68 protein-coding genes and 2 pseudogenes (2 of these 70 only partly in view) are annotated in these 55,423 nt (G+C 46.2%); 60 read left to right on the top strand and 10 right to left on the bottom strand.

What is annotated here, in order from left to right; genetic code table 11:
- From argB to OCU35_RS12295, 4 genes are all read left to right on the top strand, one after another.
- Positions 1-529, top strand: partial view of an acetylglutamate kinase gene (gene argB / locus OCU35_RS12310; RefSeq protein WP_017029423.1) — the 3' portion only. Its footprint begins 254 nt before the window's first position; the window shows 529 of its 783 coding nt (coding positions 255-783); the start codon falls outside the window, past its left edge; it ends in the stop codon at positions 527-529.
- 77 nt (positions 530-606) lie between these two features.
- A complete protein-coding gene (locus OCU35_RS12305) occupies positions 607-1,821 on the top strand; it encodes an argininosuccinate synthase (protein ID WP_017029424.1) in 1,215 nt (404 codons plus the stop codon).
- A 53-nt stretch (positions 1,822-1,874) separates the two neighbouring features.
- Positions 1,875-3,749, top strand: a complete 1,875-nt coding sequence (gene argH, locus OCU35_RS12300; protein ID WP_017029425.1) for an argininosuccinate lyase — start codon at positions 1,875-1,877, stop codon at positions 3,747-3,749.
- Positions 3,750-3,987: 238 nt separating this feature from the next.
- Entirely contained in the window at positions 3,988-4,335 is a 348-nt protein-coding gene (locus OCU35_RS12295) for a RidA family protein (protein WP_102367279.1), read from the top strand.
- 64 nt (positions 4,336-4,399) lie between these two features.
- Here the strand turns inward: OCU35_RS12295 and OCU35_RS12290 are convergent, their stop codons facing one another.
- Both OCU35_RS12290 and OCU35_RS12285 read right to left on the bottom strand, forming a co-directional pair.
- Positions 4,400-5,851: a dihydrolipoyl dehydrogenase gene (locus OCU35_RS12290; protein ID WP_017029427.1), complete on the bottom strand. Its 1,452-nt coding sequence runs from the start codon at positions 5,849-5,851 to the stop codon at positions 4,400-4,402.
- Positions 5,852-5,996: 145 nt separating this feature from the next.
- Positions 5,997-6,725 carry a glutathione peroxidase gene (locus tag OCU35_RS12285; protein ID WP_261825426.1) on the bottom strand — a complete coding sequence of 243 codons (729 nt, stop codon included), beginning with the start codon at positions 6,723-6,725 and terminating at the stop codon, positions 5,997-5,999.
- A 139-nt stretch (positions 6,726-6,864) separates the two neighbouring features.
- Here OCU35_RS12285 and oxyR point away from each other — a divergent pair, with 139 nt between their 5' ends.
- Positions 6,865-7,749 carry a DNA-binding transcriptional regulator OxyR gene (oxyR, locus tag OCU35_RS12280; protein WP_017029429.1) on the top strand — a complete coding sequence of 295 codons (885 nt, stop codon included), beginning with the start codon at positions 6,865-6,867 and terminating at the stop codon, positions 7,747-7,749.
- A gap of 45 nt (positions 7,750-7,794) precedes the next feature.
- On the opposite strand, the gene OCU35_RS12275 is transcribed toward oxyR, so the two are convergent.
- A complete protein-coding gene (locus OCU35_RS12275; protein WP_065599361.1) occupies positions 7,795-10,437 on the bottom strand; it encodes a penicillin-binding protein 1A in 2,643 nt (880 codons plus the stop codon).
- Positions 10,438-10,569: 132 nt separating this feature from the next.
- Here OCU35_RS12275 and OCU35_RS12270 point away from each other — a divergent pair, with 132 nt between their 5' ends.
- The 16 genes and pseudogenes from OCU35_RS12270 to OCU35_RS12195 all read left to right on the top strand — a co-directional run.
- On the top strand, positions 10,570-11,418 hold the full coding sequence (locus OCU35_RS12270) for a hypothetical protein (RefSeq protein WP_261825425.1): 849 nt from the start codon (positions 10,570-10,572) through the stop codon (positions 11,416-11,418).
- The gene (locus OCU35_RS12265) at positions 11,415-11,960 is read left to right on the top strand and encodes a PilN domain-containing protein (RefSeq protein ID WP_261825424.1); all 546 of its coding nucleotides are present in this window, start codon (positions 11,415-11,417) and stop codon (positions 11,958-11,960) included. Before OCU35_RS12270 ends, OCU35_RS12265 begins: the two co-directional genes overlap by 4 nt.
- A gap of 74 nt (positions 11,961-12,034) precedes the next feature.
- Positions 12,035-12,517, top strand: a complete 483-nt coding sequence (gene pilO, locus OCU35_RS12260; protein WP_241902708.1) for a type 4a pilus biogenesis protein PilO — start codon at positions 12,035-12,037, stop codon at positions 12,515-12,517.
- Between the two features lie 181 nt (positions 12,518-12,698).
- A pseudogene (locus OCU35_RS12255) lies at positions 12,699-13,655 on the top strand (type IV pilus secretin PilQ); the annotation flags it as partial.
- Between the two features lie 150 nt (positions 13,656-13,805).
- On the top strand, positions 13,806-14,324 hold the full coding sequence (aroK, locus tag OCU35_RS12250) for a shikimate kinase AroK (protein WP_017029435.1): 519 nt from the start codon (positions 13,806-13,808) through the stop codon (positions 14,322-14,324).
- 35 nt (positions 14,325-14,359) lie between these two features.
- Positions 14,360-15,463: a 3-dehydroquinate synthase gene (gene aroB / locus OCU35_RS12245; RefSeq protein ID WP_017029436.1), complete on the top strand. Its 1,104-nt coding sequence runs from the start codon at positions 14,360-14,362 to the stop codon at positions 15,461-15,463.
- Between the two features lie 21 nt (positions 15,464-15,484).
- Positions 15,485-16,906 (top strand): SPOR domain-containing protein, encoded by a 1,422-nt coding sequence (locus OCU35_RS12240; protein WP_261825423.1) that lies wholly within the window; start codon positions 15,485-15,487, stop codon positions 16,904-16,906.
- A 67-nt stretch (positions 16,907-16,973) separates the two neighbouring features.
- A complete protein-coding gene (locus tag OCU35_RS12235) occupies positions 16,974-17,795 on the top strand; it encodes a Dam family site-specific DNA-(adenine-N6)-methyltransferase (RefSeq protein ID WP_017242614.1) in 822 nt (273 codons plus the stop codon).
- A gap of 111 nt (positions 17,796-17,906) precedes the next feature.
- On the top strand, positions 17,907-18,578 hold the full coding sequence (gene rpe / locus OCU35_RS12230; RefSeq protein ID WP_017029439.1) for a ribulose-phosphate 3-epimerase: 672 nt from the start codon (positions 17,907-17,909) through the stop codon (positions 18,576-18,578).
- 1 nt (position 18,579) lies between these two features.
- On the top strand, positions 18,580-19,263 hold the full coding sequence (locus OCU35_RS12225; RefSeq protein WP_261825422.1) for a phosphoglycolate phosphatase: 684 nt from the start codon (positions 18,580-18,582) through the stop codon (positions 19,261-19,263).
- A gap of 132 nt (positions 19,264-19,395) precedes the next feature.
- Positions 19,396-20,421 carry a tryptophan--tRNA ligase gene (gene trpS / locus OCU35_RS12220; RefSeq protein WP_017029441.1) on the top strand — a complete coding sequence of 342 codons (1,026 nt, stop codon included), beginning with the start codon at positions 19,396-19,398 and terminating at the stop codon, positions 20,419-20,421.
- Positions 20,422-20,494: 73 nt separating this feature from the next.
- Entirely contained in the window at positions 20,495-21,085 is a 591-nt protein-coding gene (locus tag OCU35_RS12215) for an aminodeoxychorismate/anthranilate synthase component II (RefSeq protein ID WP_017029442.1), read from the top strand.
- A 276-nt stretch (positions 21,086-21,361) separates the two neighbouring features.
- Positions 21,362-22,570, top strand: coding sequence for an aspartate aminotransferase family protein (locus OCU35_RS12210; protein ID WP_261825421.1), 1,209 nt, complete (start codon positions 21,362-21,364; stop codon positions 22,568-22,570).
- A gap of 23 nt (positions 22,571-22,593) precedes the next feature.
- Positions 22,594-23,613 (top strand): arginine N-succinyltransferase, encoded by a 1,020-nt coding sequence (gene astA / locus OCU35_RS12205; protein WP_261825420.1) that lies wholly within the window; start codon positions 22,594-22,596, stop codon positions 23,611-23,613.
- 23 nt (positions 23,614-23,636) lie between these two features.
- Entirely contained in the window at positions 23,637-25,100 is a 1,464-nt protein-coding gene (gene astD / locus OCU35_RS12200; protein ID WP_065599369.1) for a succinylglutamate-semialdehyde dehydrogenase, read from the top strand.
- A gap of 24 nt (positions 25,101-25,124) precedes the next feature.
- Positions 25,125-25,922, top strand: a pseudogene (locus tag OCU35_RS12195) (2-oxoadipate dioxygenase/decarboxylase family protein); the annotation flags it as partial.
- 95 nt (positions 25,923-26,017) lie between these two features.
- On the opposite strand, the gene crp reads toward OCU35_RS12195, so the two are convergent.
- The 6 genes from crp to OCU35_RS12165 all read right to left on the bottom strand — a co-directional run bounded on the left by crp (position 26,018) and on the right by OCU35_RS12165 (position 31,405).
- Complete coding sequence (crp, locus tag OCU35_RS12190) at positions 26,018-26,650, bottom strand: cAMP-activated global transcriptional regulator CRP (protein ID WP_017029447.1); 633 nt, start codon at positions 26,648-26,650, stop codon at positions 26,018-26,020.
- Between the two features lie 222 nt (positions 26,651-26,872).
- Positions 26,873-27,739 (bottom strand): phosphoribulokinase, encoded by an 867-nt coding sequence (locus OCU35_RS12185; protein ID WP_102359913.1) that lies wholly within the window; start codon positions 27,737-27,739, stop codon positions 26,873-26,875.
- Between the two features lie 66 nt (positions 27,740-27,805).
- Entirely contained in the window at positions 27,806-28,027 is a 222-nt protein-coding gene (locus OCU35_RS12180) for a YheU family protein (protein WP_017029449.1), read from the bottom strand.
- Between the two features lie 17 nt (positions 28,028-28,044).
- Positions 28,045-29,025: a hydrolase gene (locus tag OCU35_RS12175; RefSeq protein WP_026026227.1), complete on the bottom strand. Its 981-nt coding sequence runs from the start codon at positions 29,023-29,025 to the stop codon at positions 28,045-28,047.
- Entirely contained in the window at positions 29,025-29,489 is a 465-nt protein-coding gene (locus OCU35_RS12170) for a TIGR02444 family protein (protein ID WP_017029451.1), read from the bottom strand. The genes OCU35_RS12175 and OCU35_RS12170 overlap by 1 nt, the downstream gene beginning before the upstream one ends.
- Positions 29,486-31,405, bottom strand: a complete 1,920-nt coding sequence (locus tag OCU35_RS12165) for an ABC transporter ATP-binding protein (RefSeq protein WP_261825419.1) — start codon at positions 31,403-31,405, stop codon at positions 29,486-29,488. Before OCU35_RS12165 ends, OCU35_RS12170 begins: the two co-directional genes overlap by 4 nt.
- Positions 31,406-31,524: 119 nt before the next feature.
- Between OCU35_RS12165 and kefG the strand changes: the two genes are divergently transcribed.
- From kefG to OCU35_RS12140, 5 genes are all read left to right on the top strand, one after another.
- Entirely contained in the window at positions 31,525-32,121 is a 597-nt protein-coding gene (gene kefG / locus OCU35_RS12160; RefSeq protein ID WP_017029453.1) for a glutathione-regulated potassium-efflux system ancillary protein KefG, read from the top strand.
- Positions 32,108-33,919 carry a glutathione-regulated potassium-efflux system protein KefB gene (gene kefB / locus OCU35_RS12155; RefSeq protein WP_017242612.1) on the top strand — a complete coding sequence of 604 codons (1,812 nt, stop codon included), beginning with the start codon at positions 32,108-32,110 and terminating at the stop codon, positions 33,917-33,919. Before kefG ends, kefB begins: the two co-directional genes overlap by 14 nt.
- On the top strand, positions 33,909-34,106 hold the full coding sequence (locus tag OCU35_RS12150; protein ID WP_017029455.1) for a YheV family putative zinc ribbon protein: 198 nt from the start codon (positions 33,909-33,911) through the stop codon (positions 34,104-34,106). Before kefB ends, OCU35_RS12150 begins: the two co-directional genes overlap by 11 nt.
- An 86-nt stretch (positions 34,107-34,192) precedes the next feature.
- Positions 34,193-34,756: a peptidylprolyl isomerase gene (gene slyD, locus OCU35_RS12145; protein WP_017029456.1), complete on the top strand. Its 564-nt coding sequence runs from the start codon at positions 34,193-34,195 to the stop codon at positions 34,754-34,756.
- 109 nt (positions 34,757-34,865) lie between these two features.
- Entirely contained in the window at positions 34,866-35,807 is a 942-nt protein-coding gene (locus OCU35_RS12140; RefSeq protein WP_261825418.1) for an isoaspartyl peptidase/L-asparaginase family protein, read from the top strand.
- Between the two features lie 32 nt (positions 35,808-35,839).
- On the opposite strand, the gene OCU35_RS12135 is transcribed toward OCU35_RS12140, so the two are convergent.
- Positions 35,840-36,082 carry a SlyX family protein gene (locus OCU35_RS12135; RefSeq protein ID WP_017029458.1) on the bottom strand — a complete coding sequence of 81 codons (243 nt, stop codon included), beginning with the start codon at positions 36,080-36,082 and terminating at the stop codon, positions 35,840-35,842.
- A 265-nt stretch (positions 36,083-36,347) separates the two neighbouring features.
- On the opposite strand from OCU35_RS12135, the gene fkpA reads away from it, so the two are divergent.
- The 34 genes from fkpA to rpsK all read left to right on the top strand — a co-directional run.
- Complete coding sequence (gene fkpA, locus OCU35_RS12130; RefSeq protein WP_017031385.1) at positions 36,348-37,118, top strand: FKBP-type peptidyl-prolyl cis-trans isomerase; 771 nt, start codon at positions 36,348-36,350, stop codon at positions 37,116-37,118.
- Positions 37,119-37,269: 151 nt separating this feature from the next.
- Entirely contained in the window at positions 37,270-37,995 is a 726-nt protein-coding gene (locus tag OCU35_RS12125; protein ID WP_017029460.1) for a helix-turn-helix transcriptional regulator, read from the top strand.
- A 1-nt stretch (position 37,996) separates the two neighbouring features.
- Complete coding sequence (tusD, locus tag OCU35_RS12120; protein ID WP_261825417.1) at positions 37,997-38,389, top strand: sulfurtransferase complex subunit TusD; 393 nt, start codon at positions 37,997-37,999, stop codon at positions 38,387-38,389.
- Positions 38,386-38,742, top strand: a complete 357-nt coding sequence (gene tusC, locus OCU35_RS12115) for a sulfurtransferase complex subunit TusC (protein WP_017029462.1) — start codon at positions 38,386-38,388, stop codon at positions 38,740-38,742. The genes tusD and tusC overlap by 4 nt, the downstream gene beginning before the upstream one ends.
- A gap of 2 nt (positions 38,743-38,744) precedes the next feature.
- On the top strand, positions 38,745-39,017 hold the full coding sequence (gene tusB / locus OCU35_RS12110) for a sulfurtransferase complex subunit TusB (protein ID WP_017029463.1): 273 nt from the start codon (positions 38,745-38,747) through the stop codon (positions 39,015-39,017).
- Between the two features lie 189 nt (positions 39,018-39,206).
- Positions 39,207-39,581 (top strand): 30S ribosomal protein S12, encoded by a 375-nt coding sequence (gene rpsL / locus OCU35_RS12105; RefSeq protein WP_004399892.1) that lies wholly within the window; start codon positions 39,207-39,209, stop codon positions 39,579-39,581.
- 97 nt (positions 39,582-39,678) lie between these two features.
- The gene (rpsG, locus tag OCU35_RS12100; RefSeq protein WP_017029464.1) at positions 39,679-40,149 is read left to right on the top strand and encodes a 30S ribosomal protein S7; all 471 of its coding nucleotides are present in this window, start codon (positions 39,679-39,681) and stop codon (positions 40,147-40,149) included.
- 136 nt (positions 40,150-40,285) lie between these two features.
- On the top strand, positions 40,286-42,379 hold the full coding sequence (fusA, locus tag OCU35_RS12095) for an elongation factor G (RefSeq protein WP_017242607.1): 2,094 nt from the start codon (positions 40,286-40,288) through the stop codon (positions 42,377-42,379).
- 149 nt (positions 42,380-42,528) lie between these two features.
- A complete protein-coding gene (tuf, locus tag OCU35_RS12090) occupies positions 42,529-43,713 on the top strand; it encodes an elongation factor Tu (protein WP_261825416.1) in 1,185 nt (394 codons plus the stop codon).
- A gap of 485 nt (positions 43,714-44,198) precedes the next feature.
- The gene (gene rpsJ, locus OCU35_RS12085; RefSeq protein ID WP_004736761.1) at positions 44,199-44,510 is read left to right on the top strand and encodes a 30S ribosomal protein S10; all 312 of its coding nucleotides are present in this window, start codon (positions 44,199-44,201) and stop codon (positions 44,508-44,510) included.
- A gap of 14 nt (positions 44,511-44,524) precedes the next feature.
- Complete coding sequence (gene rplC / locus OCU35_RS12080; protein ID WP_017242792.1) at positions 44,525-45,154, top strand: 50S ribosomal protein L3; 630 nt, start codon at positions 44,525-44,527, stop codon at positions 45,152-45,154.
- A 16-nt stretch (positions 45,155-45,170) separates the two neighbouring features.
- Positions 45,171-45,773, top strand: a complete 603-nt coding sequence (gene rplD, locus OCU35_RS12075; RefSeq protein WP_017029102.1) for a 50S ribosomal protein L4 — start codon at positions 45,171-45,173, stop codon at positions 45,771-45,773.
- The gene (gene rplW, locus OCU35_RS12070) at positions 45,770-46,072 is read left to right on the top strand and encodes a 50S ribosomal protein L23 (RefSeq protein ID WP_017029101.1); all 303 of its coding nucleotides are present in this window, start codon (positions 45,770-45,772) and stop codon (positions 46,070-46,072) included. Before rplD ends, rplW begins: the two co-directional genes overlap by 4 nt.
- Before the next feature lie 15 nt (positions 46,073-46,087).
- Entirely contained in the window at positions 46,088-46,912 is an 825-nt protein-coding gene (gene rplB / locus OCU35_RS12065) for a 50S ribosomal protein L2 (RefSeq protein WP_017029100.1), read from the top strand.
- A 19-nt stretch (positions 46,913-46,931) separates the two neighbouring features.
- A complete protein-coding gene (gene rpsS, locus OCU35_RS12060) occupies positions 46,932-47,210 on the top strand; it encodes a 30S ribosomal protein S19 (RefSeq protein ID WP_017029099.1) in 279 nt (92 codons plus the stop codon).
- 10 nt (positions 47,211-47,220) lie between these two features.
- Entirely contained in the window at positions 47,221-47,553 is a 333-nt protein-coding gene (gene rplV, locus OCU35_RS12055; RefSeq protein WP_017029098.1) for a 50S ribosomal protein L22, read from the top strand.
- Positions 47,554-47,569: 16 nt separating this feature from the next.
- On the top strand, positions 47,570-48,268 hold the full coding sequence (rpsC, locus tag OCU35_RS12050; protein WP_017029097.1) for a 30S ribosomal protein S3: 699 nt from the start codon (positions 47,570-47,572) through the stop codon (positions 48,266-48,268).
- An 11-nt stretch (positions 48,269-48,279) separates the two neighbouring features.
- On the top strand, positions 48,280-48,690 hold the full coding sequence (gene rplP / locus OCU35_RS12045) for a 50S ribosomal protein L16 (protein ID WP_017029096.1): 411 nt from the start codon (positions 48,280-48,282) through the stop codon (positions 48,688-48,690).
- A complete protein-coding gene (rpmC, locus tag OCU35_RS12040; RefSeq protein ID WP_017029095.1) occupies positions 48,690-48,881 on the top strand; it encodes a 50S ribosomal protein L29 in 192 nt (63 codons plus the stop codon). The genes rplP and rpmC overlap by 1 nt, the downstream gene beginning before the upstream one ends.
- Complete coding sequence (gene rpsQ / locus OCU35_RS12035; RefSeq protein ID WP_017242791.1) at positions 48,881-49,135, top strand: 30S ribosomal protein S17; 255 nt, start codon at positions 48,881-48,883, stop codon at positions 49,133-49,135. Before rpmC ends, rpsQ begins: the two co-directional genes overlap by 1 nt.
- A gap of 164 nt (positions 49,136-49,299) precedes the next feature.
- Complete coding sequence (rplN, locus tag OCU35_RS12030) at positions 49,300-49,671, top strand: 50S ribosomal protein L14 (RefSeq protein ID WP_017029093.1); 372 nt, start codon at positions 49,300-49,302, stop codon at positions 49,669-49,671.
- An 11-nt stretch (positions 49,672-49,682) separates the two neighbouring features.
- Positions 49,683-50,000 carry a 50S ribosomal protein L24 gene (gene rplX, locus OCU35_RS12025; protein ID WP_017029092.1) on the top strand — a complete coding sequence of 106 codons (318 nt, stop codon included), beginning with the start codon at positions 49,683-49,685 and terminating at the stop codon, positions 49,998-50,000.
- Positions 50,001-50,024: 24 nt separating this feature from the next.
- Complete coding sequence (gene rplE / locus OCU35_RS12020; RefSeq protein ID WP_017029091.1) at positions 50,025-50,564, top strand: 50S ribosomal protein L5; 540 nt, start codon at positions 50,025-50,027, stop codon at positions 50,562-50,564.
- Positions 50,565-50,581: 17 nt separating this feature from the next.
- Positions 50,582-50,887: a 30S ribosomal protein S14 gene (gene rpsN, locus OCU35_RS12015; RefSeq protein ID WP_017029090.1), complete on the top strand. Its 306-nt coding sequence runs from the start codon at positions 50,582-50,584 to the stop codon at positions 50,885-50,887.
- Positions 50,888-50,916: 29 nt separating this feature from the next.
- The gene (rpsH, locus tag OCU35_RS12010) at positions 50,917-51,309 is read left to right on the top strand and encodes a 30S ribosomal protein S8 (protein ID WP_017029089.1); all 393 of its coding nucleotides are present in this window, start codon (positions 50,917-50,919) and stop codon (positions 51,307-51,309) included.
- A 10-nt stretch (positions 51,310-51,319) separates the two neighbouring features.
- Positions 51,320-51,853, top strand: coding sequence for a 50S ribosomal protein L6 (rplF, locus tag OCU35_RS12005; RefSeq protein ID WP_017029088.1), 534 nt, complete (start codon positions 51,320-51,322; stop codon positions 51,851-51,853).
- Positions 51,854-51,862: 9 nt separating this feature from the next.
- Positions 51,863-52,216 (top strand): 50S ribosomal protein L18, encoded by a 354-nt coding sequence (gene rplR, locus OCU35_RS12000; RefSeq protein WP_017029087.1) that lies wholly within the window; start codon positions 51,863-51,865, stop codon positions 52,214-52,216.
- A 14-nt stretch (positions 52,217-52,230) separates the two neighbouring features.
- The gene (rpsE, locus tag OCU35_RS11995; RefSeq protein WP_017029086.1) at positions 52,231-52,731 is read left to right on the top strand and encodes a 30S ribosomal protein S5; all 501 of its coding nucleotides are present in this window, start codon (positions 52,231-52,233) and stop codon (positions 52,729-52,731) included.
- A 5-nt stretch (positions 52,732-52,736) separates the two neighbouring features.
- Complete coding sequence (rpmD, locus tag OCU35_RS11990) at positions 52,737-52,913, top strand: 50S ribosomal protein L30 (RefSeq protein ID WP_017029085.1); 177 nt, start codon at positions 52,737-52,739, stop codon at positions 52,911-52,913.
- A 6-nt stretch (positions 52,914-52,919) separates the two neighbouring features.
- Complete coding sequence (gene rplO / locus OCU35_RS11985) at positions 52,920-53,354, top strand: 50S ribosomal protein L15 (RefSeq protein WP_017029083.1); 435 nt, start codon at positions 52,920-52,922, stop codon at positions 53,352-53,354.
- A gap of 20 nt (positions 53,355-53,374) precedes the next feature.
- Complete coding sequence (gene secY, locus OCU35_RS11980) at positions 53,375-54,709, top strand: preprotein translocase subunit SecY (RefSeq protein WP_017029082.1); 1,335 nt, start codon at positions 53,375-53,377, stop codon at positions 54,707-54,709.
- Between the two features lie 39 nt (positions 54,710-54,748).
- Positions 54,749-54,862 (top strand): 50S ribosomal protein L36, encoded by a 114-nt coding sequence (rpmJ, locus tag OCU35_RS11975; RefSeq protein ID WP_000868186.1) that lies wholly within the window; start codon positions 54,749-54,751, stop codon positions 54,860-54,862.
- Positions 54,863-55,009: 147 nt separating this feature from the next.
- On the top strand, positions 55,010-55,366 hold the full coding sequence (gene rpsM, locus OCU35_RS11970) for a 30S ribosomal protein S13 (protein WP_017029081.1): 357 nt from the start codon (positions 55,010-55,012) through the stop codon (positions 55,364-55,366).
- 21 nt (positions 55,367-55,387) lie between these two features.
- A protein-coding gene (gene rpsK, locus OCU35_RS11965) for a 30S ribosomal protein S11 (protein WP_004398450.1) crosses the window boundary here: on the top strand, positions 55,388-55,423 show its 5' portion. It continues 354 nt past the right edge of the window; the window shows 36 of its 390 coding nt (coding positions 1-36); the start codon lies at positions 55,388-55,390; the stop codon falls past the right edge of the window.

The following is a 55,423-nucleotide window of genomic DNA, read 5'->3' as shown; positions in this document are numbered from 1 at the left end:
CAACAAAATGTTGCAAGGTGAGGCGATCAAAGCGGGCTTAAAAACAGTGGGTTTGTGTTTAGCCGATGGCGGATTGTGTAAGGTTGAGCAACTTGATCCTGAGCTTGGCGCGGTAGGCAAAGCGGCTCCGGGAGACTCAAGCCTATTGCAAGGGATTTTGGCGACGAATACACTGCCAATCATCAGCTCTATTGGTCTAACAAATAGCGGTCAAATGATGAACGTTAATGCAGACCAAGCTGCGGTTGCTGTAGCGGGTGCACTGGATGCCGAACTGGCTTTGCTTTCGGATGTAAGTGGAGTGCTCGATGGCAAAGGTCATCTGCTAGAGAGTCTCAATGAACAACAAGCTGATGCATTGATTCAAGGACAAGTCATCACCGATGGAATGATCGTTAAGGTTCAAGCCGCATTGCAAGCTGCAAGCGATTTGGGCCGACCTATTCAAGTAGCCTCGTGGCGATACCCAGAAAAATTAGACCAACTGTTTGCAGGGCAAAACGTTGGCACCCTTTTTCAGCCTGAATAACAGGCATTTACATTTAGTGAACGGAAATTACTAGGAATGTTGCAACAACAACCTTCCTACTTATCGGAGAATTTATTATGAGCAAAGTAAGCGTAAATAAGGTTGTCGTTGCCTATTCAGGTGGTTTGGACACTTCAGTGATCATTCCTTGGCTTAAAGAGAACTATGACTGTGAGGTTGTGGCGTTTGTTGCTGATGTAGGTCAGGGCGAAGAAGAACTACAGGGCATTGAAGAGAAAGCGAAAGCATCGGGCGCATCTTCTTGCTACATTGCTGATCTTAAAGAAGAAATGGTTGCAGACTACATCTTCCCAACCCTTAAGACGGGTGCATGCTACGAAGGTAAATACCTGCTAGGTACCTCGATGGCTCGTCCTATCATCGCAAAAGCGCAGGTAGAAGTAGCGCGTAAAGTGGGTGCTGATGCACTGTGTCATGGTTGTACTGGTAAGGGTAATGACCAAGTTCGCTTTGAGGGCGCATTTGCTGCTCTAGCACCAGACCTACATGTGATTGCCCCTTGGCGTGAGTGGGATTTAGTGAGCCGTGAAGAGTGTCTAGATTACCTTGCTGAGCGTAATATCCCGTGTTCTGCATCGTTGACCAAGATCTACTCTCGTGATGCAAATGCATGGCATATCTCAACAGAAGGCGGCGTATTAGAAGATACGTGGAATGCGCCAAACGAAGATTGCTGGGCATGGACCGTAGATCCAGAGCAAGCGCCAAACGAATCAGAGACGGTGACCGTTAAGGTTGAAAAAGGCGAAGTGACTGAAATTGATGGCGAGAAAATGACGCCATACAACGCGCTGGTTTACCTAAATGAAAAAGGTGCTAAGCACGGCGTTGGTCGTATCGATATCGTAGAAAACCGTCTTGTGGGCATGAAGTCTCGTGGCTGCTACGAAACTCCGGGTGGCACCATCATCATGGAAGCACTGCGTGCGGTAGAGCAACTGGTGCTTGATAAAGCCGCTTTTGAATTCCGTGAAGAGTTGGGCGTTAAAGCCTCTCACCTAGTGTACGATGGGCGTTGGTTTACTCCGCTATGCAGCTCAATTCTTGCCGCTACAGAAGAGCTAGCTCAAGACGTTAACGGTGAAGTGGTTATCAAATTGTACAAAGGACACGCAACTGTCATTCAGAAGCGTTCTGACAATAGCCTTTACTCGGAAGAGTTTGCTACATTTGGCGAAGATGAAGTGTACGACCAGAGCCATGCGGAAGGCTTTATCCGTCTATACTCGCTTTCAAGCAGAATCCGCGCTCTCAACGAACTAAAGAAATAGCGTCAAAAATAGAATACAGTAAGCACTAGACCAAGGAATTTCAGGAGAAAACAATGGCATTATGGGGCGGTAGATTTACCCAAGCAGCAGACACTCGGTTTAAACAGTTCAACGATTCACTTCGCTTTGATTACCGATTGGCTGAGCAAGACATTGTAGGTTCGATCGCTTGGTCTAAGGCTCTGCATTCTGTTGATGTCCTGACCGAAGAAGAACAACAGAAGCTTGAACTGGCGCTTAATGAGTTGAAGCTTGAAGTGATGGAGGATCCAGAGCAGATCCTTCACTCTGACGCTGAAGATATCCACTCGTGGGTTGAGCAGCAGCTTATCGGTAAGGTGGGCGACCTTGGTAAAAAATTGCATACCGGTCGTTCTCGTAATGATCAGGTGGCTACGGATCTAAAACTTTGGTGTCGTCAGCAAGGCAACCAACTGCTGATTGCTCTTGATAAGCTGCAAACCAAGATGGTTTCAGTAGCAGAGCAACACCAAGGCACTGTTCTGCCAGGCTACACGCACTTGCAACGTGCACAGCCAGTGACATTTGCTCACTGGTGTCTTGCGTATGTCGAGATGCTTGAGCGTGATTACTCAAGATTAAGCGATGCTATCAAGCGCCTTGATACTTGTCCTTTGGGCTCTGGCGCTCTTGCGGGTACCGCTTATCCAATGGATAGAGAGCAGCTGGCTCATTCTCTTGGCTTTCGTCGCGCCACCCGTAACAGCTTAGATTCAGTATCAGACCGTGACCATGTGATGGAGCTAATGTCTATTGCATCACTTTCTATGCTGCATCTATCTCGCTTAGCTGAAGATATGATCTTCTACAACTCTGGCGAATCTAACTTTATTGAATTAGCCGATACAGTGACCTCAGGTTCATCACTGATGCCTCAGAAGAAGAACCCTGATGCACTAGAGTTAATTCGTGGTAAGTGCGGTCGTGTGTACGGCTCTTTGGCTGGCATGATGATGACAGTTAAGGCTTTGCCACTGGCGTACAACAAAGACATGCAAGAAGACAAGGAAGGCCTATTCGACGCCTTAGATACTTGGAATGACTGCATGGAAATGGCCGCACTGTGCTTTGAAGGCATCAAGGTTAACGGTGAGCGTACGCTTGAAGCTGCTAAGCAAGGTTATGCTAACTCCACCGAGCTTGCGGACTACCTAGTGGCGAAAGGCATACCATTCCGTGAAGCGCACCATATTGTAGGCGTAGCAGTGGTTGCAGCGATTTCTAAAGGCTGCGCGCTGGAAGAGCTTACCCTCGAAGAGCTAAAACAGTTCTCTGAGGTCATTGAAAATGATGTGTACGATATTCTGACCATAGATTCTTGTCTTGAAAAGCGTTCTGCTCTGGGCGGCGTGAGTCCAACACAAGTCGCTTACGCGGTAGATCAAGCTCAGCAGCGTTTAGAGCAAAGAGACACCTCTGGGGTGAAAGTGCGTGCGGCTCGCTTAACGGACATCGATACCCTAGAAGGCATGGTGGCGTACTGGGCTGGTCTTGGTGAGAACCTACCTCGTAATCGTAGTGAGCTTATTCGCGATATCGGCTCCTTTGCGGTCGCCGAGCATCATGGTGAAGTGACGGGCTGTGCATCCTTGTATGTCTATGACTCAGGGCTTGCTGAGATTCGCTCTCTGGGTGTTGAAGCAGGCTGGCAAGGTCAAGGGCAGGGCACAGCTATTGTGCAGCACCTAGTTGATCGTGCGCGCCAAATGGCTATTAAGAAAGTCTTTGTACTGACTCGTACACCTGAGTTCTTTATGAAGCACAGCTTTATTCCGACCTCGAAGATGCTACTGCCTGAGAAGGTACTCAAAGACTGTGAGCAATGTCCTCGTCAGCACGCTTGTGATGAGGTGGCTCTTGAGTTCAATCTCAATGAGCAAGTGATCGTTAAGGTAAACGTGGCTTAAGCTAAAGCTCGAAAAGTTGAAATTAAAAGGAACTCACTGGGAAGGGCAGGGTCTATTACTGTACCACTGCTTTTCTTAGACAGTTTCTAAGACGGCCCTTGAACAGAGATAGTTCAGGGGCCTTTTGTTTTCTATGCAGTTCACTTCTCAAATCCCTTCTTTTTGACGCTAAATGCCTATCCCTTCGGCGCAAATTTTCTCTACAATGCTTTTTTTGTTTTCAAGAGAGCAACACCCCATGATTGAACGCCAACAAACCAAACAGCGCATGAGTCGCATCGTAAAGCATAACGGCACGATTTACCTTTGTGGTCAGGTCTGTGCAGATGCAACTCAAGACATCACAGAACAAACGCAAACCATGTTGGATAAGGTTGAGGAGCTATTGCTAGAGTCAGGTAGTGATAAAAAGCATATGCTTTCAGCCACTATCTATCTGAAAGATATGCAGGATTTCCAAGAGATGAATGCAGTATGGGATGCATGGGTTCCAGAAGGGCATGCTCCGGCGAGAGCCTGTGTGACTGCTGATATGGCAAGAGAGGCCTTGCTGGTGGAAATTTCAGTGGTTGCTGCTGAAAAATAAAAAAAGCCTGCAACACTTATTCGAAAGAAAAATGTCGCAGGCTAGATTGATTCAAATTGGGTGATTAACAGCCAGGGCCACAGTCTAGGCAGTGCTTAATCATCTCGGGGCCTAGGTGCAGTTTAGCGTTTAGGTCCCTTAGTGCAGTTCGAACACCCTCTTCGATCACTGGGTGATAGAAAGGCATATCCAGCATTTGAGAGATGGTCATCTTGTTTTGGTGCGCCCATGCAAGTAGGTGTGCTAAATGCTCTGCGTTGGGTCCCATCATCTCCGCCCCCAAGAAACGTCCAGTTCCTTGCTCACCATAGACATTCAAGATGCCCTTGTTGCGTAGCATAACGCGAGAGCGGCCTTGGCCTTCAAAGGATACGGTTCCTGTTTCAAAGCAGCCACAGGTGCCCAGACGCTGTGAGATTTGGCGCAAAGATTCACCTACCATTGCAATCTGCGGATCGCTGAAGACTGCTGAGATAGTCGAGCGACGCAAGCCTGCTCGGATATCCGGGAAGCGTCCCGCGTTATCGCCAGCGATACGCCCTTGATCCGCAGCTTCGTGAAGCAATGGGATTTGATTGCTTGCATCACCTGAGATAAAGATGTTCTCTACCGAGGTCTGCATTGTGTATGGGTCAGCTGTCGGTACTCCTTTCGCATCCAATTCAACCGGAGTATTTTCTAACCCTAGATTATCAACATTCGGGCGACGGCCAGTAGCAGCCAAAACGAAATCCACTTCAAAGCGTTCTGTTTCACCCGAGCGGTTGATGAAGTCGATCTCAACTTTGTCTTCATTGCGAACCATTCTCTCTACTTTTACATCGGCATCCAGATAGAACTCTTCTTGGAAGGTCTTATCTGCGTATGCCATGACCTCTGGGTCGGTTAGTGGGCCAACTTGCCCGCCTACACCAAACACCTTCACTTCAACGCCTAGGCGGTGCAGAGCCTGACCTAGTTCCAGGCCAATCACGCCTGGGCCAAATACAGCCACAGATTGAGGAAGATCATCCCAGTCGAAGACATCATCATTGATGACCAGTCTATCACCTAGCTCATTCCATACTGCTGGATAAGCGGGTCTTGAACCTGTCGCAATGACAATGCGCTGAGCATTGATTTGTGTGTGGCCGTCTACAACCAGTGTTGAGTTATCAATAAATTGAGCGTAACCACGAATTTTATCTTCCGCAGGGATCTCATCGACACCCTCTAGAACAAACCCAACAAAGCGGTCGCGCTCGCTCTTGATACGCTGCATAACCTGCTTACCATCAATATGGATATCACCTTGAGGATGCACACCAAATTGCGGTGCTTTCTCAATTTGGTGGACGCTCTCAGCTGCTGCAATCAGTAGCTTAGAAGGCATGCAGCCTACTCGTGCACAGGTCGTACCGTAAGGACCACCTTCGATCATTACTACCGAATCTGTGTGAGCTTTGGCCGCACGATAAGCCCCAAGGCCTGCTGTGCCACCACCAATTACTGCTACGTCGACGTTCAATGTCTTCATGGAAACCTCTAAAAATTCTGTGTTAGTTCATATAACCAAGGGTTCACTGATAGTTAGGTAAACCTGGCTTAATATCACTTGGGTATATCAACTAGGCCCGCCGTTTTGCGGGCCTTATATTGAATCGGTCTTTGTTACGAAGTGCTTACGCTAGGTATGTTTCAAGCTCTTCGCTACCACCGATGTGCTTACCGCCGATGAAGACTTGTGGCACTGTAGAGCGACCAGTGATTGCACGTAGCGATACTGTGGTTGCGTCTTTACCCAATACAACTTCTTCATATTGAAGACTCTTGTCGATTAGGTTTTGTTTCGCTTTTGCACAGAAAGGACAGCCTGGTTTGGTAAATACTGTGATTGACTCTTGCGCTTTGTATTCAGGAGCAATGTAGTTAAGCATAGTATCTGCATCAGAAACCTTGAACGGGTCGCCTGGCTCGTTTGGCTCGATGAACATTTTCTCTACAACGCCGTTTTTAACCAGCATGCTGTAGCGCCATGAGCGTTTACCAAAGCCTAGTTCTTTCTTATCAACGAGTAGACCCATGCCATCAGTAAAGTCACCGTTACCGTCTGGGATGAAGCGAATGTTTTCTGCTTCTTGGTCTTCTTTCCAAGCGTTCATTACGAAGGTATCGTTGACTGATACACAGACAATCTCATCAACGCCGTGCTCTTTGAATACAGGGAACAGCTCGTTAAAGCGAGGTAGGTGGCTAGATGAACATGTTGGAGTAAACGCGCCTGGTAGGCTGAATAAAATAACAGTTTTATCTTTAAAGATGTCGTCAGTGGTTACTTGAGTGAATGCGTCACCAACGCGAACAGGGAATGTAACTTGTGGTACAGCTTGACCTTCTTTAGATGCAAACATAGTGATGTCCTTTTAATTATTTGAGTTAGGGACTTAGCCCTTTTCTGTTTTGTTGGAGCCATTATTAGCGATTTCTTTTGATAGGTATAATCGTTTGATGCTATGGTTTCAATAGATAAATCTTATCGAGATCAAAGAAATGAACATTAGAGATTTTGAATATTTAGTGTCTTTAGCTGAGCATAAGCACTTTCGAAAAGCCGCAGAGGCGTGTTTTGTCAGCCAACCGACCTTGAGTGGGCAGATTCGTAAACTAGAAGACGAACTGGGTACAGCTCTATTGGAGCGCAGCAGCCGCAAGGTATTGTTTACTGATGCTGGACTCTTGCTGGTGGGGCAGGCCAAGAAGATACTGGCAGAGGTAAAGCAGTTCACTGAGATGGCGAGTGCACAGGGAGATTCTATGGAGGGGCCGATACATATCGGCTTTATTCCTACAGTAGGTCCATACCTGATGCCGTTGATTGTCCCAAAGATAAAACAAGACTTCCCTGATCTAGAGTTATTCCTCTATGAAGCGCAAACCCATCAATTAGTGGCGCAGTTAGAAGAAGGGAAGCTAGACTGCCTTATCTTGGCTGCGGTTAAGGAAACGGAGCATTTTAAGGAGCTTGAGATCTACGAAGAGCCATTGATGATCGCGGTTCCAGAGAATCATCCGTGGGGAGGACTGTCGAGCTTTGATATGCAAAAACTCAATGGCAATACCGTGCTGTCTTTAGGGGATGGGCACTGCTTGAGGGATCAAGCACTAGGATACTGCTTTGCCGCTGGCGCTGAAGACGATCAGCGATTTAAGGCAACCAGTTTAGAGACCTTAAGGAATATGGTAGCAGCAGGCAGTGGCATTACCCTGTTGCCTGAGCTTGCCGTGCCCCACGAAAAGTCTAAGGATGGCGTGAGTTATATTCCGGCGGAAAACCCAACGCCGTGTCGCAAGCTTGTGCTGGCTTATCGCCCTGGTTCACCGTTCAAGCCGAGATTTGAATCCTTGGCTCGTTACATCTCAGATTGCCTGAACTAAAAAGAAAAGACCCGGCCAAATGAGCCGGGTCTTTATTACTGTTTGCTAGAACAAGCTTCCACTGTCTTCGCTGTCCTCATCATCTGAGGCACCACTGGAGAAAATATCGTCACCGTATAGGCTATTGCTGGAGTTGTCTGGTTCATACTCAGTTGGCGCAGTGCCTTGCAAGAAGTACTCAAAGCGAGACGTTTCATCTGCTTTTTGAGTCAGTAATCCAGAGCTACGATCAATACGTGCTTGAATAATCTTGCGTGGTACACGCTTGCGCTGTACTGGTGTATCTTCTAGCGCTACCTTCATGAAGTCGACCCATGCTGGTTGAGCGGTTCGAGCGCCGGCTTCACCGCCAGAAATCTGGCTCTTACCTAGGTTAGAGTTTTTCTCAGTACGGCCAAGGTTACGATCATGGCTATCGAAGCCCACCCAAGTTACCGCAACTACGTTTGGACCATAGCCGCTGTACCAAGCATCTTTCGAAGAGTTAGTAGTACCAGTCTTACCGCCAACATCTCGGCGTTTTAGGGCTTGGGCGCGGAAACCTGTACCGTTCCAGCCAGTGCCTTTAGACCAGTTGCCGCCACCCCAAACATTGCTGTACATCATTTCACGCACCAGGAATGCCGTTTGTGGTGTGATAACTCGAGGTGCATAGCGAGGCGTGTCGTCTACTGACTCTACCTTTTCGCCTTCCTCATTGGTCAACTCGGTTAGCTCGATGTCTTTGTTTTCAGCATACTCTGAAACATCGCTTACTAACTCTTTGTCACAGTTCTTTTTACAGATAACCGTTGGGTTTGCTTCGAAGCGCACTTCACCGTATGGGTTTTCAACGCGCTCAATGTAGAAAGGCTCTACATAGTAGCCGCCGTTGGCAAATACTGAATAACCCTGCGCCATCTGTACCGGCGTTAAGCTACCTGCACCCAAAGCAATGGTCTCTGAGCGCGGAGTATTCTTCTTAGCAAAGCCAAAGCGAGTGAGGTAGTCACGTGTATCGTCAAGACCTACAGAGCGCAATACACGAACCGCCATAACGTTTTTCGATTGAGCAAGACCAATACGAAGACGTGTTGGGCCAAGGTAGGTTGGTGGTGAGTTCTTAGGTCGCCATGCCGTACCTGCACTTTCATCCCATTGGTTGATAGGGGCGTCGTTGATCAAGGTCGCTAGAGTCATGCCGTCATCGATTGCCGCAGAATAGATGAATGGCTTGATGCTAGAGCCCACCTGACGTAGAGACTGAGTGGCACGGTTAAACTTATTGTGTACAAAGTTAAAGCCACCCACCAGAGAGGTAACACGACCTGATGTAGGTTCAATAGACACCATCGCCGTATTCGCATTCGGGATCTGGCTTAAACGCCACACGATAGGTTGCTGCTCTTCTGTCGCTTCTTCCTCTGCCTCAGTGGTAGGGGCGGGGGTTAAAGTGCGAGCAATATCGGTTGGACGAACCCACACTTGCTGACCCACTTCGACGATGTCAGAAGCGCTTTTTGGTGCGGGGCCTTGTCTTTCATCTGTTTTGTAGCGGCGAGCCCAACTCATGCCATCCCATTCAATGGTTTGGTAGCCATGACTCTTAACAAAAACCTGAGCGGTTTTGCCTTCTACTTTGGTGACGACTGCTGGGCGCATAGCGCCATAGCTAGGTTGAGAACGAAGGTATTTTTGAATTTCATCCTGGTCCATTGCTGTCGCAGAAGGCTCCCAAGCAACCTTTTCTTCACCGCGATAACCGTGACGTTCATCGTAGCTAATAAGATTATTAACCGCGGCGATATTGGCAGCGTTTTGCAGCTTAGAATCAACGGTTGTGTAGATGCGCATGCCAGAGGTATACGCTTCTTCTTCACCAAACTTCTTCACCATCCATGCACGAGCAATCTCTGCTACATAGGGTGCACGTACTTGAATTTCTGCGCCGTGCGCTTCGCCGGTTAGATCCTCGGCACGGGCTTCATCAAATTGCGCTTGAGTGATTTTTTTCTCGCTTAGCATGCGACCTAACACTACGTTTCGACGTGTGGTGGCACGATCGATTGAGTAGATTGGGTTCATGGTTGACGGGGCCTTAGGTAGGCCTGCAATGACAGCAAGTTCACCTAGGCTCAAATCTTTCAGCTCTTTACCGAAGTAAACCTGCGCCGCAGCACCTACACCATAGGAGCGGTGTCCTAGGTAAATTTTGTTCAGGTAAAGCTCAAGGATTTCTTGCTTAGTCAGCAGTTGCTCAATATGGACTGCGATAAATATCTCTTTGATTTTACGCATTATTTTCTTCTCGTTGGACAAGAAGAAGTTTCTGGCTAACTGCTGGGTAATGGTACTTGCACCTTGGCTGGCAGAACCTGTTGAGATAACTGCGATTGCGGCACGGGTAATACCAATTGGGTCAAAGCCAAAGTGTTCGTAGAAACGACTGTCCTCGGTGGCAATAACCGCATCGACTAACTCTTGTGGCATTTCGTCCAACGTAAGAGGAATACGGCGTTTTTCACCAAACTGAGCAATCAGTTTTCCATCGTGTGTATACACCTGCATCGGTGTCTGTAGTTCAACATCTTTCAACGTTGCCACATCTGGCAATTGTGGTTTTAGGTAGTAATAAAAACCAAAAATTGTACCTAGCCCAAGAACTATGCAAGCCAGTGCAAGGACCAATGTAATCTTTATGAACTTCACCCAAGTTTCCTTGTTTTTGGAAGATTGAAATTTGCTCAGTTTTATAACGAGCGTAAACAATAACTTAGTGTAACCCCTTTTTTACCCTGCTACCTATATTTTTGATCTTTATCGCATTTAATAGGGATTTGTATGCTTTATTCCACGTTTTCCGGCATTTCGGTGCGCCAAAATAAGCTTGATTGTGTCGTGATCCGCCGTCGCAAAACTGGCTGGAAAATAGACGCTTCCTTCACTTTTTTATGGGAAGAAAAACAAGACTGGAAAAGCGCATGGGCACAGTTAAAAAAGCGGTTACCTAGATGGCGAAATTGTGTGTCAATAAGCCTTAATTTTGAAGAGGTGTTAAGTAAAAGTTCTGTAATAAATGCATCGTTATCCGAAGACGAGACCTTAATGCACGTTCAGGAGCAGCTCTCTAGCGCTATCACCAAGGAGGAACTGTTACATGATTACAGAAAGAGTGAGATTACTAATGGCGAGCAGAAGCTTGAGCTCTACATTTGTAAAAAAGAAGCACTTACTCGCTTGTTGGGCCGATGTGCACTGTCGGTAGATGTAGTGGGCTGGGTATTGACTGATCTTCATGCGTTGAGCAATGAGCTTGGGTTACCTGATGAAAATAGGGCGGATGGTTTTATCGAAATAACGGAAGGTCGAATGGTGGTATCACTCAATCAACAAAATCTGCCGATGGTTTTTGATATGACAAAGCAGAGTCCATCTGAGCTTTTTCAGAGCCCAACTCATACTTTTGCCAACTTATCAGCCGATACGGATAAGGAGAGCGTGACCTTACTTGTCTATGGAGATGTAGATAGGATTGCTGAACTCAATAAGTTGTTCATGCATAACCCAGAAATCAACTTAGTTGATGCGTCGCTTACCCATACTGGAAAAGGCTTAACTTCTTTTGCCACCTATTACCCAGCGTTAGCGTGCGCAATGGGCGCTTACAGTTGGTCTAGGGCTTCTCAATGATTAACCTACTTCCCTGGCGAGAGGAACAAGCATATCAGCAGAAGTGGAGGTTCTTCACCCGAGTTAGTGTGCCAAGTTTACTTACCATACTAGGGTTTATAGCCGTTTCTTTTCTGGAGCGGCAGTATCAACATAATCTCGAATTTGAGTTGAACACCCTTCAATCAGAAGTGATCAAAGTAAAGACGATTTACGCAGATGAAACGCAGGAGAACAACGAGCAAGCGCTGTGGCAAAAGAGGCTTACCCGATTGCAAAACCAGCAACGCCTCAGACAGTTACCTTTACCTATCGATGTGTTACCTGACAAATCTTCAATCGAGGGTGTCAGCTTGCTAGCGCTCCATTGTCTGATGCAAGAATGCGTCATAGAAGGAAGTGTCGAGGCTCTTTATCAATTGAGACCATTTATTGATGGTTTGGCCAGTGAGGCTCAGGTAAGGCATCTACAAATTGAACAATTGATGCCAATAGTGACCGAAAAAGGCGAAGGCTCAAATCAGTTCAAAATTTCATTCCAGCTAGGCAGTAACTCATTTTGAGTTGGTTGCTGTTTTATGATTGGCGACGTTTATTCCAGCTTCCTACAAAGTGGGTCAACACTTTCGGCCTTGCTATGGCCGTTATTATTGGAGGGATCCTTTGGTGTGTGTGGGGGCAACACAATAAGGCCATTCAGGCACAGCTACTCGATGAACTGGCTTTGCAACAACAGAGTCACCTTATGTATTTGAGAAAGTTGAAGCAGCTGGATGACCAGAAAATTGATTACCGAGACCGGTATCGAAAGCTAGCTGTCTCTGTACCTAACCCGCAATCCAAAACGGTTGTGTTTAACTATCTATCATCTGGTCTGACTGATTCATCAATGGAGATATCGTCTTGGCAATGGGAGCAACAGCAGCATAGTCAGCATCTAGTGGTAGACCTGAAAGGAAACTTCTCTGAGATAGCGCAGTTCTTGAGAAGATGTATTCGCTTTTCTGAAGTGGTCACCATTAAGGAATTGAGTCTGTCTAGGCACTCTGTTGATACGACAAAGATTGATGGACGACTAAGGTTGAGCTTTTTTACAGTTGAAAGCGCAGAGTCTCAATAATATGCGCTCGATCTATTTACTCGTTATCACCTTATCTTTCGGACCATTTTCTTTGGCTTCCGAGCCTCAATGGTTCTCTTCACTAGATGACCAAGTAGAATTACCTCCCGTCGAGCCTAAGGAAGACTCGTTATCGCTATCACTCTCTGAGTCTGACTTCCCAACGGTAAACCCGCCGATCAAACTCGAATCTCAATTGTTTGCGATTAAATACGCTAAGGCATCGGATATCGCCGCTATTCTCGATCATCACCGCAAGGTAGGCACGGTTTCTGAGCTTGGCTCGATTGCGGTAGATGAAAGAACCAATGCTCTGTTAATTTACGATCACCCTGACAATCTGCAACGAATCACCGAGATCATCGACTCACTCGACATTCCTGTAAAGCAAGTCCAAATAGAAGCCAGAATAGTGACCATTAATGAGGGGGAGTTAGATGAGATAGGAGTGCGGTGGGGGTTTACTAACATCAATGTCGACTCAAAAATCACCCCAAGTATTGAGGCATCAAGGGGCAGTGTGGAACTTGAGGATCACCTAAATGTGAACCTAGGCCTTGCTAATCCGAACGCGTCAACCTTAGCCTTTCAATTGGCAAAGCTAGGCTCTGATACCCTCTTAGATCTAGAGCTTTCTGCCCTTCAAGCTGAATCGCGAGCGGAAATTATCTCTAGTCCTAGACTCATCACCACTAATAAACGGCCTGCATATATTGAGCAAGGCTCCGAAATTCCTTATCTAGAGGCTGCCTCGAGTGGCGCGACCTCTATCTCTTTTCGAAAAGCGGTGCTCAGTTTAAAGGTGGTCCCTCAAATCACCCCGGACAATAAGCTGGTTCTGGACCTGCATGTTACCCAAGATAGACCCGGTCAAGTGGTGAAAACAGGGATAGGTGAATCAGTCGCCATCGATACCCAGCGTATTCAAACGCAAGTTCTAGTGAATAATGGTGAGACCATAGTGTTAGGTGGTATCTATCAGAAAACCATCACTCGCAATGTGGAGAAGGTGCCCTATCTATCTGATATTCCTTGGCTTGGTCGCTTTTTTAAACGCACTTCTGACAAGTTTGGACGCAGTGAGTTGCTGATATTTGTCACGCCTTCCATCCTGTTTCCAAAAAAAGATAAAATATAATTTGCATTGTTGATGGCAAATCCAGATAATTTCGGGTCTTATCACGATTCATCTGTGAGGAACTTGGCGCCACTCATCAACACTGACTTTTATAGCAGTGACAGAGATGGCGATGTAATTTGACTTTAACGTTGTAATATACTGCTGAACATGGCTGAGAAACGTAATATTTTCCTTGTTGGCCCAATGGGCGCCGGCAAAAGCACAATAGGTAGACACCTAGCACAACAACTTCACATGGAGTTTGTTGATTCTGATACTGAAATCGAAGACCGCACTGGCGCTGATATCGCTTGGGTATTTGATGTGGAAGGCGAAGAAGGCTTCCGTAAGCGTGAAGAGGGTGTTATCAACGACCTTACTCTAGAACAGGGTATCGTTCTTGCGACTGGTGGCGGCTCAGTAATGAGTAAAGAAAACCGCAACCGTCTATCTGCACGTGGTGTAGTAGTGTACTTAGAAACTACTATCGAAAAACAACTTGCTCGTACTAACCGCGATAAAAAGCGTCCGCTTCTGCAAACTGATGAGCCTCGTGAGGTTCTTGAGGCTTTGGCTGCACAGCGTAACCCGCAGTATGAAGAAGTTGCAGACTACACAGTTAAAACTGATGATCAGAGCGCAAAAGTAGTTGCAAATCAGATCGTTAAAATGTTGGAAGAGCGTTAATCTTCCAACGTTAATCTTACTGAGGAGTGCATCCCATGGAACGGATCACGGTAAGTTTAGGGGAGCGAAGCTACCCGATTTCAATTGGCGCTGGGTTATTGGGTGACCCAGCCCTCTTTTCAAGCCTTTTCCCATCATCTAAAGACCTATCACAACAACAAGTTGTTATTATCACTAATACAACTGTAGGTCCTCTGTACGCTGAAAAAGTTAAGCATCAGTTTGTTGAGCTAGGGTGTAAAACCCGAGTGCTAGAACTTCCTGACGGTGAGCAGTTCAAATCGTTGGAAACCTTCAACGATGTAATGAGCTTTTTGCTTGAAGAAAATTACAGTCGCGATGTGCTCTTGGTAGCACTGGGTGGCGGTGTAATTGGTGACTTAGTCGGTTTTGTCGCTGCATGCTATCAACGTGGCGTTGATTTTGTTCAGATCCCAACCACTCTGTTGTCTCAGGTGGATTCTTCCGTTGGTGGTAAAACCGCGGTCAATCACCCCCTAGGCAAGAATATGATTGGTGCCTTCTATCAACCAAAATCAGTGATCATTGATATCGATACCTTAGCAACCCTACCTGACAGAGAGTTTGCGGCTGGCATGGCAGAGGTAGTTAAGTACGGTATTATTATTGATAAGCCTTTCTTTGAGTGGATTGAACAACATATTCAGTCTTTAACCGCTCTGGAAAGCTCATCAATTACTAAAGCCATAGCCAACTGCTGTCAAATTAAGGCCGATGTCGTTGCTCAAGATGAAAAAGAGTCAGGTGTTCGAGCATTATTGAATCTGGGTCATACTTTTGGTCATGCTATTGAGGCTGAATTGGGTTATGGTAAATGGTTGCATGGTGAGGCTGTTTCTTCTGGTACTGTGATGGCCGCAAGAGCTGCAGCTCACGCTGGTATGCTCGATTCTATTGATGTAGATAGAATAAAATCATTACTGGAAGCTTGTCATCTGCCGGTTCATACCCCTGAGAGTATGTCGGGTGAAGACTTCATGAAGCATATGATGCGAGACAAAAAAGTTTTATCAGGTCGTCTACGCTTAGTATTACCAGACGCAATTGGTAGCTCTAAGGTTGTCAGCGATATTGACCTAGACCATGTCTACCAAGCAATTGAGGACGGGCGAGAATAAAGTAACACATAGGGATAGTTAATGAGCAAGGCTCAGAAAACAAGGACATTAGAATTACAGTCTCAGTCGCAGTTGCTTGATAAGCTGCGTCTTATGACTCGATTTGGTTCAAATCTCGTCACCTTTATTGGCGCAAGGGGAGCAGGTAAATCTTGGCTCCTCAACCGTTACTTCTCGCACTTCGTGTCTACTCGTTATAAAGCTAAATTGTTAGGCGATGCTTCTTTGTCCGAAAAAGACATTAAGCAAGCGATACTCCAGCAACTTATCCCTAATGGCACAATTGATGCCGACCTCAGTCTTTTTGACAATCTCGACAACGAACTAGGATTACAGACCACTGAGTTTGTTATCTTGGTTGATGACGCAGGTCTCCTATCGGAAGAGAATTTACTTCTACTCTGGAGCTTGGTGGAGCGAATTCAAGCGCACCCCACTTGGACTTTGAGTTTGATTTTGGCTAGCGGCCCTGACTTGTTAAGTAAGAAAATATTGCCACTAAGTCAGCAATTTAATGTGCAACCTACAGAACTTCAAGTTGCTCCGCTTCGTCAAAGTGAAGCTGAGTTCTTTTTAGAGTTGATTGTGCTTCGAAAATTTGAAAGCCTAGATAAACGCGACAAAATCCGCAAAAAAGCACAACGATGTGCTCGATACCCAGGTGAGCTTATTGCTCTAGGAAATAAAGTGAAATCAACTAAATCAGCCCTGCCTTCGCACAATGGTTCTGCCAAATCTGGCGTTATTATTACCTTGCTGGTGATTCTATTGGGTCTTATCGCTTGGTGGTTGCTATCGGGATCAGGGAAGCCGACCAATAGTGAGCCTGTTCCAATAACAACGTCTGAAAGCGTAGATAATAAAGATGACCTATCGCTTTCAGGTGAAAGCACTGAGGTTGCGGATTTCTCGGTGAAAGAACAAGACACCCTTGTCGATGACACTAAGGAATTGCCTCCTCCCGTGACCGATAAAACCGTTACCTTGGCTGACAATAGTAATGGTAGACAGCGCGTGGTCGTTCCTGATGAGGTTGTGGATTCACTAATAGAGACTGAAAGTCAGGTTGTGCAGCCAGCCTCTGAAAAACTGGAACCTAAGATCAAAAGCGAAGATAAACCAGCAAATAGTGCCGTTAATTTTTCATTTGCTAGAGAAGAATTAATGGAAATAAGCGCGAAGCGCTACACCATTCAGCTTGGCGCTTTGAGAACTATGCGCGAGGTACAATCCTTCCTTGATACCCACCAAATGCAGGATGAAACTCGAATCTACCCTACGCTTCGCTCAGGAAAGAAATGGTACATCATAACCCATGGTGACTATCGTTACGTGAAGCAAGCTAGCCAAGGCATTGTGCAATTGCCAGAGGCAGTTCAAGAGGTAGGCCCTTGGGTTAAGTCAATGGCACAAGTACATAAAGAAGTTGAAGCGGGAAAATAACACTGAGATGAGTTTCGTTTTATGTTACATTCCGCGTCCTATAAATTATGGGTAGTGAAGACCAGCAATGAAAAAACAACGAGCCTTTTTAAAGTGGGCAGGTGGCAAATATGGACTCGTTGATGATATTCAGCGTCATCTGCCACAAGCAAAAAAGCTGGTTGAACCTTTTGTTGGTGCAGGCTCGGTTTTCTTAAATACTGACTACGAGCAGTATTTGCTTGCAGACATTAACCCAGACCTTATCAATCTTTATAACCTTTTGAAGAATGATCCGCAGCCTTATATCAATGAGGCCAAGCGTATGTTTACGCCTGAATACAACCAGAAAGAGGTGTATTTAGAGGTTCGTAGACAGTTTAACGCCACCGATGACATTCTTTTCCGCTCTGTCGCTTTTCTGTATATGAATCGATTTGGTTTTAATGGCCTGTGTCGATACAACAAGAAGGGTGGATTCAATGTTCCCTTTGGTTCCTACAAAAAACCTTATTTCCCAGAGCAAGAGCTAGAATTTTTTGCTGAGAAAGCGAAGAAGGCAACCTTTGTCTGCGAGGGTTACCTAGAAACCTTCAAGCGTGCTCGTAAGGGAAGCGTGGTTTACTGCGATCCTCCTTATGCTCCGCTATCAACGACGGCGAACTTCACCACTTATTCGGGCAATGGTTTCTCTTTGGATGACCAAGCGGCTCTGGCTGATGTTGCTGAGCGCACCGCAAATAAGCGTGGCATACCTGTGCTGATCTCTAATCACGATACCATGTTAACTCGTCGTTTATATCACGGCGCAGAGCTGAATGTGGTTAAGGTTAAGCGTACCATCAGTCGCAATGGCGCCGGGCGAAATAAGGTTGACGAACTGCTGGCACTGTTCAACAGCGCCGACTGATTTACCCTTTGTTATCGCAACAATGATAATCATTTCAAATTTGTCCTTTTAGTTTATCGTTTGCTTTTGTAGAATTGCGCGCAAATTGAACGCCTTATACAGGGGACAGGTATGACCGATTTTCTTATTGCTCCATCTATTTTATCCGCGGATTTTGCTCGCTTAGGTGAAGATGTTGAGCGTGTGCTCGCAGCTGGCGCCGATGTGGTGCATTTTGATGTGATGGACAACCACTACGTTCCAAACCTGACCTTTGGTGCCCCGATTTGTAAGGCACTGCGTGACTACGGAATTACCGCACCTATCGATGTGCATCTAATGGTTAAGCCGGTAGATGCTATCGTCCCTGAGTTTGCCAAAGCTGGCGCAAGCATGATCACCTTCCACGTTGAAGCGTCTGAGCACGTTGACCGTACTCTGCAACTCATCAAAGAACATGGCTGTAAGGCGGGTGTGGTACTTAATCCTGCAACACCACTTTCTCACCTGGACTACATCATGGACAAGGTTGATATGATCTTGCTGATGTCGGTAAATCCGGGCTTTGGCGGCCAATCTTTCATTCCAAATACTCTGGATAAACTGCGTGCTGTGCGTGAACGTATTGACGCAAGTGGTCGTGATATTCGTCTAGAGATTGATGGTGGTGTTAAGGTCGACAATATTCGTGAGATTGCTGAAGCGGGCGCAGACATGTTTGTTGCAGGCTCAGCTATCTTTAACCAGCCTGATTACAAGCAAGTGATCGATGAAATGCGCGCTGAACTGGCGAAGGTGAAATAACTTGTCATCAAATACTATTAAGCTTCTCGCATTTGATCTCGATGGAACGCTACTGGATAGCGTTCCTGATTTGACTGCCGCTCTTGATCTAGCAATGAAGGCCGTGGATCGCCCAGGCGTATCTGAAGCTCAAGTGAGAGAGTGGGTCGGCAATGGTGCTGATATACTTGTTGGGCGTGCGTTGAGCCAGAATATCGAGATTGATGCGAGTCTGACAGATGAAAGCAGAAGCGAAGCGAGAGAGCTTTTTGACCGCTTTTACGGCGAGTGTGGCCACTCGAACAGCACGCTTTACCCGACGGTGAAAGAGTCATTAATTGGCTTGCAGCAGGCGGGTTATCGATTAGCGATTATTACCAATAAACCATACCAATTTGTGCCAGAGATTCTTCAGCAGCACGGTATTGCGGATCTGTTTGTTGATGTCTTAGGTGGCGATAGCTTAGCTAAGAAGAAACCCGACCCAATGCCTCTGGCTCACTTGATGGACAAGCAGCAGGTTTCTCAATCAGAGATGATCATGATTGGTGATTCTAAAAACGACATCTTGGCTGCTAAGAATGCTGGAGTCATGTCTGTTGCATTGCCATATGGGTATAACCATGGTGAACCTATCGAGCAGTCGAACCCAGATCACCTGATTCAAGACCTCTCTCAACTACCCGAGTTACTTACTCACTATTAAGCTGTAGCAATGAGCCTGAAATCTCAATTTAGGCTCATTTTCCTGTTTTTTTTCTTCCAATATACTCATCGATGAGTACACTGCTTTATCGTATAAAATTTTTATTCTAGAAGTATTGAGGAAGTAATTATCATGACCACTAAACCAATAGTGTTGAGCGGTGTTCAGCCGTCTGGTGAATTAAGCATTGGCAACTATCTTGGTGCTTTGCGTCAGTGGCATCAGATGCAAGATGATTACGACTGCCAGTACTGTGTTGTTGACCTTCATGCCATTACCGTTCGTCAAGACGCAAAGGCACTGCACGAAGCAACGCTAGACGCACTTGCTATCTGTCTTGCAGTAGGCGTAACGCCAGAGAAAAGCACGCTGTTTGTTCAGTCTCACGTACCTGAGCATGCTCAACTGGGCTGGATTCTAAACTGCTACACCCAAATGGGTGAGTTAAACCGCATGACGCAGTTTAAAGATAAATCTCAGCGCTACGCGAATGACGTTAATGTGGGCCTGTATGACTACCCTGTGTTAATGGCTGCAGATATTTTGCTGTACGGTGCACACCAAGTGCCAGTGGGTAACGACCAGAAGCAACACCTAGAGTTGGCTCGCGATATCGCAAACCGCTTTAATAACATCTACAGCACACCAGAAGCGCCAATCTTCCAAGTGCCTGAGCCATACATCCCAACAGTGAACGCTCGCGTAATGAGCCTTCAAGATGCAACTAAGAAGATGTCTAAGTCTGATGATAACCGTAAGAACGTTATCACCCTTCTTGAAGAGCCAAAATCTATCATTAAGAAGATTAATAAAGCGCAAACGGATCCAGATAACCCGCCTCGTATCCTGCATGATATCGAGAACAAGGCTGGTATTGCCAATCTAATGGGACTGTACTCTGCGGCGACGGGTAAAACCTTTGCTGAGATCGAAGCGCAGTACCAAGGCGTTGAAATGTACGGTCCTTTCAAGAAAGATGTGGGTGAGGCGGTGGTTGCTATGCTTGAGCCAATCCAGTCTGAATACCACCGTATTCGCCAAGATATGCCATACCTGAACGAAGTAATGAAGGCTGGTGCTGAGAAAGCATCAGCGAAGGCTGCTGTGACTTTAGATAAGGTTTTCGACGCGGTTGGCTTTGTTAAGCGTCCGTTTTAAGATCTTGGTCAAATAAGTTGTGATAGAATGCCATCGCCGTCAAGGTGGTGGCATTTTTAGTTTGGATTCTGGCATGCTGTTGATCATTGATAATTACGACTCCTTTACTTACAACCTATATCAGTACTTTTGTGAGTTAGGGTGTGACACTAAGGTCGTTCGTAATGATGCGATTACCATTGCCGAGATCCACGCGCTGCAACCGCAAGCCATTGTTATCTCGCCGGGTCCTTGCACTCCAAATGAAGCCGGCATTTCTCTGCAAGTCATTCAAGAGTTTATGGGACAACTGCCTTTGCTTGGCGTATGCCTTGGGCATCAAGCGATCGCCCAGGTGCTTGGTGGAAAGGTGATTCGTGCTGATAAAGTCATGCACGGTAAAACCTCCCCAATACAACATACCAACACAGGTGTGTTTTCTGGGCTTAATAACCCGCTAACGGTCACCCGTTATCACTCCTTGATTGTAGAGAAAGAAACCCTCCCAGAATGTCTCGAGATAACCGCCTGGACCCTCGACGAAAAAGGGCAACAAAAAGAGATTATGGGCTATCGCCATAAGACGCTGCCCGTTGAGGCGGTTCAGTTTCATCCAGAATCGATAAAAACAGAGCAGGGTCATGAGATCCTAGCTAACTTCCTTGCTCGTATCCCCCAAACATAAAGCATATCTATTGAAATTCCTTGCATAACATTTTTGTTACTTATTCTTCGTGAAAATGAGGTTTGTTATGCAACATGATCACTTTTTCTTGTCTGTTGCTCGAATAGCGTCACACCGCTCACATTTTGCACGGTAAATTAGTCTATTTAGACGTATTTTCCTCTTGAAATGGTTAATAAATTGTAAATACAATGCTTGTACAGAGGAAATGTCTCCAGCAATGCATAAATAGCGAATTTTTTAATTGCGAGGGGAGTGCATAAAGGAGTGCAGAATATGACAGATGTAACGCGTAAAGATTTCGATGAAGTGATGGTCCCTTGTTATAACCCGATGTCGATAATTCCGGTTCGAGGTGAAGGGGCGCGAATCTGGGATCAGCAAAATAAGGAATACGTTGATTTTGCTGGCGGTATCGCGGTGAGTTGCTTAGGTCATTGTCACCCAGTGATGGTAGAGGCACTCACTAAGCAAGCGAATCAGTTATGGCACCTTAGCAATGTAATGACCAATGAACCCGCTTTGCGTTTGGCTAAAAAACTGGTCGAGCTGAGCTTTGCAGATAAGGTCTTCTTTGCTAACTCCGGTGCAGAAGCTAATGAGGCAGCACTTAAACTGGCTCGTCGCTATGCTGTGGATGAGTTTGGTGAGCACAAATCTAAGATCATCGCCTTCAATCAAGGCTTTCATGGTCGTACCTTCTTTACGGTAACTGTGGGTGGCCAATCGGCTTACTCGGATGGCTTTGGCCCTAAACCGGGTGATATCGAGCATATCCCATACAACGACATTAAAGCATTCGAAGCCGCAATCTCCGATGAAACCTGCGCGGTCATGATGGAGCCTCTACAAGGGGAGGGTGGCATCATTGCTCCGACTTCTGAGTTTGTACAAACAGTCCGCGAACTGTGTGACAAGCACAACGCATTATTGATCTTCGATGAGGTGCAAACGGGCAACGGTCGTACTGGCGATTTCTACGCATACCAAGGCTTAGGTGTCACACCTGATATCTTGAGCACCGCTAAGTCTCTTGGTGGTGGTTTTCCGGTTGGCGCTATGCTGACGACAGAGAAGCTGGCTAAACACCTTAAGATTGGCACTCACGGCTCGACCTACGGTGGCAACCCATTAGCGTGTGCGGTAGCTGAAGCTGTCGTTGGACATGTTTCTCAACCTGATGTTCTACAAGGCGTAAAAGAGCGTGAAGGGTTATTCCGTGCAGAGCTAGAACGCATCAATGCTAAATACCCAATCTTTGCTGAGTTCAGAGGTAAGGGCTTGCTGCTTGGCGCTGAGCTGAACGATGACTGGAAAGGTCGCTCTCGTGATGTATTGGTGGCTGCGGGTGAAGAAGGTCTGATGGTGCTGATTGCAGGCGCTAACGTGGTTCGTTTCACTCCTTCGCTGGTGATCACGCCAGAGGAAATCAAGCAAGGATTTGAGCGCTTTGAAACGGCTGTAGCTAAGTTATACAACGCGTAGTTTTCTATCAGGAGGATAGTGGGATGTTAGTAGTACGCCCAATTTTAAAGGATGATTACGATGCATTGCACTTGTGCGCAGAGGAGTCCGGTCACGGATTTACCTCTTTGCCAGTCAATGAAGAGTTGCTTACGAATAGAATTGATCACTCAGTAAATAGCTTTCAAAAACCAGAGGTGACTGAACCCGGTGATGAAGGCTACCTGATGGTCGGTGTTGATTGTGATACGGGTGAAGTAGCCGGTACTACAGGCATAGAAGCCTCGATAGGTTGGGATACTCCTTTTTATTCGTACCATATCAGCAAGGTTGTACATTCGTCGCCAAAACTGGGCGTGAATAATGTGGTGAAGCTACTGACCTTTGGTAACAACTACACCGGGTGCAGTGAAATCTGCACCTTGTTCCTGCGCCCTAAGTTCCGTGGTGGATTGAATGGTCGATTGTTGTCTAAGTGCCGCTTCTTGATGCTAGCGGAGCATCCTCATCGATTCTCTAAGACTATCTTTGCGGAGATGAGAGGGGTCTCTGATGAAAAGGGCAACTCTCCATTTTGGGAGTGGTTGCAGGAGCACTTCTTCTCTATCGATTTCACTATGGCTGATTACCTCACTGGTATTGGCAAGAAAGGCTTTATTGCTGACCTGATGCCAAAGCTGCCGATTTACATCAATCTATTGAGTAAAGAGGCACAGGAAGTGATTGGTGAAGTACACGATAATACCCGCCCAGCATTGAAACTGCTTGAGAACGAAGGCTTCACTTGTCGAGACTACGTCGACATCTTCGATGCGGGTCCAACGGTGGAGTGTGACCTTCGCAATATTGACACCGTGCGCCATTCATTTAGGGCTCAAGTGTCGGTTGCAGAGCATGGCAGCTCTACTAACTATCTCATTAGTAATACCTCGTTTGAGAATTTCAGAGCCGTAGCTCAACAAGCGGCATTTGATGCTGAAACTCAAAGCGTCATTCTCAGCCCTAAAGTCGCAAACGCTCTTCAAGTTAAGAGCGGTGATTGGGTTCGAATGGCGGCAGTGTAAACAGAACAACAAGGACGAATTAGATGGAAACGCATTTTATCGCGGGTGAGTGGATTTCAGGGCAAGGCCATGATGTGCACTCTTTATCTCCTTACAACAGTGAGGTTATCTGGCAGGGTCACTCTGCGAGCAAAGGGCAGGTAGAGCTGGCTGTTTCAAGTGCGCGACATGCGTTTTTGAGCTGGAAAAAATGTTCTTTTGAACAGCGTGAGCAAATCGTATTGCGCTTTGCTGAACTGGTTAAAGAAAACGCCGAGTTGATTGCCGAGACGGTAGCTAAAGAGACGGGCAAGCCATTATGGGAAACTCGCACTGAAGCTGCTGCGATGGCAGGCAAGATTGCGCTATCCATTAAGTCGTACCATGAGCGAACAGGCACCAAGCACAAGCAGGTTGCGGGCAACGATGTCACCTTGCAACATAGACCGTTGGGCGTATTGGCTGTATTTGGCCCGTATAACTTCCCTGTGCATCTTCCTAATGGGCATATCGTGCCTGCGCTATTGGCAGGTAATACCGTGGTGTTTAAGCCGTCTGATCTAACGCCACTGTGTGGCGAGCTTGCCGTGAAGCTTTGGCATGAAGCGGGCTTACCCAATGGTGTCATCAACCTAGTCCAAGGCGGTAAAGATACCGGCATTGCACTGGCTGATTCAGCGCAGATTGATGGGCTGTTGTTTACTGGTAGTGCTAACACTGGTCATATCTTACATCGCCAGTTTGCTGGGCAACCTGAAAAAATGCTGGCGCTGGAAATGGGTGGCAATAACCCTCTGATTGTCGGTGAAGATTTTGGTGAGCTGGATGCTGCGGTTCACACTGTAGTGCAGTCTGCCTTTATTAGTGCGGGGCAAAGATGTACCTGTGCTAGGCGCTTGTATGTTGCCAGAGGTGACGCGGGCGATAAGCTCATTGCCAAGTTAGTGAAGGTGACTGGTCAGCTAAAAATGGATCAGCCATTTGCTGAGCAGCAACCCTTTATGGGCACCCTTATCTCACGCACGGCAGCGGAGCAGATTGTGGCGGCGAAACAGTCGTTGATAGACCTTGGCGGCAAGCCTTTGTTGGATGGAAAGCTGCTGGATGATGCCTTTGTTGAGCCGAGCATCTTAGATGTTACTGACATCAAGGCATTGCCTGATGAAGAGTACTTTGGTCCCTTGCTGCAGATCGTTCGTTACAACGACTTCGCAGAGGCCATAGAGCTGGCGAACAACACTAAATATGGCCTATCGGCCGGTCTGATTTCTATTGATGATGCTCAGTGGGAGCTCTTCTCTGACGAAATTCGTGCTGGCATAGTCAACCGTAATCGCCCTATCACGGGAGCGAGCGGTGATGCGCCATTTGGCGGCCCCGGTGCGTCAGGTAACCTTCGTCCAAGTGCATTCTATGCCGCAGATTACTGTGCATATCCTATGGCTTCGATAGCAGGAGATGCGCCAATAATGCCTGAAACATTGTCTCCAGGTATTCAATTCGACTAGTCATCAACAAAGTACTATCAAGGAGGGGTTATGGGTGTCCAAAAGCTATTTGACCAACTGTGGAGTGATTTTAATGGCAGGCTTTGTCCGTCATCGCACACCATTCATGAGCTATTAAAGCAAGATAAGGCGCTAATCAACGATCACATTGCGCTGCGTACCTTCAATTGTTCACCCATAGGCCTAGAGGTATTGGCGAAGCCATTTATCGAGCTTGGCTATAAAGAGGGTGGTGACTATCTCTTTAAAGCGAAAAAGCTGGTTGCTAAGCATTATCAACATCCAGACCCTAATATGCCTAAGGTATTCATCAGTCAGTTGCAACTCGAGCAGTGTTCAAGCGAGTTGCAGGCGATTGTGAAAAAACTATCGGAACAAATTGATCCAAGTAAATTGCAAGGCTCTGCGTTTTTACATGGTGGTCGTTTGTGGGACCTGAGCTTTGAAGATTATCAAAGCCTAGCCAAAGAAAGTGAGTATGCCTCATGGGTAGCTGCACATGGCTTTGGTGCCAATCACTTTACCGTGAGCGTCAATCAATTGGCTCAGTTTGAAGAGGTATCTGAGGTGAATACTTTCCTTAAGGATAACCAATTTGCCATCAACGCTTCCGGCGGAGAGGTGAAGGGCTCTTCTGAGGTACTGTTAGAGCAATCCTCTACAATGGCGGATAAGGTTAAGGTTGTATTTTCTGATGGCGTACAGAGCGTTCCAGGTGGCTTCTATGAGTTTGCCAAGCGCTATGAGGTGTCTGCAGGAAACCTATATCAAGGCTTTGTTGAAGCGTCAGCGGATAAGATCTTTGAGAGTACCAATAATTAGGTAACTAGCTGTCAGTTAGAAGCTCTCAGCTAGAAGAGATAAAAAACGCCGTCATATGACAGCGTTTTTTTTATATCTGGCTACTTTAGAGTGGATTAGCGAGTGCCGTAAACCACAATAGTTTTACCGTGTGCAGAGATCAGGTTCTGCTCTTCAAGCATCTTCAAGATACGACCAACGGTCTCACGAGAACAACCTACAATCTGACCAATCTCTTGACGAGTGATCTTGATTTGCATGCCGTCTGGGTGAGTCATTGCATCAGGTTGCTTCGCTAGGTTCAGTAGAGTCTGTGCGATACGACCAGTAACGTCTAGGAACGCAAGATCACCGACTTTCTGGCTAGTTACCTGCAGACGGTTAGCCATTTGCGAAGAAAGACGCATTAGGATGTCTGGGTTAACCTGAATTAGCTGACGGAATTTTTTGAATGAGATTTCAGCAACCTCACATGGTGATTTAGCTCGTACCCAAGCAGTACGCTCTTGATCATCTTCAAAAAGACCTAGTTCACCGATGAAGTCACCTTGGTTTAGGTAAGAAAGAATCATTTCTTTCCCTTCTTCATCTTTGATCAGTACGGCAACCGAACCCTTAACGATGTAGTAAAGAGTTTCTGCTTTTTCACCAGCATGGATCAGTGTGCTTTTTGAAGGGTATTTGTGGATGTGGCAGTGTGACAAAAACCATTCTAACGTTGGATCTGTTTGAGGTTTACCTAAAACCATATTCTTATCTTCCTCTCTCAGCGAGTATAATTATGTTCCCTGACCTCGCCATATAAGGGGAGCGGGGTGTAGTTGCTGCTACTACTTCAAATTTTATCAGTACGAATAGTATCTTTTTTTTAAGTACATTTCTTGATTTTGATCGGTTTGAATTGTCGATTTTACAAGCAAAACCGTGTCCTCAATCACACTCTGAGACAAGAGTGCGACTCAGATTCAAAATTAGCCGATCTTACCCGTCTCTAGTAATTGTTGCAGTATAGGACGAATAATCAATTCCATAGCAAAACTCATTTTTCCTCCTGGGACAACCAAAGTATTGTGACGAGACATAAATGAGCCATCGATCATTGCCAATAGATAGGGGAAGTCGACATTCTTAAAGCCACGCATACGAATGACCACAAAGCTTTCATCTAAACTAGGGATTCCTTTGGCGTTTAGAGGGTTTGAGGTGTCAACGGTAGGCACTCGCTGGAAGTTGATGTGTGTGCGCGAAAACTGTGGGGTAATAAAGTTCAGGTAGTCGTCCATTGAACGTACAATAGAGTCCATCACCGCTTCGCGTGAATGCCCTCGATCGCGAGTATCGCGAACGAACTTTTGAATCCACTCAAGGTTAACGATAGGCACCATGCCAATCAGCAAATCCACATGCTTAGCAACGTTACAGGTGCTGTCTACGACGCCACCGTGCAAGCCTTCGTAGAAGAGTACATCGCTTTGTGGCAGTTCTTGCCACGGGGTGAAGGTACCCGGCATTTGATTGTATGGCACGGCTTCGTCGAAGGTGTGCAGATAGCGACGCACCTTTCCTTCGCCTTTTTCGCCAAAGTCCTTGAAGAAGTTTTCGAGTGCAGGGAAATCATTGGCTTCAGGGCCAAAGTAACTAATATGTCGACCCTGCTCTTTCGCTTTTCGAATAGCCACATCCATCTCTGGACGGGTGAAACGGTGGAAGCTGTCGCCTTCAACCCAGGCGGCCTTTGCATTCATCATGTTGAACATTTTGCGAAAGGCTTCTGATGTAGTGGTGGTTCCGGCTCCTGAAGAGCCCGTTACCGCTATAATGGGGTGTTTGGCTGACATGACTTTCCTTGTCTTGTGAGTGAATAAAGGTCAATTGTATACAAATCGAGTTTAACGATTGGGTGCTTATAAGAGTTTTGCGTCGTGGCTCACTTTTATATCGATGCTCTCATGTAGCTCGGAATAAACAATAACAGCTGTACCTTGTTGTAGCTGCCATTTGATTTGGTCTATCTTGTCTTGCAGCGAGATTTCTACGTCTCCGTAGTCTGTCCCTTCTCTGAGAACAAACTCTTTTATCAGGCTATCCAGTGTTTCAGGAGCGATTTCTTTCCAAGGTACGATCATGGCTGAGGCTTATTAGATTAATATGTCTGGGAGGTGAATTTATCATAAAAGCTTGGCACAGCCACCTCCAACCAAAAATAGGGGTTGCTAAACGTGCCGCCAATAAAGCCAACATGCCCTCCATTAGCGACCAAGTGATAGTCGATATTGTTGTTGAGCTTAAACTTAGGGACGACTTCATCGGTCATAAATGGGTCATCCTTGGCGTGAATGACGTTAATAGGGATGGTCACGCTATTGAGCTTTGGAAGACCTGAACAACGAGTATAGTAGTCGCTAGCATTGGCGTAGCCATGCAGTGGTGCGGTAATAGCATTATCGAACTGATGTAAGAAGCGCATGTTCTTTACGGTATCTACATCGATCTCTAGTGCCTCTTCCAATAAATGAATCTTTTGCAAAGCTGTCTGCTTCAAAGAATCCAACAGATAGTGATGATAGAGCCTTGAGAAGCCTTGTTCGATACGTCGAGAGCAAGCGGCCAGATCGAGAGGAGCACAAATGATGGTGGCTTCATCTATGATTGGCTGATCCGCATACCGAGCCAAATAGTTCACCAGCATGTTTCCCCCCAGTGAGATCCCAACCGCCACCTTAGGATTATTGGGAAATCGACGGTTGAGGTGTTCGAGGAAAAATCTCGCATCCTCGGTCTCGCCAGAGTGATAGGCACGCGCTTGCTTGTTGGGCTTACCGCTACAACCTCGAAAATGCATCATCACAGATAACCACCCTTTCTCGGAAAAAGAGTGCATCAGCCCATGTGCATAAGGACTGTTAAAGCTACCTTCCAAGCCATGAAATAGGATGAAGATAGGCTTGTTGGCGACGGAGTTACATTGCCAATCGTCGCTCCAAGCTAAATCTATAAAGTCATTATCTGGTGTGGTCAAGGTTTCCCAAGCCGGTGTGAACAGCGGTTGTTTGCGAATAAACCGTGGCATTAGTGTTTGAAGGTGAGGGTTCTTCATTGCCCAAGAGGGAGAGAAGGATTTCATCATGGCCTTTGCTTATTGAAGATAACCGCTAAATGCTCAGCCCCGAGTTGATGACAATAGTCGTCTGCAAGGTGTGGCGCTTCCACCTGAGTGAGTTCAATTCGATGAATGATGTCTATGATGTCAGCCTGTTGCTGGCGCTCAAGTTGCAGTTCGAATTGCAGTGAGTCTCTATACAAAGACTCTGGCAGGTGTTGCTTACTTTTACGTCTCAACTCACGAAAATGAAGCAATAGTGCTTCAGTGCGCCCCAAGCTTTGTATTATCTGTGGCCACTGAGAGGTCGGGAAAGTGAGTCCGTGCTCATCAAGCCACTTCAATGCCAACAGTAGATTAACGTTGCCATGGAAGTGGTTTTGCAGGTTGAGACACGCCTCTTTTATCTCCCGCATCGAGTAGTACTGCAAACTGAATTGCCAAAGACTCTCGATGGTTAGGTGATCGTTAGGCGTGTTGTTGTTCATTCTGCGTCGAGGTTAGCCTGCATCTCTTCAAGGGATTCTTGCTCGGTCATCCATTCCATCTCCACATCCTCAAGCTCTGACTTAGCGCTAGCCTGTTGGCCAAGCACTTGAGTAAGTTTAGACTTATTTTCTGCTTGATACAGTTCGGTATCACCAAGTTGCTCTTCGCACAGCTCTAACACATTGTTGAGCTTATCCATTTTCTTTTCTAAAGCCGTGATATTTTTGCGAATCGGAGCGGTGAGCTTTCGAAACTCCGCTTCTTTTCTTTTTTGGTCTTTCTTGGCCGAGGCAGAATTAACGCTCGATTTAACCACTTCCTTTGATTGCGCTTTCTTAATTTCTTTTTGCTGCTCGGTTAGCCACTTGTAGTAGTCATTTAGATCACCATCAAAAGGCTCTACCTGCTTATCATGCACTAGGTAAAGATCATCGGTAGTCGCACGCAGCAAGTATCTATCATGGCTTACGATAACCATTGCACCCTCAAAGGTTTGCAGGGCTAGGGTTAGCGCTTGACGCATATCGAGGTCAAGGTGGTTGGTTGGCTCATCGAGAAGCAAAAGGTTAGGCTTTTGCCAAACCAGCAATGCCAATACTAAACGAGCCTTTTCGCCCCCAGAGAATGGCGCTACCTTATCCAGCGCTTTTTCGCCCTGAAAGCCAAAGCTACCTAAGTAATCTCGAAGCTGCTGCTCTGTATGATTTGGGGCAATCTGCATCAGATGCTGTAGGGGCGTTTCTTCTGGGTGAAGCGTTTCCAGTTGGTGCTGAGCAAAGTAGCCAATCTTCACGCCTTGCGAATACGTAAGCTCACCGCTCTTTGACGCTAACTCACCAGACAGCAACTTGATCAGGGTCGATTTACCGGCGCCGTTACGCCCTAGCAAACCTATACGACTACCGGGAACGAGATTCAAGCGGATTTTATCTAAGATCAAAGTGTCATCGTAGCCTGCGGATACTTGGTCCATCATCACGATAGGGTTAGGTAGCGCGGTTGGCTCGCGAAACTCAAAGCTGAATGGATTATCAAACTGAGCGGGTAAAACCTGTTCCATTTTTTCTAGGGCTTTTATTCGGCTTTGTGCCTGACGTGCCTTAGAGGCTTTGTAACGGAAGCGGTCGATATAGCTCTGCATATGTGTCATCTGCTTTTGTTGCTTCTGATACATAGCTTGTTGAAGTACTAGCTTCTGGGCACGCTGGGTTTCAAATGACGAGTAGTTACCCGTGTATTCGTTGAGAGCTTGATTTTCGATATGGATAATGCGACCCACTACAGGATCTAAGAAGTCTCTATCGTGAGAAATCAGCACCAAGGTGCCTCTATAGTTTTGCAACCAACGCTCAAGCCACATGACGGCATCGAGATCCAAGTGGTTGGTAGGCTCATCGAGAAGCAGCAAATCTGAGCGGCATAGCAGTGCTTGAGCGAGGTTCAAGCGCATGCGCCAACCCCCCGAAAACTGAGTCAGATTCCACTCCATTTGTGCTTGAGAAAAGCCTAAACCATCGAGGAGTTCAGCCGCTCGAGCACGAATAGAATAGCCACCAATAGTCTCTATCTTCCCATGCAACTCGGCCACCTTGGTGCCGTTGTCGTCTTTTTCAGCTTGGACTAAGTCAGCTTCTAGCTGGCGATATTCTCTGTCGCCATCGATAACATATTCAATTGCTGTGCGTTCAAGGGCAGGCGTTTCCTGTGCAACCCAAGCGAGCTCCCAATGCTTTGGTTGCTTGAAGTCACCCGCATCAATGCTGAGCTCATCCTTCATCAAAGCAAACAGGGTTGATTTACCACACCCGTTTTTCCCAACAAGGCCGACTTTGTCGCCGGGATGAATTGTGGCAGAAGCGTCTTGCAGAAGGGCTTTGCCTCCGCGCAATAATTGAATGTCTGAAATCGTAATCATGAGAATGCTGAGCGTTAATCAAATATGTTGGCTCGCATATTAGGTGGAATAGGGGTAAAAGTCGATCTCTTGGCGTGATAGGATAAACCTAACGTAACAGTTAAGGAATGTGTCAAGGAATGACAAAGCTGTCTGCTTACCCGCCGAATATCCCAAGAGTGCTAGTCATATACGCGCATCCCGAACCAGACAGTTCGGTTGCCAACCAGTGCATGATCGAAAAAATAAAAGATCTGCCAAATGTGACTGTGCACGACTTATACGCAGAATACCCTGACTTCTTTATTGATATCGCTCTTGAGCATCAGCGCCTCTTAGAGCATGACTTGATTGTGTTTCAACACCCTATGTTCCTTTATTCCTGCCCATCACTGCTCAAAGAGTGGATGGATCGTGTATTAGATAAAGGGTTCGCCTTCGGCTCTCAATGCGCCTTGAAAGATAAACATTGGCGTAGCGTGATTACGACAGGTGGGCAAAAGTCGGCATTTTCTCCCGGGGGATACAATAAATATCCCTTAGAGCAGATCCTTCAGCCCTTTGAGCTTACGGCAGCCCTTTGCCAGATGAACTGGATTGAGCCTTTGGTGTTGTATTGGTCGAGAACCGTATCCGACACCACTCGTGAAGAGCACGCGTTTCAATATCGACAGTGGTTATCGGATCCCTTTGCGACTCAACCTAGTCTGGAGGAGTACACCGATGGCCATGAATAATGAGCTGATTGAGAGTGGGGTACTGTTTCTTGGTGCTGCGGTTGTGGCTGTTCCATTGGCGCAACGCCTTGGATTGGGCAGCGTCTTAGGTTATTTGCTGGCGGGTGTGGTTATTGGTCCGTGGGGGCTTTCCTTGATCAGCGATGTCGATGCAATACTGCACTTCTCTGAACTAGGGGTGGTACTGCTACTGTTTCTGATTGGCTTGGAGCTGAACCCGAAGAAGCTGTGGGCGATGCGAATGCCCATACTGGGCTTGGGCGGCGCTCAAGTCATAGTAACAACCCTATTTCTTTCTATGGTGGCCTATCTACTGGGTCAGTCGTGGATGAGCAGTCTTGCCATTGGTATGGGGTTGGCACTGTCGTCTACCGCCATTGCTCTGCGTGTTATTGATGAGCAAGGATTGGCTGGCTCCGAAACGGGCCAGTCAGGCTTTGCTGTGCTGCTGTTCCAAGATATTGCCGTCATTCCAATGCTGGCGTTATTGCCATTGCTTGCCGGAGAGGTGGCAGGCAATTGGGCTGATGTAGGCCTAAAGCTATCTGCGGTCGTGGCCTTGCTGGTGGCTGGCCACTTTTTGCTAAGACCCTTATTTAGATTTGTACTCTCTACGGGCACCCGAGAACTCTTCACTGCTGCGGCACTTCTGGTGGTGTTTGGCATTGCGGTATTTATGCAGCACCTTGGTTTATCCATGGCGCTGGGGACATTCTTAGCTGGGGTACTGTTGGCTGAGAGCGAATATAGGCACGAGCTAGAGATCACGATTGAGCCGTTCAAAGGGTTGTTACTGGGGCTGTTCTTCATCTCGGTAGGCATGTCCGTTAACTTAGGTTTGTTGATAGAGAATCCATTACTAATATTGGCAACAGTTGTGGGACTCGTTACGGCAAAAGGAGTGATCTTGTATGTGCTCGCGCGACTGTTTGGCACCAAGTCCAAATCCAGAAGTCGAATGGCGGCCATACTTAGCCAGGGGGGCGAGTTTGCCTTCGTCATATTTACAGCTGCCCTTGGTTTCGGATTGCTTTCGGTGCCTGTTGCGAGCTTCTTGTTGGTGGTAGTGAGTCTATCTATGGTCACCACGCCCTTGATTCTGAAAGTGCAGACTTGGGTGTATTCACGTAGCATCAACACACCCGAAGAAACGGAATCCCATGAGCAGGTACAAGATCGCAGACCAAGAGTGATAGTGGCAGGGTTTGGTCGTTTTGGTCAGGTGGTAGGTCGGTTGATGTATGCCAACAAGGTGAAGATCACCATCTTGGAAAGCGATGCCAGTCAGATAAAGCTATTGCGTAAGTTTGGCTACAAGGTGTATTACGGAGAGGCCACTAACATTGATTTGTTGAGGGCGGCAGGGGCACATAATGCAGAAGCGATTGTACTGTGTACCGATGATCCGGATGAAATTATCCAAACTATCGAGTTGTGTCAGCAGCACTTTCCGCACCTTAAGATATTAGCTCGCGCTCGAAGTCGTGTTGAGGCTTATCAATTGTTGAACCATGGTGTCACCAGTTATTCTAGAGAAACCTTCTTAGGTGCTCTGGATCTTGGACGCCAATTGCTCATTGCACTTGGAATGCACCCCCATCAAGCCTCTCGAGCCGAAAAGCACTTTAATAAATTGGATAACACTATGTTGAAAGAGTTGCTTCCTCAACACAGTGATGAGAGCAATTTAGCCTTGCGTGCCAAAGAAGCACGTAAAGAGCTAGAAGAGATCTTTGATCGTGAAATAGAGAATGAGCGTCAATCGAGCAATTACTGGAACAAAAAAGATGAAGATTAAGAAGCGATTTATTGCAGGCGCAGCTTGCCCAGAGTGCAGCGATACCGATAGTTTGCGCTGGTGGGAAGAGAATAATGTTGAATGGGTAGAGTGTGTTAGCTGTGATTTCAAAGAGCAGCGTCTGCCTGCTGATCAGCAAGAGCAAGTGGGTGAGCAAGACCTGATTGGGATCTTTAAACCTGAATAGCATTAAGCGCTAGCCATAGCAGAGGTTAATCTGTATTATTGCGCCTCTTTTTTGAACAGTTGAATAACCAACTTTTTGGAGTGACTATGAAAATCGACAATAACTCAGTAGTAAGCCTAGCGTATCAAGTAAAAGTTGAAGAAGGCGTAGTTGTTGATCAAGCGGGTGTTGATGCACCATTGGATTATCTACACGGACACAACAACCTAGTAGTTGGTTTAGAAAAAGCGCTTGCTGGCCGTACTATCGGTGATAAGTTCAGCGTAACGGTAGCTCCAGAAGAAGCATACGGTGAGCATAGCGATGCTATGGTTCAACGTGTTCCTGCTGATGTTTTCCAAGGCGTTGACCAAATCGAAGTGGGCATGCGTTTCCTAGCTGACACTGACCAAGGTCCAATCCCTGTAGAAATTACTGAAGTAGACGGTGACGAAGTAGTGGTTGACGGTAATCACATGCTAGCTGGCCAAACTCTTACTTTTGACGTTGAAGTGGTAGCAATCCGCGAAGCGACTGAGTCTGAGATCGAACATGGTCACATTCACAAAGAAGGTGGCTGTGGCCACGGTCATGACCACGGTGATGATCACGAATGTTGTGGTGGCAAAGGCGATTGCGGTAAAGGCGACGATTGCTGCTCTAACGACTAAGCGGTTTTTACAACCTTAATGTGCTAAAAGCGCATTTCGAGATTGTTTCGCTATAATGAGCCTCCCACCCAGTGGGAGGCTTTTTTGGTTTTAAGACGAAGGAAATGTTATGCAGCCACCAATCAGTATTGCCATCCATGGCGGAGCCGGCACCATATTGCGCAGTAAAATGAGCGAACAACTTAAGCAAGAAATGCTTGCGGTATTAGAGGCCTCCGTTCGCGCCGGCTATGAAGTCTTGCAAGCCAATGGTGATGCTGCTGATGCCACGATAGCGGCAGTAAAGGTAATGGAAGATTCACCTCATTTTAATGCAGGTAAAGGCTCTGTATTGACCCATGAAGAGTCAATTGAAATGGATGCCTCAATTATGCACGGCAAAGCCCTTAATGCTGGTGCAGTGGCTGGGATCAAAGGCATCAAAAATCCCATTGAACTTGCCAATGCCGTGATGTTGAACAGCGATCATGTGTTTTTGATAGCCGATGGCGCTCATCGATTTGCAGAGTCACAAGGCTTTGAATTTCTGGATGAAGAGTACTTTGTAACAGAGCGCAGACGCCAGCAACTGCAGAGCATGAAAGAAAAGGGCATGTTTGCCTTATCTGAGAGCAAGTACCCTGATGATAAAAAATTTGGCACTGTAGGTGCGGTTGCTCTGGATTGTTTTGGGAATCTTGCGGCTGCCACAAGTACTGGTGGCGTCACCAACAAAAAATTTGGTCGAGTAGGCGATAGCCCAATCATAGGTGCGGGTACTTATGCTGAAAACGGCAATGTAGCGGTATCGACGACAGGTGTAGGTGAGCACTTTATCCGTAAAACGGTGGCATCAGATCTTGCAGCAAGGATGCGTTATCTTAAAGAGGACGTCCACGCTGCCAGTGAGCAAGTCATTCATGGTGAACTCGAAGCTATGGGTGGAGAAGGCGGCTTGATTGCCTTGGATTCTAACGGTGATATTCACTTTGCGATGAACAGCTCAGGAATGTATCGCGCCAGCATTGATGCCCAAGGTTCTATTACCGTGAAAATCTATGCTGACGAATAAATAGTGGGACGTAGCGCCTTGTGCTCGCCTCTTTAGTAATGAGGAGGCGGTGTTTCTTCAGTGGGATCCGCTAGGTTAGAGGCATCAATATTTTTAACCTTACCCACAACATACTTCATCTGGTGCTGCATCTTCGAGATAAGGATCTGTTGCTGACTAAGGGCGTCATTGAGCTCATCGATGGTTTGTTCTTGGAATGCAGCCTTGCACTCAAGGTCATCAATCTTCTGATTGAGTTGCTGAATTAAAGTAGAAATCTCAGTCGTGTTGGACATCAAAGCGAGCCTATAAAGTCGATAATGGCCCGCAGTTTACCCCAGATCATCATTCCCTTCATCTTTTAGGGAACTATTATAAATAACTGTGTCTAAAAGCCCATCGCTCGCAATTTTACTTAGAAATGACAATAAATAGTTGTCTAGACGCAATTATAATTCGTACACTGATCTGTAATTTGTTAATTTTAATAAGATTAGCGATAAATAATCTGCACTAAAAAGTGCTCGTAGCAAATGGCGCAGCCATGATTTGGAGAACTCAATGAAACCAATGCTAAAACTTTCTCTGCTTGCAGCAACTGTTGCTCTAGCAGTAGGTTGTCAAAAAGAAGAAGCACCAAAGACAGAAACTGCAGCAGCAGCTCCAGCAGAAGCAGCAGCAATGCAATTCAACTCTGACGACGATAAAGCGGCATACGCAATCGGTGTTTCGTTCGCTACTTACCTAAAAGCAAGTGTAGAGAAGCCTCAAGAAATCGGCATTGAACTTAGCGATGAGATGGTACTTAAAGGTATTACTGATGCGTTTGGTGGTAATGCGGGTCTTAACGAAGATGAAATCCGTCAAGCTCTTGAAGGCCTTGATGCTCGCGTAAGTGAGCAAATGGCTGCTCAAGCTGCAGAGAAATCAGCAGCTGCAATCAAAGCAGGCGAAGACTTCCGTGCAGAATTTGCTAAACAAGACGGCGTAATGCAAACAGAGTCAGGCATTCTTTACCAAGTAGAGAAGCAAGGCGACGGCGCAACACCTAAAGAAACTGACGTTGTTAAAGTGCACTATGTGGGCACACTAACAGACGGCACTCAGTTCGACAGCTCAATTGAGCGTGGCGAACCAGCGACATTCCCTCTTAACCGAGTGATTCCTGGTTGGACTGAAGGCGTTCAGCTAATGCAAGTGGGTTCTAAGTACAAGTTCGTTATCCCACCAGAGCTTGCATACGGTGACCAAGAGTCTCCAGCTATCCCTGCTAACTCAACACTAGTGTTTGAAGTTGAGCTATTGGATATTGAAGCTCCAGCTGCACAGTAAGCGTTAAAAAATACTTATGAAACCGAGGCTTGCCTCGGTTTTTTTGTATTTTGTTTATGACTCAGATCAGAATATTGCGGTGTTGACTCAGGCAGGACTCTCTTTTTTAAAATATTCTGATAAACTTTGACTTAATATTTGAATTCTGAACATGGACAAGCGCGTGAACACAGAAACTCTCGATACAGAATCGCTTTTAGAGTTGGAATCCGTTGATGTTAAGCCCTTTACGGAGCATGACAAGATCATCCTGCGCTCATATGAGGCTGTGGTTGATGGCATAGCGAGTTTAATTGGACAATTCTGTGAGATCGTTCTTCACTCTCTAGAGGATCTCAACACCTCTGCTATCCGTATCGCCAATGGTGAGAATACCGGTCGCCAAGTAGGTTCACCGATTACCGACCTAGCGTTGAAGATGCTGAAAGACATCGAAGGCTCTGAGCGTAATTTTTCTCGTGCTTACTTTACCCGTGCTAAAGGCGGAGTATTGATGAAGTCTATTACCGTTGCTATCCGCAATGGCGATAATCGAGTTATTGGCCTTTTGTGTATGAATGTCAACTTGGACGCACCCTTCTCTCAAGTGCTGCACTCGTTCATGCCAACAGAAGAAGCAGAAGCTGCTGCATCATCGGTAAACTTTGCTAGTGATGTAGAAGAGCTGGTGGACCAAACCGTTGAGCGCACCATTGATGAAGTCAATGCGGACAAGATGGTCTCTAACAATACCAAAAATCGTCAGATCGTTATGGAACTGTACGACAAGGGTATCTTCGATATTAAAGATGCTATCAACCGTGTAGCAGATCGTCTCAACATCTCTAAACACACCGTTTATCTCTACATTCGTCAGCGTAAGACTGAGGAAGAGTAGTTTGAGCCTATCGTACACCTTAGTGGTCAGTGGCGAGGTTTATGGTGAGCAATCTAGTTTAAATGCTTACCAATTTGCTGAAGCACTGATAAAAAAGGGACACCGTCTAGTCAGCGTGTTCTTTTATCAACAAGGGGTAACGAACGGTAATGGCCTTACCGTTCCGGCGAACGATGAGTTTGATCTAGTGTCTGCCTGGCAGCAATTGGCTGCGGAACATGGCATGTTATTGCAAACCTGTGTAGCAGCAGCACTGCGAAGAGGTATTGTTGGCAAAGAAGAATCTGAGCAACATCAGCTTGCACAGTCAAATCTTGCAGACGGCTTTGAGCAATCGGGTCTCGGGAGTTTGGCTGAGGCTTTATTGACTCAGGATAGGGTAGTGCAGTTTTGAAGAAGATTACCTTTGTATTTACCAGTACCCCGCACAGCACAGCGCAAGGTAGGGAAGGCCTAGATGCCATTCTCGCGACGTCTGCGTACAGTGAGAACCTGCAACTGGTCTTTGTTGGGGATGGGGTGAGCCAGCTATTAAAACAGCAGCAACCGCAATCTATCCTTAGCCGAGATTATATCTCTGCATTTCGTTTACTGGATCTCTATGAAGTCGAAGAGGTCTATGTGTGCAGTGAAAGCCTCAGCGAATTAGGCTTTACTCAGCAAGAGCTGTTCTTGGACGCAGAACTTTTAGATAGCGAAGGGATAGCACACAAGCTTGCCACTTCTGATGTCGTACTAAGGTTTTAGTCATGCTTCATATTGTTTCTCGTTTACACAGCCTAGAGACTCTATCTCGCTATGTTTCAGCCAAGGACACGGTGCTTTTGGTGGAAGAAGCGGTGTACGCAGCGAACCCTAAACACAAAAAACATGCACTATTACCCTCTATTGAGGTTAAAGCGCTTCAGCCTGACCTCATAGCTAGAGGTTTGGAGAGTGTATGTCCTTCACATATCGAAGCGGTCGACTTTGCTGGATTCGTGGATCTCACGGCCGAACACAGCAAATCCATTACTTGGTAAGCACTTTTCTGCGTGTTTATGTCCGATCTAGGCACGATCTGATAAGGATCTGCCTACTGGTTAAAAAAGATCTGTATATTTCTTGACACCCCCCCCATCCCCGAATAGAATTTCGCGTCCCTAATTGCACTAGTGTGATAGGGCTTAGATTTTTCACAAAGCTTACTTTAAGTAATCAGGAGCTAGTTAATGGCAACTATTAACCAGTTGGTACGTAAGCCTCGTGCAAAGCAAGTTGTTAAAAGCAACGTGCCTGCACTAGAAGCGTGCCCACAAAAACGTGGTGTATGTACTCGTGTTTACACTACTACACCAAAAAAACCTAACTCAGCACTTCGTAAGGTTTGCCGTGTTCGTCTAACGAACGGCTTTGAAGTGACTTCGTACATCGGCGGTGAAGGCCACAACCTTCAAGAGCACAGTGTTGTTCTTATCCGTGGCGGTCGTGTTAAAGACCTTCCAGGTGTGCGTTACCACACTGTTCGCGGTGCACTTGACTGTGCAGGCGTAAACGACCGTAAACAAGGTCGTTCTAAGTACGGTGTGAAGCGTCCTAAGTCTTAATGGATTCCGTTAAGTAAGGCCAAACACTAAATTAAATTTTAATTTTGAAGAAACTGTAAAGTTTTGGATAACCTGAAGAAGACAACGGAGAATTCCTATGCCACGTCGTCGCGTTATTGGTCAGCGTAAGATCCTTCCAGATCCTAAGTTCAAATCTGAACTGCTGGCAAAATTCGTTAACATCCTTATGGTTGACGGAAAGAAATCTACTGCAGAGAAAATTGTTTACACTGCACTAGAAACTATGGCTGAGAAGTCTGGTAAAGACCACTTAGCTGTATTTGAAGAAGCTCTTGAAAATGTTCGCCCAGCGGTAGAGGTTAAATCTCGCCGTGTAGGTGGTTCAACTTACCAAGTACCTGTAGAAGTTCGTCCGGTTCGCCGTAACGCTCTTGCTATGCGTTGGTTGGTTGAAGCTGCGCGTAAGCGTGGTGAAAAATCTATGGCTCAACGCCTAGCTGCTGAAATGCTAGACGCGTCTGAGAACAAAGGTACTGCGGTTAAGAAACGTGAAGACGTTCACCGCATGGCTGACGCTAACAAAGCGTTCGCACACTACCGCTGGTAATCCCTCGGTAATACCTTTAGTGCAGCGAGCTTTGCTCGCTGCATTTCTCTATTTTTCAGAAAGGAAAAATAGGGTCTATTCATATTTTTAAAGCTCTTTTTAAAATATTAATAGTCCCTAATAAGAGGATACAATCGTGGCTCGTAAAACTCCTATTGAGCACTACCGTAATATCGGTATCGTGGCTCACGTAGATGCAGGTAAAACAACCACAAGTGAGCGTATTCTATTCTATACCGGTCTCTCCCATAAAATTGGTGAGGTTCATGACGGCGCAGCAATCATGGACTGGATGGAGCAAGAGCAAGAGCGTGGTATTACTATCACATCTGCGGCTACCACCACCTTTTGGCGCGGTATGGAAGCTCAATTCCCAGATCATCGCATCAACATCATTGATACCCCAGGACACGTAGACTTCACTATCGAAGTAGAGCGCTCATTGCGCGTACTTGATGGTGCTGTAGTGGTATTCTGTGGCGCGTCTGGTGTTGAGCCTCAATCTGAAACCGTTTGGCGTCAAGCTGACAAATACGGTGTTCCTCGTCTAGTGTTCGTTAACAAAATGGACCGTACGGGTGCAGATTTCTTGCGTGTTGTCGATCAAATTGAAGAGCGTCTTGGCGCAACTCCAATTCCAATCCAACTAAACGTAGGTACGGAAGAAGAGTTTGCTGGCGTTGTTGACCTTATCAAGATGAAGCGCATCAGCTGGAACGAAGCTGATCAAGGTATGTCTTTCTCTTATGAAGATATCCCTGCTGACATGCTTGAAAGTGCTGAAGAGTGGCGCATTAACTTGGTTGAAGCAGCCGCTGAAGCCAATGAAGAGCTAATGGACAAATACCTTGAAGAGGGTGAACTAAGCGAAGCGGAGATCAAGCAAGGTCTACGTATCCGCACCCTTAACAATGAAATCGTGTTGGCAACGTGCGGAAGTGCTTTCAAAAACAAGGGTGTTCAAGCTGTACTTGATGCTGTTGTTGACTTCCTACCATCTCCAGTGGATGTTCCTGCGATTCAAGGCGTAGACGAAAACGAAAAAGAAGTTGAGCGTCATGCCGACGACAAAGAACCGTTTTCAGCACTAGCATTTAAGATTGCGACAGACCCGTTTGTAGGTACGTTGAGCTTTGTGCGTGTGTATTCTGGTGTTGTCAAAACCGCGGATACGGTCTACAACTCAGTAAAACAGAAAAAAGAACGTCTTGGTCGTATTGTGCAAATGCACTCGAACAAGCGTGAAGAAGTGAAAGAAGTACGAGCAGGCGATATTGCCGCTGTAATCGGTCTTAAAGACGTAACTACAGGTGATACCTTGTGCGATATGAACCACAAAGTGGTCCTAGAGCGCATGGAGTTCCCTGATCCAGTTATTCAGATTGTGGTTGAGCCAAGATCTCAAGCAGACCAAGATAAAATGGCCATTGCTTTAGATAAACTTGCTGCGGAAGATCCTTCTTTCCACGTGGAAATGGACGAAGAAACAGGTCAAACACTGATCTCAGGTATGGGTGAGCTTCACCTTGATATCATCGTCGACCGTATGAAGCGTGAATTCAATGTTGGTTGTAACGTAGGTAACCCTCAAGTGGCTTACCGTGAAGCGATTCGCGGCACAACTGAGATTGAAGGTAAATTTATTCGCCAAGGTGAGCGTAACCAATACGGTCACGTTTGGCTTAAACTTGAGCCGTCTGAACCCGGCGAAGGTTTTGTTTTTGAAAACGATATTGTGGATGGTGTGGTTCCAAGTGAATACATTAATTCGGTATCGAAAGGTATCGAAGAACAAATGATCAATGGTGTGCTTGCCGGCTATCCTATGCAGGATGTCAAAGCGACTTTGTTCGATGGTTCTTACCACGATGTTGACTCAAGTGAGATAGCGTTTAGAATCGCTGCCTCAATGGCGTTCAGGGATGGTGCTCTTAAGGCACAACCAGTTCTCCTTGAACCAATGATGAAAGTTGAAGTAACTACTCCAGAAGACTGGATGGGTAGTGTAGTGGGTGACCTAAACCGTCGCCGCGGCATTATTGAGGGCATGGAAGATGGTACTGCAGGACTCAAAGTAGTCCGTGCGCAGGTTCCACTGTCTGTCATGTTTGGTTATTCAACTGACTTGCGTTCGGCGACACAAGGCCGTGCTTCTTACTCTATGGAGTTTAGTGAGTACGCTGAAGTGCCGAAGAATGTGGCTGATGCTATTATTGCCGAGCGTGGTTAATAGTTTAGGCGTTGTATAGACCTGATGAAATTTTCAGATCAGCACGCCTAAATATTGCGCTAAAGGCGTTTGATGCTTAAAATAGCAAATTCTGACGCGCCTCGACTATGTCTGGTCGCGGCGAATCATAACTAGGAAGGAACACGATCGTGTCTAAAGAAAAATTTGAACGTACGAAACCGCACGTAAACGTTGGTACTATCGGCCACGTTGACCACGGTAAAACAACTCTAACTGCTGCTATCTGTACTACTCTTGCAAAAGTATACGGCGGTGTTGCTAAAGACTTCGCTTCTATCGATAATGCTCCTGAAGAGCGTGAGCGCGGTATCACAATCGCTACTTCTCACGTAGAGTACGATACTCCTGAACGTCACTACGCACACGTAGATTGTCCTGGACACGCCGATTATGTTAAAAACATGATCACTGGTGCTGCTCAAATGGACGGCGGTATCCTAGTTGTTGCTGCGACTGATGGCCCTATGCCTCAAACTCGTGAGCACATCCTACTTGGTCGTCAGGTTGGTATCCCTTACATCATCGTATTCATGAACAAATGTGACATGGTTGATGATGAAGAACTACTTGAGTTAGTAGAAATGGAAGTTCGTGAACTTCTTTCTGAGTACGATTACCCAGGTGATGATCTACCAGTAATCCAAGGTTCTGCACTTGGCGCTCTAAACGGCGAAAAGCAGTGGGAAGACAAAATCGTTGAGCTTGCAGAAGCACTAGATTCTTACATTCCACTTCCAGAGCGTGCTGTTGACCAACCGTTCCTACTTCCTATTGAAGATGTATTCTCAATTCAAGGTCGTGGTACTGTTGTTACTGGTCGTATCGAGCGCGGTATCCTACGTGTAGGTGACGAAGTAGAAATCGTTGGTATCAAAGAGACTACTCTTACTACTTGTACTGGTGTTGAAATGTTCCGTAAGCTGCTTGACGAAGGTCGTGCAGGTGAGAACGTTGGTGCACTACTACGTGGTACTAAGCGTGATGACGTTGAACGTGGCCAAGTACTTGCTGCTAAAGGTTCTATCAACCCACACACTAAGTTTGAGTCAGAAGTGTACGTTCTTTCTAAAGATGAAGGCGGCCGTCACACTCCTTTCTTCAAAGGTTACCGTCCACAGTTCTACTTCCGTACAACTGACGTAACAGGCGACATCACTCTACCTGAAGGCGTAGAGATGGTAATGCCAGGCGACAACATCCAAATGACTGTTGAGCTAATCGCTCCAATCGCAATGGATGAAGGTCTACGTTTCGCAATCCGCGAAGGTGGCCGTACTGTAGGTGCTGGTGTTGTTGCTAAGATCTTTGACTAATATTTAGTTAAAATCTTGCGATACTCTTCCTCGGAAGAAACCGCATTTGAAAAGGGAAGCTTCGGCTTCCCTTTTTTGTATTTTATAAGCTGGCAGCTATAAGCTTTCAGCCATCAGATTCCCTCACTTCCACTCTCTGACAGCTGAAAGCTTCCAGCTTATAGCTGATCCTTCGATTATTTTTCACTCACCCCTTGCATACCCTTCTGCGATCTGTATAATGCCTCCCACTGACTTAGGTCGGTTTGTGAACCAATGAGCACTGAGGGGCTAGGTTTTTCCTAGGTAACGTATACTCAGCTTATGTTCGCGGTTAATACAATTAATAAATAGCGTTAAGCTACAAGTTAATCGAAAATTAACTGACAATGCTTCCTGATTTTGGAGGCTACGGTTTCACATAAATCAATCGGCATTCCCTTATCTTTTTAAGCGTGAGTGGCGATATTGTTTGTGTATTTAATTATTAATTGGAGCTCTGTCTCATGCAGAACCAACGTATTCGTATCCGCCTTAAAGCTTTCGATTATAAACTAATCGATGCTTCAACTGCGGAAATCGTTGAAACAGCAAAACGTACTGGCGCACAGGTTCGTGGTCCTATTCCACTACCTACTCGTAAAGAGCGTTTCACTGTTCTAACTTCCCCACACGTTAACAAAGACGCACGTGACCAGTACGAAATTCGTACTCACAAGCGTTTGATCGACATCGTAGAACCAACTGACAAGACTGTAGATGCTCTTATGCGTCTAGACCTTGCTGCTGGTGTTGATGTTCAAATCAGCTTAGGTTAAGGGAGATTAGAATAATGATTGGTCTAGTCGGACGTAAAGTGGGTATGACCCGCGTATTTACCGAAGAAGGCGTTTCTATCCCAGTAACTGTAGTGGAAGTAGAAAATAACCGTGTATCACAAGTTCGTACTCTTGATACTGATGGTTACTCTGCAATCCAAATTACAGCTGGAGCTAAGAAAGCTAGCCGCGTTAATAAAGCCGAAGCTGGTCACTTTGCGAAAGCAGGTGTTGAAGCAGGTCGCGGTCTTTGGGAATTCCGTTTAGAAAACGGCGAAGAGTTTGAAATTGGCGCTGAGCTAAATGTAGAACTTTTCAACGAAGTTAAAAAAGTAGACGTTACTGGTACATCTAAAGGTAAAGGCTTCCAAGGCGCTATCAAGCGTTGGAATTTCTCTACTCAAGATATGACTCACGGTAACTCCTTGTCTCACCGTGCACCGGGTTCAATTGGCCAATGTCAAACTCCAGGTCGCGTATTTAAAGGCAAGAAAATGGCTGGTCACATGGGAGCTGAGCGTGTAACGACTCAAAACCTAGAGATCGTACGTGTTGACGCTGAGCGCAATCTGCTTCTTATTAAAGGTGCAGTACCAGGCTCAATCGGCGGCAACGTTATCGTAAAACCAGCTGTTAAAGCATAACGTCTAGGAGTAAGTAATGGAATTGATGGTTAAAGGTGCTGATGCACTAACTGTTTCCGAGACTACTTTCGGACGTGACTTCAACGAAGCTCTTGTACACCAAGTAGTTGTTGCTTTTGCAGCAGGTGCTCGTCAAGGTACTCGTGCTCAAAAGACTCGTTCTGAAGTATCTGGCGGTGGCGCTAAGCCATGGCGTCAGAAAGGTACTGGCCGCGCACGTGCTGGTACTATTCGTAGCCCAATCTGGCGTTCAGGTGGTGTTACTTTTGCTGCGAAACCACAGGATCACAGCCAAAAAGTTAACAAGAAAATGTACCGCGGCGCTATGAAAAGCATTCTTTCTGAGCTAGTTCGTCAAGAACGTCTAGTTGTTGTAGATAACTTCTCAGTAGAAGCACCAAAAACTAAAGAGCTAATAGCTAAGCTGAAAGATCTTGAGCTTAACGATGTTCTGATCGTAACTAGTGAAGTAGATGAAAATCTATTCTTAGCTGCTCGTAACCTTTATAAAGTTGACGCTCGTGACGTTGCTGCGATTGATCCAGTAAGTCTTATTGCGTTCGACAAGGTTCTAATTACTGCTGAAGCAGTGAAGCAAGTTGAGGAGATGCTGGCATGATCACTGAAGAGCGTCTACTAAAAGTTCTACGTGCTCCACATATCTCTGAAAAAGCAACTATGGCTGCAGAGAAAGCGAACACTATCGTTTTCAAAGTAGCAAAAGATGCAACTAAAAAAGAGATCAAAGCAGCTGTAGAAAAGCTATTTGAAGTTGAAGTTAAGTCTGTAAATACTCTTGTTCTCAAGGGTAAGACCAAACGTCAAGGTATGCGTGAAGGCCGTCGTTCAGACGTGAAAAAAGCTTACGTTACCTTGAAAGAAGGTCAAGATCTTGACTTCGTTGGCGGTGCGGAATAACAGGAGTAGTTAAGAATGGCTATTGTTAAATGTAAGCCGACTTCCCCTGGTCGTCGTCACGTAGTTAAAGTTGTTAACGCTGACCTACACAAGGGTAAGCCATACGCTCCACTTCTAGAGAAAAACTCTAAGAACGGTGGTCGTAACAACAACGGTCGTATCACAGTACGTCACATCGGTGGTGGTCACAAACATCACTACCGTCTAGTTGACTTTAAACGTACTAAAGATGGCATTCCAGCGAAAGTTGAGCGTCTAGAATACGATCCAAACCGTAGCGCAAACATTGCTCTAGTTCTGTACGCAGACGGTGAGCGCCGCTACATTATCGCACCTAAAGGTATTTCAGCTGGTGATACAGTCCAGTCTGGTGTTGATGCGCCAATCAAAGCAGGTAACACTCTGCCGATGCGCAACATCCCAGTTGGTTCAACTGTTCACTGTGTTGAGCTTAAGCCTGGTAAAGGTGCACAAATTGCTCGTTCTGCAGGTGCATACGCACAAATCATCGCTCGCGATGGTGCATATGTAACTGTACGCCTACGTTCTGGCGAGATGCGCAAAGTTCTTTCTGAAGGTCGTGCAACGATCGGTGAAGTTGGTAACTCTGAGCACATGCTACGTGAACTAGGTAAAGCTGGTGCTTCACGCTGGCGCGGCGTACGTCCAACCGTACGTGGTGTAGTAATGAACCCGGTAGACCACCCACACGGTGGTGGTGAAGGTCGTACATCTGGTGGCCGTCACCCAGTATCACCTTGGGGTCAGCCTACTAAAGGCTTTAAGACTCGCAAGAACAAGCGCACTGACAAGTACATCGTACGTCGTCGTAATAAGTAATCTATAAAGAGGAATCGCCATGCCACGTTCTCTCAAGAAAGGTCCTTTTATTGACCTGCACTTGCTGAAGAAGGTAGAGAAAGCGGTAGAGAATAGCGACAAAAAACCAATTAAAACTTGGTCTCGCCGTTCAATGATCATCCCAACAATGATTGGTTTGACTATCGCTGTCCATAATGGTCGTCAGCACGTACCAGTATTCGTTACCGAAGAAATGATCGGTCACAAACTGGGCGAATTCGCACCAACTCGTACTTATCGCGGCCATGCTGCAGATAAGAAAGCTAAGAAGAAATAAGGAGTAGATGATGGAAGCTTTAGCTAAACATAACTTTGCTCGTATTTCTCCACAGAAAGCGCGCCTTGTAGCGGATCAAATCCGTGGCAAGAATGTTGATCAAGCACTAGAAATCCTAACTTTCAGCAACAAAAAAGCTGCTGAACTAGTTAAGAAGGTTCTTGAATCAGCAATCGCGAACGCTGAGCATAACGAAGGTGCAGATATCGACGATTTAAATGTCGCTAAAATCTTCGTAGATGAAGGTCCTATCATGAAGCGTATTATGCCTCGTGCTAAAGGCCGTGCCGACCGTATCTTGAAGCGTTCTTGCCACATCACTGTTGTTGTTGCAGACGCTTAAGACTAGGAGATAAGCAATGGGTCAGAAAGTACATCCTAATGGTATTCGTCTTGGCATCGTCAAGCCTTGGAATGCTACATGGTTTGCTAACACCAAAGATTTCGCTGACAACCTAGACGGCGACTTCAAGGTACGTCAGTTCCTTACTAAGGAACTTTCAAAAGCGTCTCTTTCACGTATCGTTATCGAGCGTCCTGCTAAGAGTATTCGTGTGACTATTCACACTGCTCGTCCAGGCGTTGTGATCGGTAAGAAAGGCGAAGACGTTGAGAAGCTACGCGCAGCTGTAGCTAAAATCGCAGGTGTACCGGCGCAGATTAACATCGCTGAAGTACGTAAGCCTGAGCTTGATGGTCAACTAGTAGCTGATAGCATCGCTTCTCAGCTAGAGCGTCGTGTTATGTTCCGTCGTGCTATGAAGCGCGCAGTTCAAAACGCAATGCGTCTAGGTGCTAAGGGTATCAAAGTAGAAGTAAGCGGCCGTCTTGGCGGTGCTGAAATCGCGCGTACTGAATGGTACCGTGAAGGCCGTGTGCCACTACACACCCTACGTGCTGACATCGATTACGCAACTTCTTCGGCTCACACCCAATACGGTGTGATCGGCATTAAAGTCTGGATCTTCAAAGGTGAAATCCTAGGCGGTATGCCAGCTGCTAATGCAGTAGAGCCAAAGGCTGACAAGCCTAAGAAGCAGCGTAAAGGCCGTAAGTAAGGAGTCGACTAATGCTACAACCTAAACGTACTAAGTTCCGTAAGGTTCAGACAGGTCGTAACCGTGGCCTAGCTAAAGGTACTGAAGTAAGCTTCGGCGAATTCGGTCTTAAAGCTGTTGGTCGTGGACGTATTACTGCTCGTCAAATCGAAGCGGCACGTCGTGCAATGACACGTCATGTTAAGCGTCAAGGTCAAATCTGGATTCGTATTTTCCCAGACAAACCGATTACTGAAAAACCTCTTGAAGTTCGTCAAGGTAAAGGTAAAGGTAACGTAGAGTACTGGGTTGCTCAAATCCAACCTGGCAAGGTTATGTACGAAATGAATGGCGTACCTGAAGAGTTGGCACGTGAAGCGTTCCGCCTAGCGGCACGTAAACTGCCTATCAAAACAACATTTGTAACTAAGCAGGTGATGTAATGAAAGCACAAGAGCTACGTGAAAAAAGCGTTGAAGAGCTTAACGCTGAGCTATTAAATTTGCTACGTGAACAGTTCAACTTGCGCATGCAAGCGGCAACTGGTCAACTACAGCAAACACATACTCTTAAAGCTGTACGTCGTGATATCGCACGTGTTAAAACCGTATTGACTGAGAAGGCAGACGCATAATGAGCGACAAAACCCGTACTTCACTTGGTCGTGTTGTTAGTGACAAAGGCGATAAGTCTATTGTTGTTGCTATCGAGCGCATGGTTAAACACCCAATTTACGGCAAGTTCGTAAAGCGCACGACTAAGATTCACGCACATGATGAAAACAACGAGTGTGGCCTAGGCGATACTGTTGAAGTTCAAGAATGTCGTCCACTGTCTAAGACTAAGTCTTGGACTTTGGTGAAAGTTGTAGAAAAAGCGAAAATCTAATTTTCGTTAATTTTTAACAACTTAAAGCGGCTTCCAGGTTTTTTTGGAAGCCGCTTATTTTTTGTCTACCCAATTGCAAAAAAGGGTGGTACAATTCGCGTCCCTTTAAAGAGGCAGCCCGACCCGAGAGGGTCTAGTTTTTAATATTTAGCGGAGCACTAACAATGATCCAAATGCAAAGTACACTTGACGCTGCAGATAACTCTGGCGCGCGCAAGGTAATGTGTATTAAGGTTCTGGGTGGCTCACACCGTCGTTATGCACATATCGGAGACGTCATCAAAGTTACTGTGAAGGAAGCAATTCCTCGCGGTAAAGTAAAAAAAGGTGATGTTCTGAAGGCGGTAGTAGTTCGCACCCGTAAAGGCGTTCGTCGTCCAGACGGTTCTGTCATTCGCTTCGACCGTAATGCTTGTGTATTGTTGAACGACACTACTGAGCAACCAGTCGGCACTCGTATCTTTGGCCCAGTGACTCGTGAACTTCGTAATGCGAAATTCATGAAGATTGTTTCACTGGCTCCAGAAGTACTATAAGGAGCACTTAAATGGCAGCTAAAATCCGTCGTAACGACGAAGTAATCGTTCTTGCTGGTAAAGATAAAGGCAAGAAAGGTAAAGTAACTAAGGTTCTAGCAACCGGTAAAGTTATCGTTGAAGGTATCAACCTTGTTAAGAAACACCAGAAGCCTGTACCGGCAATGGGTGTTCAAGGTGGTATCGTAGAGCAAGAAGCAGCAATTGATGCTTCAAACATTGCAATCTACAACGCAGCTACTGGTAAAGCAGACCGTATCGGTTTCCGTTTCGAAGATGGCAAGAAAGTTCGTTTCTTCAAGTCTAATAACGAAATCGTTTCTAACTAAGAATAGAGTAATTTGGAGTGAACTATGGCGAAACTGCATGATTACTACAAGTCGTCTGTAGTCGCTGAACTGACCAAAGAGTTCAGCTACACAAGCGTCATGCAAGTCCCTAGAATCGAAAAGATCACCCTTAACATGGGTGTGGGTGAAGCAATCAATGATAAGAAGCTTCTAGAAAACGCAGCATCTGATATGGCAACGATCTCTGGTCAAAAGCCACTTATCACTAAAGCGCGTAAATCTGTTGCAGGCTTTAAAATCCGTGAAGGCTACCCAATCGGTTGTAAAGTAACCTTGCGTGGCGAACGTATGTGGGATTTCCTTGAGCGTTTGATTAACATCGCTCTACCACGTGTACGTGACTTCCGTGGTGTTAGCGCTAAGTCTTTTGACGGACGCGGTAACTACAGCATGGGCGTTCGCGAGCAAATCATCTTCCCGGAAATCGACTTTGATAAAGTTGATCGCGTTCGTGGTCTTGATATTACTATCACGACTTCTTCGAACACCGATGAGGAAGGCCGAGCTCTGCTGGCTGCCTTTAACTTCCCATTCCGTAAGTAAGGTGAAGGGTTACTGTTATGGCTAAACAATCTATGAAGGCACGTGAAACAAAACGTGCAAAGCTAGTAGCAAAATTCGCTGAAAAGCGTCGTGCGCTAAAAATCACTATCAGTGATGTTAACGCATCTGAAGAAGAGCGTTGGGACGCAGTACTTAAACTGCAATCTCTTCCACGTGATTCAAGTGCATCACGTCAGCGTAACCGTTGCAACCAAACTGGTCGTCCACACGGTTACCTACGTAAGTTCGGTCTTAGCCGTATTAAGGTTCGTGAAGCTTGCATGAAAGGCGAGATTCCGGGTCTTCGTAAGGCTAGCTGGTAAGTGCCACTTAATCATTTGGAGTATAACGTATGAGCATGCAAGATCCGATTTCGGATATGCTGACCCGCATTCGTAACGGTCAGGCAGCAAACAAAGTTGCTGTAAAAATGCCTTCTTCAAAGCTTAAAGTTGCAATTGCTACTTTGCTGAAAAACGAAGGTTACATCACAGACTTCGCTGTAGAAAGCGGAGCAAAACCAGAGCTAGAAGTTACTCTTAAGTACTTCCAAGCAAAACCAGTAATCGAGCAAATCCAACGTGTTTCTCGTCCAGGTCTGCGTGTCTATAAGAATAAAGACAGCCTTCCTTCAGTGATGGGTGGTTTGGGTATTGCTGTAGTGTCCACTTCCAAAGGTCTTATGTCTGACCGCGCCGCTCGCAAAGCGGGTCTTGGTGGTGAGATCATCTGCTACGTAGCTTAAGGAGTAGAATATGTCTCGTGTTGCTAAAGCACCTGTCGCTATTCCAGCTGGAGTAGAGGTGAAGATTAACGGTCAAGAAGTTACTGTGAAAGGCCCTAAGGGTGAACTTTCTCGCGTTTTCAACAACGCAGTAGTAGTTTCTCAGGAAGATAACAACCTAACTTTCGGTCCACGTGAAGGTGTAGCTGGTGCTTGGGCACAAGCTGGTACTGCTCGTGCACTTGTAAACAACATGGTTGTTGGTGTTACTGAAGGCTTTACAAAGAAACTGATCCTTAAGGGTGTTGGTTACCGTGCTGCTATTAAAGGCAACGCTGTAAACCTAACTCTAGGTTTCTCTCACCCAGTTGAGCACGCTGTGCCAGCGGGTATTAAAGCTGAATGTCCTAGCCAAACTGAAATCGTACTAACTGGTGCTGATAAGCAACTAGTTGGTCAGGTTGCGGCTGACATTCGTTCTTACCGTGAGCCTGAGCCTTATAAAGGCAAAGGTGTTCGTTACGCAGATGAATATGTGCGTACCAAAGAAGCTAAGAAGAAGTAAGGTAACACTATGGATAAGAAAGCATCTCGCATCCGTCGTGCTACACGTGCACGTCGTAAGATTGCTGAACTTCGTGTGAACCGTCTAGTAGTACACCGTACTCCTCGTCATGTGTATGCACAGGTTATTGCACCAAACGGCTCTGAGGTTATCGCAGCGGCTTCTACTGTAGAAAAAGCGATCCGTGAGCAAGTTAAGAGCACTGGTAACGTTGACGCTGCTAAAGCTGTAGGTAAAGCTATTGCTGAGCGCGCTATCGAAAAAGGCATTTCAAATGTTGCTTTCGATCGTTCTGGTTTTCAATACCACGGTCGAGTAGCGGCGCTAGCAGATTCTGCTCGCGAAGCTGGTCTGAAATTCTAAGGTAGGGTTGATCGATGGCTAAAGAACAACAACAAGCTTCAGATTTGGCAGAAAAACTAATCGCCGTTAACCGCGTTGCTAAGACGGTTAAAGGTGGTCGAATCTTTAGTTTCACTGCACTAACAGTAGTTGGTGACGGTAACGGTCGCGTAGGTTTCGGTTACGGCAAAGCTCGTGAAGTACCTGCAGCGATTCAAAAAGCAATGGAAAAAGCACGTCGTAACATGGTTACTATCGCGCTTAATGAGGGTACTCTTCACCACGCGGTGAAAGGTCGTCACACTGGCTCTAAAGTTTACATGCAGCCAGCTGCGGAAGGTACTGGTATCATCGCCGGCGGTGCGATGCGTGCAGTACTTGAAGTTGTAGGTGTTCACAACGTACTAGCGAAAGCGTACGGTTCAACGAACCCTATCAACGTAGTTCGCGCGACTATTGATGGTTTGAGCGGCATGAAATCTCCAGAGATGATAGCTGCTAAACGTGGTCTAACTGTTGAAAATATTTCGGAGTAAGCACCATGGCAACTATTAAAGTAACTCAAACTAAAAGCTCAATCGGTCGTCTACCTAAGCACAAACTGTGCTTACGTGGTCTTGGCCTTCGTCGCATCAACCACACAGTAGAACTTGAAGATACGCCTGCAGTACGCGGCATGATCAACAAGGTTTACTACATGGTTAAAGTTGAGGAGTAATCAGAAATGCGTTTGAATACTCTATCACCGGCTGCGGGTTCTAAGCCTTCTAAGAAGCGCGTAGGTCGTGGTATCGGTTCTGGTCTTGGCAAAACAGCCGGCCGTGGCCATAAAGGTCAAAAGTCTCGCTCTGGCGGCAGTGTTCGTCCAGGTTTTGAAGGCGGTCAAATGCCTTTGAAACAGCGTCTACCTAAGTTCGGTTTCACTTCTCGTAAGAGCCTAGTGACTGCTGAAGTTCGTCTAGCTGAGCTAGCGAAAGTAACTGGTGACGTTGTAGATCTTAACAGCCTTAAAGCTGCTAACGTAATCACTAAGAACATCGAATTTGTAAAAGTTGTTCTTTCTGGTGACATTAACAAAGCTGTGACTGTTAAAGGTCTTCGCGTAACTAAAGGCGCTAAAGCTGCTATTGAAGCTGCCGGCGGTAAAATCGAAGAATAATCTTCGAGGGAAAGGTACAGATGGCTAAAAAACCAGGACAAGATTTTAGTAGTGCAAAAAGTGGCGTAGCGGAACTGAAAACACGCCTTCTATTCGTATTAGGCGCGTTGTTAGTGTTTCGTGCGGGTTCTTTTGTGCCGATCCCTGGTATTGACGCGGCTGTACTTGCCCAACTGTTAGAACAGCAGCAGGGCACCATCGTTGAAATGTTTAACATGTTCTCCGGTGGTGCACTTGAGCGTGCATCTATCTTGGCCCTTGGTATCATGCCGTATATTTCGGCATCGATTGTGGTCCAATTGCTAACTGTGGTTCATCCCGCTCTAGCCGAGCTTAAAAAAGAGGGTGAAGCTGGCCGTCGTAAGATCAGTCAGTACACACGTTATGGCACGCTTGTACTTGCAACATTCCAAGCTATCGGTATAGCAACAGGCTTACCGAACATGGTCGACAATCTGGTTGTTATCAACCAAACCATGTTCACCCTGATTGCAACCGTGAGTTTAGTAACCGGTACCATGTTCTTAATGTGGTTAGGTGAACAAATTACAGAGCGCGGAATTGGTAACGGTATATCGTTAATCATCTTTGCAGGTATTGTTGCAGGATTGCCTTCGGCAATTGGTTCGACAATTGAGCAGGCGCGTCAAGGTGAATTGCACGTACTTCTTCTATTGTTGATTGCAGTTTTAGCATTTGCTGTTATCTACTTTGTTGTATTCATGGAACGTGGTCAGCGTCGTATCGTCGTTAACTACGCCAAGCGTCAACAAGGTCGTAAGGTATTTGCAGCGCAGAGTTCTCACTTGCCATTGAAAATAAACATGGCTGGTGTTATCCCTGCGATATTTGCATCAAGTATTATTTTGTTCCCAGGAACATTAGCACAGTGGTTCGGTCAGAACGGCGAGAGTGCAACATTCGGTTGGTTAACTGATGTTTCACTTGCATTAAGCCCGGGTCAGCCTCTGTACGTAATGCTTTATGCATCAGCAATCATCTTTTTCTGCTTCTTCTACACGGCGTTGGTTTTCAACCCGCGTGAAACAGCAGATAATTTGAAGAAGTCTGGTGCTTTCGTACCCGGCATCCGCCCAGGAGAGCAGACAGCAAGATACATCGATAAAGTAATGACTAGACTAACCCTAGCGGGTGCTCTATATATTACCTTTATCTGTCTGATTCCCGAGTTCATGATGGTCATGTGGAACGTACGTTTCTACTTTGGCGGCACATCACTACTAATCGTAGTTGTTGTAATCATGGATTTCATGGCACAGGTACAGACTCATCTGATGTCACAACAGTATGATTCTGTGTTGAAGAAAGCAAATCTGAAGGGCTACGGCCGTTAATTCGGTCTTAGTTCCAGATTTCATTTACGGAGTTTAGCAATGAAAGTTCGTGCTTCCGTTAAAAAAATCTGCCGTAACTGTAAGGTTATCAAGCGCAACGGTGTTGTGCGTGTAATCTGCAGTGAGCCAAAGCACAAACAGCGCCAAGGCTAATTAGCAGAATTTTTTACTTGAAAAACAGGGTAGGTTCGAGTATATTCCTCGGCCTACCTTTTGCGTGCAAAAGAAGTAGTATGCCGCAGCGTATCCTCGACGGGCTTTGCTGCGGATAATTCTTTACATAAGTACTAGGAGTGAATAGTGGCCCGTATAGCAGGCATTAACATTCCTGATCATAAGCATTCTGTAATTGCATTAACTGCAATCTACGGTATTGGTAAAACCCGTTCTCAAGCTATCCTAGCTGAAGTGGGTATTGCTGAAAATGCTAAGATCAGTGAACTAACTGAAGAGCAGATCGATCAACTGCGTGATGGTGTAGCTAAATACACTGTAGAAGGTGATCTACGTCGTGAAGTATCGATGAACATCAAGCGTCTTATGGACCTTGGCTGTTACCGCGGTCTTCGTCATCGTCGCAGTCTACCACTACGTGGACAGCGTACTAAAACCAACGCTCGCACCCGTAAGGGTCCGCGCAAGCCGATCAAAAAATAATCGGATAAGGTAGAGAGTACAATGGCAAAACAACCAACTCGCGCACGTAAACGCGTT

The sequence above is a fragment of the Vibrio breoganii genome (assembly GCF_024346795.1).
Lineage (GTDB): Bacteria > Pseudomonadota > Gammaproteobacteria > Enterobacterales > Vibrionaceae > Vibrio > Vibrio breoganii.
Note: the sequence above shows the minus strand (reverse complement) of the source record. Positions and strands in the feature narration are given on the sequence as shown.

Coding starts and splice junctions, on each gene's coding strand:
- tusB (WP_017029463.1), top strand. CDS start 38,745: ATGCTTCATATTGTTTCTCGTTTACACAGCCTAGAGACTCTATCTCGC.
- astD (WP_065599369.1), top strand. CDS start 23,637: ATGGAAACGCATTTTATCGCGGGTGAGTGGATTTCAGGGCAAGGCCAT.
- OCU35_RS12235 (WP_017242614.1), top strand. CDS start 16,974: ATGAAAAAACAACGAGCCTTTTTAAAGTGGGCAGGTGGCAAATATGGA.
- rpsH (WP_017029089.1), top strand. CDS start 50,917: ATGAGCATGCAAGATCCGATTTCGGATATGCTGACCCGCATTCGTAAC.
- aroK (WP_017029435.1), top strand. CDS start 13,806: ATGGCTGAGAAACGTAATATTTTCCTTGTTGGCCCAATGGGCGCCGGC.
- rplN (WP_017029093.1), top strand. CDS start 49,300: ATGATCCAAATGCAAAGTACACTTGACGCTGCAGATAACTCTGGCGCG.
- rpsC (WP_017029097.1), top strand. CDS start 47,570: ATGGGTCAGAAAGTACATCCTAATGGTATTCGTCTTGGCATCGTCAAG.
- rpsG (WP_017029464.1), top strand. CDS start 39,679: ATGCCACGTCGTCGCGTTATTGGTCAGCGTAAGATCCTTCCAGATCCT.
- OCU35_RS12185 (WP_102359913.1), bottom strand. CDS start 27,739: ATGTCAGCCAAACACCCCATTATAGCGGTAACGGGCTCTTCAGGAGCC.
- rplV (WP_017029098.1), top strand. CDS start 47,221: ATGGAAGCTTTAGCTAAACATAACTTTGCTCGTATTTCTCCACAGAAA.
- rpsN (WP_017029090.1), top strand. CDS start 50,582: ATGGCTAAACAATCTATGAAGGCACGTGAAACAAAACGTGCAAAGCTA.
- OCU35_RS12140 (WP_261825418.1), top strand. CDS start 34,866: ATGCAGCCACCAATCAGTATTGCCATCCATGGCGGAGCCGGCACCATA.
- OCU35_RS12165 (WP_261825419.1), bottom strand. CDS start 31,405: ATGATTACGATTTCAGACATTCAATTATTGCGCGGAGGCAAAGCCCTT.
- rpe (WP_017029439.1), top strand. CDS start 17,907: ATGACCGATTTTCTTATTGCTCCATCTATTTTATCCGCGGATTTTGCT.
- rplX (WP_017029092.1), top strand. CDS start 49,683: ATGGCAGCTAAAATCCGTCGTAACGACGAAGTAATCGTTCTTGCTGGT.
- rpmJ (WP_000868186.1), top strand. CDS start 54,749: ATGAAAGTTCGTGCTTCCGTTAAAAAAATCTGCCGTAACTGTAAGGTT.
- kefG (WP_017029453.1), top strand. CDS start 31,525: ATGACAAAGCTGTCTGCTTACCCGCCGAATATCCCAAGAGTGCTAGTC.
- fkpA (WP_017031385.1), top strand. CDS start 36,348: ATGAAACCAATGCTAAAACTTTCTCTGCTTGCAGCAACTGTTGCTCTA.
- OCU35_RS12125 (WP_017029460.1), top strand. CDS start 37,270: ATGGACAAGCGCGTGAACACAGAAACTCTCGATACAGAATCGCTTTTA.
- rplW (WP_017029101.1), top strand. CDS start 45,770: ATGATCACTGAAGAGCGTCTACTAAAAGTTCTACGTGCTCCACATATC.
- OCU35_RS12135 (WP_017029458.1), bottom strand. CDS start 36,082: ATGTCCAACACGACTGAGATTTCTACTTTAATTCAGCAACTCAATCAG.
- rpsQ (WP_017242791.1), top strand. CDS start 48,881: ATGAGCGACAAAACCCGTACTTCACTTGGTCGTGTTGTTAGTGACAAA.
- OCU35_RS12240 (WP_261825423.1), top strand. CDS start 15,485: ATGAGCAAGGCTCAGAAAACAAGGACATTAGAATTACAGTCTCAGTCG.
- rplD (WP_017029102.1), top strand. CDS start 45,171: ATGGAATTGATGGTTAAAGGTGCTGATGCACTAACTGTTTCCGAGACT.
- rpsJ (WP_004736761.1), top strand. CDS start 44,199: ATGCAGAACCAACGTATTCGTATCCGCCTTAAAGCTTTCGATTATAAA.
- rplE (WP_017029091.1), top strand. CDS start 50,025: ATGGCGAAACTGCATGATTACTACAAGTCGTCTGTAGTCGCTGAACTG.
- rplF (WP_017029088.1), top strand. CDS start 51,320: ATGTCTCGTGTTGCTAAAGCACCTGTCGCTATTCCAGCTGGAGTAGAG.
- OCU35_RS12215 (WP_017029442.1), top strand. CDS start 20,495: ATGCTGTTGATCATTGATAATTACGACTCCTTTACTTACAACCTATAT.
- slyD (WP_017029456.1), top strand. CDS start 34,193: ATGAAAATCGACAATAACTCAGTAGTAAGCCTAGCGTATCAAGTAAAA.
- OCU35_RS12290 (WP_017029427.1), bottom strand. CDS start 5,851: ATGAAGACATTGAACGTCGACGTAGCAGTAATTGGTGGTGGCACAGCA.
- rplP (WP_017029096.1), top strand. CDS start 48,280: ATGCTACAACCTAAACGTACTAAGTTCCGTAAGGTTCAGACAGGTCGT.
- secY (WP_017029082.1), top strand. CDS start 53,375: ATGGCTAAAAAACCAGGACAAGATTTTAGTAGTGCAAAAAGTGGCGTA.
- rplR (WP_017029087.1), top strand. CDS start 51,863: ATGGATAAGAAAGCATCTCGCATCCGTCGTGCTACACGTGCACGTCGT.
- OCU35_RS12170 (WP_017029451.1), bottom strand. CDS start 29,489: ATGAACAACAACACGCCTAACGATCACCTAACCATCGAGAGTCTTTGG.
- oxyR (WP_017029429.1), top strand. CDS start 6,865: ATGAACATTAGAGATTTTGAATATTTAGTGTCTTTAGCTGAGCATAAG.
- OCU35_RS12210 (WP_261825421.1), top strand. CDS start 21,362: ATGACAGATGTAACGCGTAAAGATTTCGATGAAGTGATGGTCCCTTGT.
- kefB (WP_017242612.1), top strand. CDS start 32,108: ATGGCCATGAATAATGAGCTGATTGAGAGTGGGGTACTGTTTCTTGGT.
- crp (WP_017029447.1), bottom strand. CDS start 26,650: ATGGTTTTAGGTAAACCTCAAACAGATCCAACGTTAGAATGGTTTTTG.
- OCU35_RS12180 (WP_017029449.1), bottom strand. CDS start 28,027: ATGATCGTACCTTGGAAAGAAATCGCTCCTGAAACACTGGATAGCCTG.
- OCU35_RS12175 (WP_026026227.1), bottom strand. CDS start 29,025: ATGAAATCCTTCTCTCCCTCTTGGGCAATGAAGAACCCTCACCTTCAA.
- rplC (WP_017242792.1), top strand. CDS start 44,525: ATGATTGGTCTAGTCGGACGTAAAGTGGGTATGACCCGCGTATTTACC.
- rplB (WP_017029100.1), top strand. CDS start 46,088: ATGGCTATTGTTAAATGTAAGCCGACTTCCCCTGGTCGTCGTCACGTA.
- rpmD (WP_017029085.1), top strand. CDS start 52,737: ATGGCAACTATTAAAGTAACTCAAACTAAAAGCTCAATCGGTCGTCTA.
- pilO (WP_241902708.1), top strand. CDS start 12,035: ATGGCCGTTATTATTGGAGGGATCCTTTGGTGTGTGTGGGGGCAACAC.
- argH (WP_017029425.1), top strand. CDS start 1,875: ATGGCATTATGGGGCGGTAGATTTACCCAAGCAGCAGACACTCGGTTT.
- trpS (WP_017029441.1), top strand. CDS start 19,396: ATGACCACTAAACCAATAGTGTTGAGCGGTGTTCAGCCGTCTGGTGAA.
- OCU35_RS12150 (WP_017029455.1), top strand. CDS start 33,909: ATGAAGATTAAGAAGCGATTTATTGCAGGCGCAGCTTGCCCAGAGTGC.
- astA (WP_261825420.1), top strand. CDS start 22,594: ATGTTAGTAGTACGCCCAATTTTAAAGGATGATTACGATGCATTGCAC.
- aroB (WP_017029436.1), top strand. CDS start 14,360: ATGGAACGGATCACGGTAAGTTTAGGGGAGCGAAGCTACCCGATTTCA.
- rpsS (WP_017029099.1), top strand. CDS start 46,932: ATGCCACGTTCTCTCAAGAAAGGTCCTTTTATTGACCTGCACTTGCTG.
- OCU35_RS12285 (WP_261825426.1), bottom strand. CDS start 6,725: ATGTTTGCATCTAAAGAAGGTCAAGCTGTACCACAAGTTACATTCCCT.
- OCU35_RS12265 (WP_261825424.1), top strand. CDS start 11,415: ATGATTAACCTACTTCCCTGGCGAGAGGAACAAGCATATCAGCAGAAG.
- OCU35_RS12305 (WP_017029424.1), top strand. CDS start 607: ATGAGCAAAGTAAGCGTAAATAAGGTTGTCGTTGCCTATTCAGGTGGT.
- OCU35_RS12270 (WP_261825425.1), top strand. CDS start 10,570: ATGCTTTATTCCACGTTTTCCGGCATTTCGGTGCGCCAAAATAAGCTT.
- rpsE (WP_017029086.1), top strand. CDS start 52,231: ATGGCTAAAGAACAACAACAAGCTTCAGATTTGGCAGAAAAACTAATC.
- rpmC (WP_017029095.1), top strand. CDS start 48,690: ATGAAAGCACAAGAGCTACGTGAAAAAAGCGTTGAAGAGCTTAACGCT.
- rpsL (WP_004399892.1), top strand. CDS start 39,207: ATGGCAACTATTAACCAGTTGGTACGTAAGCCTCGTGCAAAGCAAGTT.
- OCU35_RS12295 (WP_102367279.1), top strand. CDS start 3,988: ATGATTGAACGCCAACAAACCAAACAGCGCATGAGTCGCATCGTAAAG.
- rplO (WP_017029083.1), top strand. CDS start 52,920: ATGCGTTTGAATACTCTATCACCGGCTGCGGGTTCTAAGCCTTCTAAG.